A 56,934-nucleotide genomic window follows, 5' to 3' on the forward strand; every position below is an offset into this window, starting at 1 on the left:
CCGAGATCGACGCCACCTGCGCCCGCAACGCGACCGGCAGCGCGGCCGAAACCGTCACCACCGAACGGATCGTGACGTCGCGGCGGGCACCGACCACCAGCGCTTCCGGCAGTCCGTCCGGCCGGGTCGGCACGCTCTTGAAGGACACCCCGGTCGCGTCGACCAGCTCGAACTTCTTCCCGTCCGTCACGACCACCACCGGCACCCGCTCGGTGACCACGATCTCCACCCGGTGGGGCCAAGCCCTGGTCACCTGCGCGTCGGCGACCGCCGGGACGGTACGGACCCGATCCGCGATCGCGGTCAGGTCGACCTTCGCCAGCGGCGTACCGATCGGCGCGCCGGCCGCCTCGACGATCGTTGCCTCCGGCACCGTATCGATCCCGGTCACCCGGACGCCGGTGACGGCCAGCAGCGACGAGAAGTAGAAGATCCAGACCGTCACCCCGGCCAGCAGGACGACCAGGCCGCCGACGGCCCAGGGCAGCCAGCCCTTCCACCGCACCAACCGCTGCCGGCGAGCGAAGCGCTGTTGTGCCCGGGCAAGGTCAGTGCTTTGACTCATCGGACCGACACCACCGCGATCACTCGATCGTCGCGGCGTTCAGCGCCGCCCGCTCGGCCAGCAGCCCGACCACTTCGGGCCCGATCAGCGTCACGTCGCCGGCGCCGAGCGTGACCACCAGGTCACCCGGTACGGCGAGGTCGGCGACCACCCGCGGTACGGCCGACCAGGACGGCTCGAACCGGACCTGGTCGGGCTTCAGCGGCACGTGGTTCGCGATCAGCGCGCCGGTGACGCCGGGCTCGGGATCCTCGCGGGCCGCGAAGATGTCCATCACGACGACCTCGTCGGCCAGCGCCAGCGCCTCGGAGAACTCGGTCGCGAAGATCCTGGTCCGGCTGAACAGGTGCGGCTGGAAGCACGCGATCACGCGACCCTCCCCCGCCACCTGCCGGGCGGCGATCAGGTCCACCGTCAGCTCGGTCGGGTGGTGCGCGTAGGAGTCGAAGACCCGGACGCCGTCCTCCTGGCCCTTGAACTCGAACCGGCGGCCGGTCCCGGTGAAGGACGCGAGCCCTTCGGCCAGGTCCGCGGCCGAGAAGCCGAGTCCCAGGCCGACCGTCAGCGCCGCCGTCGCGTTCAGCGCGTTGTGCTTGCCGGCCTGCTGCAGGTGCACCACGGGCAACTTGCGGCCGCGGAACACCGGCACGAACGACTGGGTCGCGCCGTCCGCGGTGAGCTCGGTGACCCGGGTGTCCGCGTCCTCCGATTCGCCGTACGTCCGTACGTCGATGCCGCGGGCGCGGGCGAACTCGGCCAGCGTCCGGGCGCCCTGGTCGTCCACGCAGATCACCATGAAACCGCCGGGCAGCACCCGGTCGCAGAACTGCTCGAACGCCAGCCGGTAGCTGGCCTCGTCGCCGTAGTTGTCCAGGTGGTCCGGCTCGACCGAGGTGACGATGGACACCTCGGGGCTGTAGGTCAGGAACGACTTGTCGGACTCGTCGGCCTCGGCGACGAACAGCTGACCGTTACCGTCGTGCGCGTTCGAACCGGACTCGTTCAGGTTGCCGCCGATCGCGTACGACGGGTCGACGCCGCAGTGCTGCAGTGCGACCGTGAGCATCGACGTCGTGGTGGTCTTGCCATGGGTTCCGGCCACGGCGATCGTGCGCCGGCCGACCATCACCGCGGCGAGCGCCGCCGCTCGCGGCAGGATCGGGATCCCGGCGGCCTGGGCCGCGACGACCTCGGGGTTGGTCTCGCGGATCGCGGTGGAGACCACGACGGTGTCCGCGTCGGCGACGTGCTCGGCGGCGTGGCCGACCCAGCAGGTCGCTCCGAGCGCGCGCAGTGCGGCCAGCACCCGGCCGTCCTTGGCGTCCGAGCCGGACACCTCGATGCCCCGGGAGGCCATGATGCGGGCGATACCGGACATCCCGGCGCCGCCGATACCCACGAAGTGCACCCGGCCCAGCTTCTCGGCGGGGAAGATCGTGTCAGGAGCGGTAACGATCACGAAGCAGACCCCACCACATCGAGGATGATCTTCGCCAACCGGTCGTCGGCGTCGAGACGGATCAGGCCCTGGGCAGCAGCGGACATGCTCTGTAGACGCGCCTTGTCGTGGACAAGTTGCGGAACGGTCGCGCGAACCCAGTCCGGCGTCACCTCCGCGTTGTCGACCAGCAGCGCGCCACCGGCGTCCACGACCGCCTTGGCGTTCACCCGCTGCTCACCGTTGCCGATCGGCAGCGGAACGTAGATGGCGGGCAGCCCGACACCCGAGACCTCGGTGACCGTGTTCGCACCCGCGCGGCAGACGACCAGGTCGGCCGCGGCGTAGGCGAGCTCCATCCGGTCGATGTAGTTGAGCACGCGGTACGGGTACGGGCCGGTCTGCGAGATCTCCAGGGTGTTCTTCGACCCGATCGCATGCAGCACCTGTACCCCGGCCGCCTGCAGATCTACCGCGGCGCCGCCGAAGCCTTCGTTGAGCCGCTGTGCACCCGTCGAACCACCGGTGACGAACACGGTCGGCGCGTCCGGGTCCAGCCCGAAGAACTCGCGTGCCTCGGCCCGCAGCGCGGCCCGGTCCATCGTCGAGATCGCCCGGCGGATCGGCAGCCCGACGTAGTTGGCGTGCGGCAGGTCCGTGCCGGGGAACGAGGTCGCCACGGTCTCGGTGCAGTAGCGAGCCGCGAACTTGTTCGCGATCCCCGGCATCGCGTTGCCTTCGTGCACCACGATCGGCGTCTTGCGGCGCCAGGCCGCGACGTACGCCGGCGTCGACACGTAGCCGCCGAAGCCGACCAGTACGTCGGCCTTGGCCTCGTCGAGGATCTTGCGGGCGGCGCTGACCGAGCTGAGCATCTTGCCCGGTACGGCGAACAGCGCGGGCGTCGGCTTGCGCGGCAACGGGACCGGCGGGATGAGCTCGAGCCGGTAGCCGGCTTCGGGGATGACCCGGACCTCGATCCCCCGCTCGGTTCCGAGGGCGAGGATCTCGACGGTCGGGTCGATCCGGCGCAGGGCGTCGGCGGTAGCGATCAGGGGGGAAGTATGGCCGGCGGTACCACCACCGGCCAGGACGATGCTCGGCACAGCTTTCAACGCTCCCGCGTGTTCTCACGGCCAGGGTGGCCAGGTGTACGCCACGAAGACACCCACCAGAACAAAGGCCGCCGGGATTCCTTCAGGGCGGCCTGCGCGCCGGGCTCGGCCTTCGCGAAGGACAGCAGCATGCCGATCGCGATCAGCGTCGGCAGCAGTGCGGACCCACCGTACGACAAAAGCGGGAGCGGGATACCCACGATGGGTAGCAGTCCGATCACGGCGCCCAGGTTGACCAGCGTCTGGGCCATGATCCACACCGTGATTCCGGCCGCGGCGTAGCGGATGAACGGCTCGGTGGTCCTGGTCGCAATCCGGACGCCGGCGTAGGCCAGCGTGAGGAACAGCGCGAGCACGGTCAGTGAACCGATCAGCCCGAGCTCCTCGCCGATCACCGCGAAGATGAAGTCGGTGTGCGCCTCGGGCAGGTTGCCCCACTTCTGCCGGCTGTTGCCGATCCCGACCCCCCACCAGCCACCGGTGGAGAGCGCGTAGAACGCGTGGTACGCCTGCCAGCCGACGCCGCTGGGGTCCGCGAACGGATCCATGAACTGCGCGACCCGGGCCATCCGGTAGCTCTCCTGGCTGACGAAGAACCCGCCGATCGTGCCGACCACGGCCAGCATCCCGACGAACAGCCTGGTCGGTGCGCCGACCACCCAGATCATCCCGACCATCACGGCCATCAGGACCAGCGACGTGCCGAGGTCGTGCTGGCCGATGATCAACGCGATCACCAGACCGCAGACCGGCACCATCGGGACCAGCAGGTGCTTCCACTGGGTGAGCAGCTTCTGCTTGCGGGCGTAGAGATCCGCGCACCACATCACCAGTGCCAGCTTGGCGAACTCGCTCGGCTGGATCTGCAACGGACCGCCGAAGGAGATCCAGTTCGTGTTGCCGTTGACGTTCTTGCCCAGGCCCGGCACATAGGTGAGCACGAGGAGGAACACCGAGCCCAGCAACGCGACGTACGCGAGCATCCGGAAGTGCCGCGGTGTCATCCGCGACGCGACGTACGCCATCGGCAGGCCTACCGCGACCCAGATCAACTGGCGGTAGGTGATCGTGTAGGGGTTTCCGTAGGTGTTCAGCGACATCACGCTCGACGCCGACGCGACCATCAGCAGCCCGAGCACCAGCAACAAGCCGGTCGCACCGAGCAGGATGTGGTACGACGTCAGCGGCCGGTCCAGCACGTCCTTCAGGGCCGAAACCCAGCGCCGGTCGGTCGCGGGGCGCGCAGCTTTGTCGTCCGGCCGGTCAGTGATCGTCGTCATGCGATCACCGCGGCTCAGCGGTCGCCCAGCCGCAGTACGGCTTCGGCGAAGGCGTCTCCGCGGGCTCCATAGTTGGCGAACATGTCCCAAGAAGCGCAGCCAGGCGCGAGCAGCACGGTGTCACCCACCTGTGCAAGCTTCGCAGCCTCCCCCACCACGGTCTCCATGGCTCCAGTCTCCGTCGCCTCCACGGTGATCGTCGGGACATCCGGCGCGTGTCGGGCAAGTGCTTCGGCGATCACCGCCTTGTCCTGGCCGAGCAGCACGACCCCGCGCAGTCTCGGCGCGGCGGCGATCACCAATTCGTCGAAGGTCGCGCCCTTCGCCTGACCGCCGGCGATCCAGACCACGTGCTCGTAGGCGAGCAGCGAAGCCTGTGCCGCATGGGGATTCGTCGCCTTGGAATCGTCGACATAGTTGACCCCGGCAACTTCTCCGACGTGGGCGATCCGGTGCGCGTCCGGCCGGAACTTCCGCAACCCGTCCCGTACCGCCGTCGCCGGTACGCCGAACGCGCGCGCCAGCGCGGCCGCGGCCAGCGCGTTCGCCACGTTGTGCGGAGCGGGTGGGACGACGTCGGCGACGGCCGCCAGCTCGAGGGCCGACGACGCGCGCTGCTCGACGAACGCACGGTCGACGATCAGGTCCTCGACCAGGCCGACCATCGAGATCGCCGGCGTACCGAGGGTGAAGCCGATCGCGCGGCAGCCCTCGATCACGTCCGCGTCCATCACGAGTTGCTCGGTCACCGGGTCGGCCACGTTGTAGACGCAGGCGATCTGGCAGTTCTCGTAGATGCGGCCCTTGGCGGCGGTGTAGGCCTCCATCGAGCCGTGCCAGTCGACGTGGTCGGGCGCGAGGTTCAGGACGGCGGCCGAGTGCGGCGACATCGAGGAGGTGAAGTGCAACTGGTAGCTGGACAGCTCGACCGCGATCACGTCGAACGGTTCGGGGTCCATCACGGCTTCCAGCAGCGGGAGACCGACGTTGCCCGCGGCAACGGCCCGGTGGCCGGCCGCGGTCAGGATCGCGGTCAGCATCTGGACCGTCGTCGTCTTGCCGTTCGTGCCGGTGACACAGAGCCAGGGTGCCGCGTTCGCCGGATCGCGCAGCCGCCAGGCCAGCTCGATCTCGCTCCAGATCGGGATGTTCCGTTCAGCGGCGGCCGCCAGCAGTGGCGCGTGCGGAGGGATGCCGGGCGAGGTGACGACGATCTCCACGTCGGCCGGAAGCTCCGCCGTACTGCCCGGGCCAAGGGTGATGGTCGCGCCCAGCGTTTCGAGGATCTGCGCCTTCTCGCGCAGCGCTTCGGTGTCCCGGTCGTCCAGTACGACGACGTGCTCGGCGCCGGCCTGCAGCAGCGAGTCGGCGCAGGCGTAGCCCGCGGTACCGAAGCCCAGAACGACGAAACGGGTCGTCGACCAGCCTTCGTCGGTGCGTGTCGACAGACTCATCCGGCCACCCATTCCGCGTAGAACAAACCGAGCCCGGTGGCGACGCACAGACCGGAGATGATCCAGAACCGGATCACCACGTTGACCTGTTCCCAGCCGAGCATCTCGAAGTGGTGCTGCAGCGGTGCCATCCGGAACAGCCGCTTGCCCACGCCGGTCGTGCGTTTGGTGACCTTGAACCAGGAGACCTGCAGGATCACCGAGGCGGTGATGATGACGAACAGGCCGCCGAGCAGCAGCACCAGGAGCTCGGTCCGGGTCATCACCGCCAGGCCGGCGACCGCGCCACCCAGCGACAGCGAACCCGTGTCGCCCATGAAGATCTTGGCCGGCGACGCGTTCCACCACAGGAACCCGAACAGCGCGCCGGTCAGTGCCGCGGCCACGACGGCGAGGTCGTGCGGATCCCGTACTTCGTAACACCGCGAGCCGGGCGTGGTCGCACAACTCTGGTTGAACTGCCAGATGCAGATCAGCGTGTACGCACCGAACACCATCATCGAGGCGCCGGTCGCCAGGCCGTCCAGACCGTCGGCCAGGTTCACTCCGTTCGACATCCCGGCGATCAGCAGCAGGATCCAGATCACCACCAGCACAGGTGCCAGATGCAGCCAGTTGATGTCGCGGATGAACGAGATGAACGGCGACGCCGGCCGTTGCCCGCGGCCGTCCGGGAACTGCAGGGCGAGTACGGCGAAGGCGACCGCGACCAGGGTCTGGCCGGCCAGTTTCGCCTTGCTGCGCAGGCCGAGGCTGCGCTGCCGGACGATCTTGATGAAGTCGTCCAGGAAGCCGACCGCGCCCATCCCGACGAACATGAACAGCACCAGCAGGGCCGACGCGCTCGGCTCGGTCATCGTGAACAACTTCGCCGCGAAGTACCCGACGACGGTCGCGGTGATGAAGACGGTGCCGCCCATCGTCGGCGTACCGCGCTTGGTGTGGTGCGAGGTGGGCCCGTCGTCGCGGATCTCCTGCCCGTAGCCTCGCTTGGCCAGCAGGTTGATCGCCAGCCGCGTGCCGAGCAGCGTGAGCGCCATCGACACACCGCCCGCGAACAGGATCGAGATCACTGCGAAGCCTCCTCGAGCAGCGCGGTCGCCAGCCGGTCCAGGCCGACGAAACGGGAGGCCTTCACCAACACCACATCTCCCTGCCGCAATTCCTTGCGAAGCAACTCCAGTGCCTCGTCCGAGGTTTCGGCGTACGCCGACTCGTTGCCCCAGGATCCTTCCAGGGACGCCCCGAGGTGGATCGGGCGGGCCGCCTCGCCGACCACGACCAGCCGGTTCACGTCCAGCCGGACCACCAGCCGGCCGATCCCGTCGTGCTCGCGCTGCGAGTCGTCGCCGAGCTCACCCATCGGCCCGAGCACCGCCCAGGTCCGCGCGCCACGGGCGCGGCCGATCGCGACCAGCGCCTTGAGCGCGGCCCGCATCGACTCCGGGTTGGCGTTGTAGGCGTCGTTGATCACGGTCACGCCGTCCGCGCGCTCGGTGACCTCCATCCGCCACTTCGACATCGTGGTCGCCGCGTTCAGCCCGGCAGCGATCTGCTCCGGCGTCAGCCCAGCAGCCTGCACGGCGGCCGCCGCGGCCAGCGCGTTCGGCACCTGGTGCTCACCGACGACCTGCAGCTGTACTGCGTGCGTCTCGCCGCCGAGGTGCAGCGTGAACCCGGGCCGGCCGCCCGCGTCGAGCGCGATGTCCGTCGCCCGGACATCCGCCTCAGGCCCTTCGCCGAAAGTGACGACAGTCTCCTTGGTCCGGCCGGCCATCGCGGCGACCCGCTGGTCGTCGGCGTTGAGCACCGCCGTACCGCCCGGCAGGACGGCCTCGATCAGCTCGCCCTTGCCCTGCGCGATCGCGTCCTGGCTGCCGAACTCGCCGATGTGCGAATGGCCGACGTTCAGCACCAGGCCGATCTTCGGCGGGGTGATCCGGCACAGGTAGGTGATGTCGCCGATGTGCCGGGCACCCATCTCGGCGACCAGGAACCGGGTCCGCTCGTTCGCCTGCAGCGCGGTCAGCGGATGCCCCAGCTCGTTGTTGTGCGAACCGGCCGGCGCCACCGTCTCGCCATACGGCGCCAGCAGCTGGGCGATCAGGTCCTTCGTGCTCGTCTTGCCCTGGGAGCCGGTCAGGCCGACGATCACCAGCTCGGGAAGTTTCGAGATCACCAGCCGGGCGAGCTCACCCAGCGCGGACTGCGCGTCCTCGACGACGATGCAGGGGCTGCCCTCGATCTTGCGGGTCGTGAGTGAGGCGACCGCGCCGGCCTCGGTGACCGCGGCGACGTAGTCGTGCCCGTCCACCTTCTCGCCGGCGAAGGCGACGAACAGGCCGCCCGGCTCGATCTTGCGCGAGTCGATCACGACGGGACCGTCGACGACAGCCTCGGCGTCCACGCCGACGAGCTCACCACCGACGGCTTCGGCGATCTGGCCGCAACTGACTGGGATCACAGTGCCTTCTCCTGGGTCGCCGCGAGCAGTTCGCGCACGGTCTCGCGGTCGTCGAACGGGTGGATCACGCCGCCCACGTCCTGACCTGTCTCATGGCCCTTACCGAGCACCACCACGGTGTCCCCCGGTCCGGCCAGTCCGATGGCGGTGGAGATCGCCTCGCGCCGGTCCCCCACCTCACGCAGTTCCACACCCGGTACGGCGGCCCGCGCGCCCTCGACCGCCGCGGCCCGGATCGTCGCCGGGTCCTCGCTGCGCGGGTTGTCGTCGGTCACGATCACCACGTCCGCGGTCCGCGCCGCGGCAGCGCCCATCGCGGGTCGCTTACCGGCATCGCGGTCGCCACCGCAGCCGACCACGGCGAACAACCGGCCCTTGGTCGCACCCCGGGCCGCCTGGAGTGCCAGCGCGACCGCATCAGGAGTGTGCGCGTAGTCGACGATGACCGCCAGCCCGTCGGCCCGCGTGAACGTCTCCATCCGGCCCGGTACCGCGGCCGTCTGCAACCCGGCTGCGATCGCCTCGGCCGGTACGTCGACCTGCCGCAGCATCGCCACGGCCAGCAGCGCGTTGGCCACATTGAAGTCGCCCGGCAGCCTGATCTCGACCGAGAGCGTCTCGCCCGGTCCCTGGATGTCCAGCACGGTCGTGCCGTGCTCCGACTGGTGCTTGGCGGCGACCGTCCAGTCAGCCTCTCGCGTGGTCGACACAGTCACGAGCGGTACGACGGTCTGGGCGGCGAGCCGGCGGCCGTACTCGTCGTCGATGTTGACGACCGCCAGATCGCAGCGCTCCGGCGTGAACAGCGATGCCTTCGCCGCGAAGTAGTCCTCGAACGTCTTGTGGAAGTCCAGGTGGTCCTGGGTCAGGTTGGTGAACCCGGCCACGGCGTACCGCGCACCGTCGACCCGGCCCATCGCGAGCGCGTGGCTCGACACCTCCATCGCGCACCAGGCGACGTGCTTGTCCCGCATGACCGCGAACAAGGCCTGCAGGTCGGTGGCTTCCGGGGTGGTCCGGACGCTCTTGACGACCTCCGCCTGGGCGCCCGAGCCGATCCGGGTCTCGATCGTGCCGATCAGGGCCGCCTGGCCGATGGTTCGCAGTACGGAATCGAGCAGGTAGCTGGTCGTCGTCTTGCCGTTGGTACCGGTGACCCCGAGCAAGCGGAGGCCCTTCGTCGGTTCGCCGTAGATCTTGGCGGCGACAGCGCCCAGTACGTTGCGCGGCTTCTCGACCACCAGGGTCGGCAGCCCAGCTGCGAGCGCACGGTCCTCCCCGGCCGGATCAGTCAGTACTGCGACCGCGCCGGCGGCCTTTGCTCCCTCGACGAAAGCCGCCCCGTGAGTGACCGCGCCCGGCAGAGCGGCGTACAGGTCACCAGGCAAAATCGAGCGGGAGTCGAGCGACACACCGGTCACCTCGGCAGCGGCCGTGGGGACGCGCGCCCCGGCGGTTGTGGCGAGGTCGGCGAGGCTGATCGGGACTGTGTGCCGCGGCCTGATCGCGGCAACGGCGCCGCCTGCAGCAGTTGGGGTGGACACGGGCCCAGAGGCTACCGCTCCGGACCCTGTCGCACCTACCTGACCCTGCGTCACCAGGTGAGCGGAGTGACGGGCGACTTGGCACCGGTGGGCGGTACGGCGTACTTCTGCAGCGCGTAGCTCATCACGTCGCGGAACACCGGGCCTCCCTGGAAACCGCCGCCTCGCCCGTTGGTCGGGTTCTGCAGTACGACGTACGTAACGAAGCGCGGGTTGTCTGCCGGGGCGAACCCGGCGAAAGAGGTCGCCCACTTGCGGTAGCAACTGCAGGCGGAGTCCACTTCCTGGGCCGTACCGGTCTTGCCGGCGACCCGGTAGCCAGGGATCTGGGCCTGAGTGGCAGTGCCGCCCTTGCTGACCACCGACTCCATCATCAGCGAGACCTCCCTGGCGGCGTTCTCGCTCACCACGCGGCGCGACGGTGCCGACGGGTTCGGGATCACCTCGCCGTTGGGGCCGAGGTAGTTCTTCACCAGCTTCGGCGGGGTGAAGACGCCGCCGTTGGCGACCGCGGCGACCGCGGCGGTCATCTGGACGGCGTTGGCGGACAGGCCTTGGCCGAACGCGACGTTCGACCGGGTCAGCTCGCTCCACTCGTCACCCGGCGGCATCAGGCCGCGGCTCTCGCCGGGGAAGTTCAGCCCGGTCGGCTCGCCGAAACCGAAGTTCTTCAGGTAGTGCACGAACTGCTGGATCGGCATCTGCTGGGCGGCCATGATCGTGCCGACGTTCGACGACTTCGCGATCACGCCGGAGATGGTCAGGTTCAGCAGGCCGTGGTCGAAGTGGTCCTTGATCGTGCGGCGCTGGACCGTGTACGACCCGGGCACCTGGAGCTTGGTGTCCATCGAGATCAGCCCGGCGTCGGCCAGCGCGGCCATCGTGACGACCTTCTGCACACTGCCCGGTTCGTAGACCTGCTCGAGCGCGGGGTTCTTCAGCGCGGCGGCCTTGACCGGCTTGTTCGGGTCGAAGGTCGGGTAGTTGGCCATCGTGAGGATCTCGTTGGTCTTCAGGTCGATCGTCACCACGGTGCCGGACTCGGCCTTGTACTGCTTGACCGCCTGCTCGATCCGCTTCTCCGCGAACCACTCCAGGTCGGCGTCCAGGGTGAGCTGCGCGCCGGTGCCGGACTTCGGCTCCTCGACGGTGTGGTCGGCGTTCGGAATCTTGTTGCCCTTGGCATCGACCTCGTACATCGCCTTGCCGTCGGTGCCGGACAGCTTGTCGTTCAGGCCGTACTCGAGGCCGGACAGGCCCTGCCCTTCGGCGCCGACCACACCGACCACGTTCGCGGCGATGGTGCCGTTCGGGTGGCTGCGGATCGGGTCCGCCTCGGTGTAGAGGCCGGCCAGCAGCGGCTGCTTGACCTTCGCCCGGTCCTTGTTCTGCGCCTTGATGGAGGCCGAGATCTGGCTCCACGTCTGCGGGCTGACCTGGTGGGCCAGGTAGGTGAACCGGCCCTTCTTGGTCATCGCCTGCACCAACTGGTCGTACGACGTACCGGACAGCTTCGGTGACAGGATGGCCGCCAGGTCGCCTGCGACCTTGCTGGTCTGGGACGGGTCGGCAGTGATCGCCACCGCGTCGTCCGAAACCGACAGCGGTACGCCGTTGCGGTCCACGATGTCGCCGCGCGATGCGTGCAGGACGAAGGGCTTGGTGTTCTCCTTCGTCGCGGCGAGCGCGTACGAGTCCGGGTCGACGCCCTGCAGCAGGATCAGCCGGCCGGCGAACAGCGACAGCACGAACGCCATCACGCCGAGCGTTACCCGCAGCCGGAGCGTGGGACGGCCGAGCTTGAGCGTCCGCGGCGGGCGCTTCGGCTTCGGCCTGCGCGGCGCCGATGGCCGCCTGCTTTGCGGCGGCCGCTTGCGCGGCGGCACTGCCTTCTTGCCTGGGGCCCTCTTGCTCGCAGTGCTCCTGCTGCCGGCGTTCTTGCTGACCGCCTTCTTACTTGCGGCCTTCTTGCTGGCAGCGGCCTTCAGCGGTCGCCCGTCAGGCCCCGTACGCCGCGCAGCCGGCCGCGCATCGCCGGCGGCCGTCTTCCTCGGCCGATTGGGCGCAGCCTTCTTGGCAGCCTTCCGCGGCGCATCGCCTGCTGGCCGGCCGGTCGCAGCCGGTGGTTTGCGTGGACTCTGCGCCCCGCCGGCACCAGCGCGTGGCTTGCTACCTGAGACAGGGCGCTTGCCCTGCGTAGCGGACGGACGGCGGGGAGCGTTACGGGGCGGGTTACCCCGCTCCGGTTCACCGCCACGTCTACGTGGCGGCTCATCACCCCGTCGCTCCGTCATCCGATCATCCCCCGGTGGTCGTGGTGGTCCCTGTCGTGCCCGGCGGCTTGGTGGTACCGGCCGGCGGCTTCGTAGTGGTCGCAGGCGGCTTCGTAGTACCGGCCGGTGGCTTGGTGGTGCCGACTGGCGGCTTGGTCGTGCCCGCGGGTGGCTTCGTCGTACCGGCTGGTGGCTTCGTCGCGCCGGCTGGTGGCTTGGTGGTGGTGACGGGTGGCGTCACCGGCTGGGTGACCGCCGGCGGGTTGGGCTTGGGCAGGGCGTCGGGGCTGAACATCGCCGTTCCCGTGCCCGCCTTGGCCTCCTCCGGTACGCCGAGGACGCGGCCGTCCGACAGCCGCAGGAACACCGGGTTCTGGTTGGGCACCATGCCCATCCGCAGCGCCCGGTCGGCCAGGTTCTGCGGCGACTCCAGCGTGCGCACCTCGCGCTCCAGCTGCTCCTGCTGGTCCCGGAGCTGGTCGGCCTGCTGGTTCAGGGCGGTGACCTGAAAGGTGCCTCGCTGCAGCTCGGTGTTGAGCAACAGCAGGCCCACCAGGCCGGCTGCGAGCAACGCCACCACGAAGATGACGAACGGCATCCGCGGCGGCCGGAACGGCGCGCCGTAGACGACCCGCAGCTTCGGCTCCTGCTTGGTCGCCGGGGCCGGTGTGACCCGTGCCTTGGACGGACTGAACACAGTACTCATCAAGCCACCAGCCCCTTCTCCCGGACGCGTTCGGCCGCCCGCACGCGAACAGAGGCCGATCGCGGGTTCTCCGCGAGCTCCTCCTCGGTCGGCCGTTCGGCACCCCGGGTCAGCAACTTCAGGTACGGCTCGTGACCGGCCGGAATCACCGGCAGGTCGTCGGGCACGTCGGTCTTGGTCGCGGCCGCCAGCGTCTGCTTGGCGATCCGGTCCTCCAGCGAGTGGTAGCTCATCACCACGATCCGGCCGTGCAACGCCAACGCCGCGAGGGCCGCCGGCAGCGCGCGCCGCAGTACGTCGAGTTCGCCGTTGACCTCGATCCGCAACGCCTGGAAGGTCCGCTTCGCCGGGTGCCCCCCGGTCCGCCGGGCCGCCTGCGGGATCGCGTCGCGGACCAGCTCGGACAGCCGGGCGCTGTTGGTGAACGGCTTGGTCTCGCGGGCCTTGACGATCCGGTCCGCGATCCGGCGGGCGAACTTCTCCTCGCCGTACTGGAATAGGATCCGGGCCAGGTCGGCCGCGGAGTAGCTGTTCAGGATGTCCGCGGCCGTGGTCGGCGCGGTGCTGTCCATCCGCATGTCCAGCGGTGCGTCCTGGGCGTAGGCGAAACCGCGGTCGGCCTCGTCCAGTTGCATCGAGGAGACGCCGAGGTCGAACAGGATCCCGTCGATCGCGGGGATGTCGAGGTCGGCCAGCACCTGCGGCAGTTCGTCGTACACGGCGTGCACGAGCGTGATCCGTTCGGCGTACGGCGCGAGCCGCTCGCCGGCCAGCCGCAGCGCTTCCGGGTCGCGGTCCAGCCCGACCAAGCGGGCTTGCGGGCAGGTGCGCAGGAAGGCTTCGGAGTGGCCGCCGAGGCCGAGGGTGGCGTCGACGAGGACGGCACCGGGATGCTGCAGCGCGGGCGCCAGCAACGCGACGACACGGTCGAGCATCACGGGAACGTGCCGCTCGGCAGGCGTCGGCGCAGCAGAAGTGTCCTGGTCGGCATGGGCGGGTGTCGGCGCAGCAGAGGTGGCCTGGTCGGTGTCGGCAGGCGTCGGCTCGGGAGTCGGGGCACCGGCAACGTGCCGGTCCTCCGGGTCCCGCGCACCGCGCTCTTCGCCGCTCATCTCGACCCTTCGATAACAGCGGGAGCGACCCTGCCCCCGCAGGTTGTGATTGCCGTGCCGTGCCGTCCTGCTGGGGCGGGTGGAGTGCGGTGGAGTTTCGTCCGGTCAGATCGCGGGTTCGCCTTCCGGGGAAGTACCTCCGGTCTTGGCGCCGGGGAAGTGGCGTCAACACCGAGGTCGGAAGTCGGACCCGTGATCTCACCGGACGGTCTGCGCTCCGGGTGCTGCTGTTGAATTCGGCGTACTCAGAAGATGCCGGGCAGGACCTCCTCGGACAGGTCGGCGAATGCCTGCTCCTGCTCCGCGGAGTACCGGTTCCAGCTCTCCGTGTTCCAGATCTCCACCCTGTTCATCGCCCCGATGACGACACAGTCGCGATCCAGTCCCGCGTAATCGCGCAGCATCGGCGGGATGGTGACCCGGCCTTGTTTGTCCGGCACCTCGTTCGAGGCGCCGGCGAACAACATCCGCAGGTAGTCCCGGGCACCTTTGTTGGTGATCGGAGCCTGCTTCAACTGCTCGGTCAGCTGGACGAACTCCGCTTCGGGCCACACGAACAGCGACCGCTCCTGTCCACGAGTGATCACCAGACCCTCCGCCAGCTCGTCCCGGAACTTCGCCGGTAGGAACAGTCGGCCCTTGTCGTCGAGCTTGGGGAAGTGCGTTCCGAGGAACACGCTCCACCTCCCCGTTGCGGTCTCTCCGTCTCAGGTCGAGCTTTTCCCACCATTTCAGTACCACTGCGCTCCACCTTACTCCACTTTGCACCACCGTCAACCAACATTGCCCCACTCCGCCCGCGTTTCGGCGCGCCGTACGCTGGAGGTCACGGATCGGCAACTGCGGGTGAGGGCCATTTCGATGAACTCCGAAACGACTGGTAACGAAACGCGCGGGGATCTAGGCCCGACCCCTGCCCCGGGTCAGAATGAGTCGGCCATCAACCAAAGGGGAGGACCAAGGGTGAGCACCACCGCGACCAGCTCGGCCATGGATTTCGACGAGCTGACAGAGGTGGCGGGACGGGTCCGCCGAGCCATCGAGACTGTGATCGAGGGCAAACCCGATGTGGTCGAAGTAGCCATCACCGTGCTGCTCGCCGAAGGACATCTACTCATCGAGGACGTACCGGGCGTCGGTAAGACGATGCTCGCCAAGGCGCTGGCCAAGTCGATCGACTGCAGCGTGCGCCGGATCCAGTTCACGCCGGACCTGCTGCCCTCGGACATCACCGGCGTGTCGGTGTTCAACCAGGAGGTCCGCGACTTCGAGTTCAAGCCGGGCGCAGTGTTCGCGAACATCGTCGTCGGCGACGAGATCAACCGCGCGTCACCGAAGACCCAGGCCGCACTGCTGGAGTCGATGGAAGAGCGCCAGGTCACCGTCGACACCACGACGTACCAGCTGGACGCGCCGTTCATGGTGATCGCGACGCAGAACCCGATCGAGATGGAGGGAACCTATCCCCTTCCGGAAGCACAACGCGACCGCTTCATGGCCCGCCTCTCGATGGGCTACCCGGAGCCGGCCGCCGAGCTGCGGATGCTCGACGGGCACGCCGCCGCCGAGCCGCTGCAGACGCTGCAGGCGGTGACCGACGGCCAGCAGATCCTGCGCCTGGTGAAGACAGTGCACTCCGTGCACGTGTCGGAGTCGGTGAAGGAGTACGCCGTGGCGCTGGTCGGGGCCACCCGCAGGTCGCAGGAGCTCCGGCTGGGAGCCAGCCCACGAGCCACCCTGCACCTGATCCGGGCCGCTCGGGCCGCTGCCGCACTGGACGCCCGCGAGTTCGTGCTGCCGGACGACATCCAGGAGCTCGCCGTACCCGTGCTCGCGCACCGCGTGCTCCCGGCCGCAGAGGCTCACCTGGGTGGGCGCGGAGCGGCGGACATCATCTCCGGGCTGGTGGCCTCCGTGCCGCTCCCCCGTAACCGTCGGGACTGAGACATGCGGCAGGCACTGCGCGGGCTGACCACCAGAGGGCGAGCCTTCGTCGCAGCGGGCATCACTGCCTCTCTGTGTGCGTTGCTGCTCGGCCAGAAGGACCTCCTCCGCGTCGGCATCCTCCTGGTGGCGCTGCCGATCGTGGCGGCGCTGGTGGTCGGCCGGACCAGGCTGCGGCTGCAGGTCCGACGCAGCCTGGCGCCTGATCAGGTGCCGGTCGGCACACAGGCGACGGTTGAGCTGACGTTGACCAACCAGGGGCGGATGCCGGCCGGCTTGCTCCTGCTCGAGGACCGTATTCCTTATGTCCTCGGGCACCGGCCGCGGTTCGTCGTCGACCGCGTCAGCCCGAACTGGCGGCGTACTGTCTCCTATCCGGTGAAGTCGGACGTCCGCGGGCTGTTCCAGGTCGGTCCGCTGATGCTGACTGTGGCCGACCCGTTCGGCTTGGTGGAGACCAGCAGGACCTTCACCCGCAGCCAGCACCTGTTGGTGACGCCGCGCGTCTACCGGCTGCCGGAGGTACGACTCGGTGCGGACCGGGCGGGCTCCGGTGAGAACCGGCCGCGCGCGATCGCATCCGCCGGCGAAGAGGACGCGACTGTGCGCGAGTACCGCGACGGTGACGACCTGCGGCGAGTGCACTGGCGCTCCACTGCTCGGCGTGGCTCGCTGATGGTGCGTCGTGAGGAGCAGCCGTGGCAGAGCCGCTGCGCGATCTTCCTCGACGCCCGCAGCATTTCGCACCACGGGCACGGGCCGTCGTCCAGCCTCGAGTGGGCAGTCAGCGCGGCAGCATCGATCGGTATCGACCGAATCCGACGCGGCTACGTGACCACCCTGCTGGGCGGACCGACCACGCTCACCGCAATCAACCACCGCAGCTCGACCGCGGTGCACCAGCCACTGATCAGCCAGCAGTTGCTGACCGAGTGCGCGACCGTCGAGGAACACAAGTACGCCGAGATCGGCCCCTTGCTGACCGTCGACCGGCACATCCAGGAGCCCAGCCTGGTGGTCGCCATCGTCGGCGCCTGCAGTTCCGACGACATCACCTCGCTCAATCGCTGGCGCACCAGCCAGGCGACAGGAGTGGCGCTCTTGCTCGATGCGGCAAGCTGGTCAGTGGGCGCGGAAGGCACCGAGAAGGCCGCCCGGCTGACCGCGGCCACTGACGCCACCGAGAACGAACTGCGCCGCAACGGCTGGCGGGTAGCCAGAGTTCAGCGCGGGGACCATCTCCCGACCGTGTGGTCCACCCTCGGACTGCGGAGCGGAAGGATCGCATGACCGTCTTGATGCCACGCCTCCGTGCAGGCGGGGAGACCCGATGACCGGCCACGCCAGGATCTCCCTGGCTGCCTGGGGAGCGACCGTCCTCGGCTCGCTCGTCCTGACCCCGGTCTTCTCCGGGCCCTTCCTCTTCGTCAGTGCGTTCTTCTGCGCTGCTGTCACCGGCGTCGGGATCCTGCTGCAGAACCTGCGGGTACCAAGGTTCGTCGTACCGGCGGTCCAGTTGGTCGTGCTGGTCGAGCTGATCTCGTTCTTCTTCCTGCGCGACACCTTGCGGTTCGGACTGGTGCCCTGGCGGCAGACCGTCGTCGAGTTCAACCAGCAGATGGTGAACGCGATGGACTCGATCAATCGCTTCAGTGCGCCGCTGCCACCCGACTCGCACCTGACCTTGTTCGCCGTCTCGGTGATCTCCGTGACCGGGCTGCTCATTCACCTGATCGCCGTACAGCTCAAGCAGGCCGCGTGGGCCGGGCTTCTGCTACTCACCATGTACACGGTGCCTGCTGCGACTGTGCACGGTGGACTGCCCGCGCTGCTGTTCATCCCGCCGGCCATCGGCTACATCGTGCTGTTGTCGGCCGAGGGACGGACCAGGCTGAGCAGGTGGGGCCGCCGGATCTCCGGCGTCTCGCATCTGGATGCTGCCGAGCCGATCGAGGCTTCGGCGCTGGGCCAGGCCGGACGGCGGATCGGCCTCAGCGTGGTCGCGCTGGCGGCCCTTCTGCCCGCTCTGCTGCCGGCGCTGCCCGAAGGTGTCATCGGCAACGGACTCTCCGGCACTGCTGCCGGCGGTGGAGCCGGCGCGTCGATCTCGGCGACCGATCCCATGCTCGACATGGGCAAGAACCTCAAGCGCGGCGACAACGTCACCGCCCTGACCTACACCGGCGGCCCGGCCGACGGTACCTATCTGCGGCTCACGGCGCTCGACCTGTTCGACGGCAACACCTGGCGGATCTCACCGCGGCAGACCGGCCGCAAGATCACCGGCGACCTGAGCGGCCCGCCTGGGTACTCCGGTGACCTGAGCAAGGTGCCGACCACGAAGATGCAGATCGACGTGTCCCGCAGCTTCCGCTCGCAGTTCGCTCCGGTGCCGTACCCGCTGCACTCGATCTCGTTGAAGAACCGCTGGCGCTACGACGCGAGCGCGCTCGACGTGGTCTCCGGCAACGGCCAGGTCGTGGGTGGCCAGAAGTACAGCCTCACGGCGTACGATCTCCAGCCGACTCCCCAGGATCTGTTCGACGCGATGCCCGGCGGCGAGCCCGACCAGTACACCAGCGACGTCCCGGCCCGGACCGATCCGAAGATCAAAGCCAAAGCCCGCGAGGTCACGGCCGGTGCCGACGGCAACAAGTTCGAGCAGGCGGTCGCGCTGCAGAAGTGGTTCCGGACCGAGGGCGGCTTCAACTACAGCACGGAGAACTCGCCCGGCAGCGGGATGCGGGCGCTGAGCGCCTTCCTGCTCCAGAACAAGACCGGGTACTGCGAGCAGTTCGCCACCGGGATGGCCCTGATGGCCCGCATCCTCGACATCCCGGCCCGCGTCGGGATCGGCTTCCTGCCCGGTCAGCCCGGCAAGAGCGGCGAGCACATCGTCCGGATGCACGACATGCACGCCTGGCCCGAGCTGTACTTCCAGGGCGTCGGCTGGGTCCGGTTCGAGCCGACCCCGTCGACGCAGGCCTCCACCACGCCGAGCTGGACCGACTCGTCCGGCGCGATCATCATCGCGCCGACGACCGCCCCGACCACGGCACCCACCACGCCGGGCAACGCCGAGTCCCCCGACATCAGCAAGCCGAAAGACCCGCGCGACGGGGCGGACAACGCCGGCCTCGGCCCGGTGGACACAGGCAACTGGTTCACCAACGGCGGCGGCAAAGTGATCGCACTGACGCTCGGCGTACTGCTGGTCCTGTGCATCCCGTGGTTGATCCGCGCACTGACCCGACGGAAGCGGTTCGCCCGTGCACCTGGACGGGCCGGCGTCGAAGGGTTGTGGGCAGAGATCCGCGACGGCTCGCGCGACCTCGGCCTCGACTGGTCGGACACGGCCACGCCGCGCCAACTGGGCGACTGGCTGATCTCACAGCTTCCCGCTGATGCGCACCCGGCAGCCCTGCGGCTCGCCCGCGGCGTCGAAGCCGTCCGGTACGCCGGTCTCACGGATCTGAAGGTCGACCTGCGAGCCGAGGCCCGCACAGTCAGCAAGGGCCTCTGGAGCCAGGCGAAGCTGACCCGCCGCTGGCGCGCGAGACTCCTACCCCCGTCCTGGCGCTGGTACCTCAATAGAGGCAGCAGCGAAGCCTCCGACCTCCTCGACGAGTTCGACCTGGCCCTCGCCCGCCTCCGCTCCCTACTCCTCCCCCACCGCCGCCGCCCCGCCAACTAACCCACCCTCAACCAACCCGCGGCCACAAGTCGCCGGACACGCCAGGCGCAAGACGACTACCCGTTGCCCTGCATACCCGACCGGCCACCTGCTCGGCCCGTCCGCACAACCACCACGTGCGCATCCCTCCGAGCGGGCCACACCTGCTCGCCTGCCCGGGGCGTCACCACCTGCCCGGCTGCCCGAGACGACCGCCACCTGCCCGCCTGTTCAAACAGCACCACGTGCTCGCCTGTCCGAGCGGCCACCGCGTGCTTGCCAGTTCGAAGCGCCCCGCCTGTTCGTCTCTTCGGAGCTTCTTACCCATCGAGAGCTTGGGGCTTGAATTCGGCGCGAGGCGGCGGTTAGGGGTGGCGAGCGGGCGAACGTAGTACGGGGCTGCGCGCGCGCTGGGTGCTGGACGGGCGTCCGGAAACCACAACCACACCCGGCGCCGAAGCGTGGGTGTGGTTTGGGTGTCGGTGTCAGCCGGGCGGGATCGTCAGCGGCGCGAGGGCGTCAGAGGTCCTCGTCGCGGCGGCGACGCCAGCGGTCTTCCATGCGCTCCATGAAACTGCCGGAGGAGTCGTGTTTGGTTCGGTGCCGCCTCGACTGCGGCGGGGGCGGCGGGATGTCGTCCGCGTCGCCGGCGTTGCTGATCCGCTTCATGCTCAGCGCGGCGATGTAGAGGCACGCGACCATCACGATGAAGCCGAAGACTCCGATGATGGTGTTGGGGATGATCGCGCCGGCCATCAGTATCACGATGCCCAGCACGAATCCGACGCCGGCAAGAATTGCCCGGCGCTTGTAGTACAAGCGCACATTGGTCCCTCGCATGGCGGAAACGAACTTCGGGTCTTCCGCAGCGAGGGCGCGTTCGAGCTGCTCGAACTGGCGCTGCTCTTCTTCCGAGAGGGGCACCGTCGATCCCTCCATGGTGAGCGCGATCTCGATAGGCCAGCTCCAGTCTAGGCCGCCGGTGCGGTCCACGAAACCCTGACCGCCCGTCCCGCGCGTCACGGTCCGGCAACTCCACACCGTAATCACCCTAATTTCCCACCCCCACCCCCTCAAACCGCACCTTTCACCGCTTCCATCCGAGCCCCCAACCCAGTCGGTCGCCGCCCTCACCTCCACCACCCACCACACCCAGTGACCACTCGCCACTCCCCTCCCGACCCGCGCAACTACCGCGTCGCCAAGCCGCCGCAACTCGCCACCGCCGCGCCTGCCACACACCCACAGCCCAAACTCAGAGGACACGCAGAGCATCCACGTCGGCCAAGCCTGCCGGGGTGAGCTGCTGGCGCGTGCCGGGCGGTGACGGTTAGCGGGTGGCGAGGATGTGGAGCTGGGCGGCTACGGCACGGCAATCGCAGTGCCGACCCACGGAGTTCCACATCGGCCAGGGCTGCGGTCAGCCGCAGGCGGCGGCCGGGCGGTAGCGGTCAGCGGGTGGCGAGGATGTGGAGTTGGGTGGCTATGGCACGGAAGGCGCAGAGCCGACCCACGGAGTTCCACATCGGCCAGGGCTGCGGTCAGCCGCAGGCGGCGGCCGGGCGGTAGCGGTCAGCGGGTGGCGAGGATGTGGAGTTGGGTGGCTATTGCGCGGAAGGCCGGGTGTTGGCTGGCGGAGCGTTCCAGGTCCGCCAAGGCTTCGGCGGCGCCTGGTTCGGAGTCTACGAAGGCGGAGGGGACGAGGTCGGTGAAGGTGCGTACGCCGTGAATGGTGTGAACCATGAATCCTGCGTCAGCAAGCAGTCCGGTGATTCCGGCTTCGTCGAAGCGGCGGGGCATCGGATCCGTCGGCCCCCAGCGCCCGTCCGCGTCCTGCAGGGCGACCTTCGCCTCGGCGAGATGGCCGGCGAGAGCGCGAGCCAGGACGACAGCGTTGCGTTGGGCAACCAAGAGACTGAGTACGCCGCCCTCGCGCAGTACGGACGCCATTGCCTGCAACGCTTGAGCGGGATCGTCGACGACCTCGAGCACACCGTGACAGAGCACGGCATCGGCACTCGACTCCCCCGCGAGACCTGGCAACTCGGCGGCATCACCCTGAACACCGTGCACAAGCTTGCTGACACCCTCGTCGCTGGCGCGACGCTCGAGCGAAGCCAACGCATCCGGACTCGGGTCGACGACCGTGACCCGGTGCCCTTCCACAGCAAGCGGTACGGCGAACCCGCCGGTGCCGCCGCCAAGATCCACGATGTCCAACCCGGCACCGGGATCGATCCGCGCCCGACCGGCCAGTGCGACCCGCAGAGCTTCGGCGACCAGCGCCGTACGTACCGAGCGGCGACGTCGGTCGACCATCGTGAATGCCCTCCTCGGCTACGAACCCGTTGCGGGCAACACCCTACTTCCCACCCCACCACCAACAGACGACCGACCACGCCCGTGGTCCCCTGCCGCCTTGGAACGCACGTCGGTCAGAGACGGCCGCAAGGCTGGCCGACCGAATGCAATGGAGGCAGGGCGACCGCGCTCGTCGGTGGTGAAGGTGGTGGATTAGCTGGCTTGCACACACGACTCGGCGAGAAGAGCGGCCCTGGTAGCTCTTCGCAGCCAAATCGGTGGACTCGCTACCAACCAAGTCCGCGATCGCCTGCTGCCTTGGAATCGCCCTTCGGTCAGCGGCCGGAAGGCTGGTTGGCCGGGTGCGATGGGGGTAGGGCGACCGGGGTTGTCGGTGGTGGGGTGGGTGGGTTAGCTGGCTTGCATCCAGGGTTGGGCTAGGACTGATTCGGGGGCGAAGGTGGTGGTGAGGGTCGGCTGGGTGGCCAGGTGGAGGCTGGACTCGACCAGCTCGTAGAACGTCTCTACGGCGCGGACCAGGTCGTCGGCCTCGCGGGTGGTGACGGCTCGCTCCAGGCCCGCCTCGGCGGCGGCGCGTTGGGTGGCGCCGGCGGCGAAGAAGCTTGCCCATTCGCCGAACTCCGGGGCGACCTCGGCGAGCAGCACCCAGGCGTTGCGCTGGACGCGGCGCCGGGGGCCGGACCGCACCGGGCGGGCCCGCACGGCGAGGACCGCCGCGGCGACCCGGAGGGCTGCCACGTGAGCGCTCGAGTACTTCAGCAGGTGGTCGGCTGATTCGCGGGCCTCGGCCAGCGCAGCGCGTGCGCGGGACAGGTCGCGGCTGGCCGAACCAGCGGCTGCCGGTGAAACCGGTGAAACTGTCATCGGTCCGTCACCCTCTCCAGTTGCCAGCGGCCGGAGTCCGGGTCGTGCGCGAGATCGAACATCTCCCGACGACCGTGCCGGCCGCACCCCGCCTCTACTCGGAAGACCGCCCGTTGCGGTCCCCAATCAGCGTCCAACACACCGACGGCCGCGGATGATCCCGCGACGGCTGTGGCGGTCGCCGCACCGACGCCGGAGCCGATCACGCCGCGCTCCCACCAGGCTGCGGTCTCCACCCACTGGGCCTCGACGGCGCAGACCCGCCAGAGCCGGCCTCGCCACAGGAACTGCTCCGGAGTCTCGATGCCGTCCACGACGCCTGAACGCACCTCAACGGCTTCGTCGAACTCCCACATGCTCCATCGCCTCCTGTGTGCGAACTTCTTCCCCTGGGCAGCGGCCCGGTGGGTGGGCGCCGGGTGGGGGTCGAGGTCCACCACGGCGCCCGGCCCACCGGGACCACCGGTTACCGATGCGGCCGCAACTCCGCACCGGAGTCGTCCAGTTGCTCCGATCGGCCCCCGCCGGTCTCCCGACGACACCGGGCTGGGGTCAATCGAACATCTGTTCGAACACTTGAAGCGTAGCGCTGCCCGGCGACAATCGTCAACGGGACGTAAGGCCGGCGTGGTTCCCGCCCGCCACTGCGCCGGACAGACTGGGAATCCAGCCTGAGCCGAGCCGAGGAGTCCGATGCCGACACCGAGCCGACGCACTGTCGCCGTCACCGCGCTGGCGGTGGCAGCCGTCGTCGCAGCGGTCGCGCTGCCGCTGTTCCAGCCGTGGCGGCTCTTCACCGACAAAGTCGTCGATGAAGCGCTCCCCGGCACCGGTCCGATCTCCATGACCTCATCCTCACCGGCGCCACCGACAATTTCCGGCGCCTCGGGCCGGACCCCCACCAAGACACCTGGTTCCGGACCACCGGAAACGCCCGCGGCATCCGTAGTACAGGCGTCGGGCCGGTTCATCTCCCACGAGCACCACACGGAAGGGGCTGTGGCCGTCATTCGGCTTCCGAGCGGAGTGCGCGTTCTGAGGCTGACCGGGCTGGACACCTCCGACGGGCCCGACCTGGAGGTCTGGCTGAGTGACGCCGCGGTGGTCGATGGCAAGGCCGGCTGGCACGTGTTCGACGACGGCCGCTATCGGAGCCTCGGGCAACTGAAAGGCAACCACGGCAACCAGAACTACGTCGTCCCCGCCGACGTCGACCTGTCGGTCCTCAAGAGTGTCTCGATCTGGTGCAACCGTTTCAACGTCTCGTTCGGAGCAGCCCGGCTGGACCTCACCTGAGCCTGTGGAAAACGTCAGGTGACCGCGGCCAAATCGAACTAGAGTCGCCGCATGACCAAGACAGGGTTCGTTTCGGCAAGGAGGCTGAGCGCCGACTTCCACGATGACGTGATCCGGCCGCTGCTGGGCGAAACCCCTTATGCAGCAGGCTTGCTGGGCTGGGGCTCCGACGTCCTCGGCTACGACACGGAGCGCTCCACCGACCATGGCTGGGGTCCGCGGCTGCACGTCCTGGTGGATGCGGGCGAGGTCGAGCGAGTCACCAAGCTGATCGAGGCGCACCTACCCACGCAGTACAAGGGGTATGACGTCCGGTTCGGCTTGGATGGTCAGGAGCCCGTGCACCACATCACGGTGAAGACGGTCGGCGAGTGGCTCGACGGTCAGGTCGGTCGTGATGTCAGCAACGGCATGACCGTCGAGGACTGGCTCATCACGCCACAGCAGCAGTTGCTCGGGGTTGTCGCCGGGCCGGTGTACGCCGACGACGGCCGGCTGCAACGCGTTCGTAGGGCGCTCAGCTGGTATCCCGATGACGTCTGGCACTGGATGCTCGCCTGCCAGTGGTCCCGGATCGCGCAGGAGGAGGCCTTCGTCCAACGCACCGCGGAGGTCGGTGACGAGCTCGGATCACGGGTCGTCGCGGCTCGCCTGGCGCGCGACCTGATGCGGCTGGCGCTGCTGATGGCCCGCGCCTACGCGCCGTACACGAAATGGCTCGGTACGGCGTTTGCGCGGCTGGGCCATCCCGACGGGCTCGACCGCGACCTGGTCGAGGCGGTCGGGGCGGCAACTCTCAAGGAGAGGGAGAAGGCGCTGACCACGGCGTACGAGAAGGCCGGACGCCGGCACAACGAACTCGGCATCACGGAGTACGTCGATCCGCTGCCGAGGCAGTACTTCGACCGTCCCGCGATGGTGCTCGACGCCGGACGGTTCGTGCGAGCGTGTCTGGCGGAGGTCGACGATCGACACCTGCACGAGCTCGGACTGGTCGGCGGCATCGACCAGTGCGCGGACAACACCGATGTGCTCAGTAATCCGGCCGTCTACCGTCGGCTGGTCACCATGTACCAGGAATAGGGTTTCAGCTGTGAGTACTCATCCCAATGTCCAACTGGTCGCGGACGCCCTGGAGGCGGCCGGTGCGACCGGTGTGATCCGGATCCTCGACGACGCGGTGCCGACGGCGGCGGCCGCGGCGGCCGAGCTCGGCTGCGAGGTCGGTGCGATCGCGAACAGCCTGATCTTCGACGGCGACGGCTCGCCGGTGCTGATCCTGACCTCGGGTGCGCATCGGGTCGACACGGCGAAGATCGCGGCCGAGCTCGGGATCGCCAAGCTGCGCCGGGCCACGCCGGAGTTCGTCAAGCAGCACACCGGCCAGGCGATCGGCGGGGTCGCGCCGGTCGGTCACCCGGCGCCGGTGCGGACGTTGGTCGACACGGCTCTCGATCAGTACTCCGAGGTGTGGGCGGCCGCCGGGATCCCCCACTCGGTCTTCCCGACGACCTACACCGAACTGCTCAACCTCACCAACGGCACACCGGTCACGGTCAACTAGACCGCCACCGAGGTGAGCGCGTCGGTGACGGTCGATCAGGCGCCGCTGAGGTGGGAGCGTGAGTGGCGGTCAACTAAGCCGGCGTTGATGTGAGGGCGTAGGTGAGGGTGACGGCGCCGGTGGGGTGGGGCCTGGTGGCGACGAGTGACCAGGCCGACGGCGTCTCGCCGAAGAGGCGGGTGCCTTCACCGACGACCACGGGGTCGACGATCAGGCGGAGTTCGTCCACCAAGGCGGCGGCGAGCAGAGACTTCACCAGGGCGACACTGCCGGTGATCAGGATGTCGCCGCCGTCTTGCTCCTTGAGTTCACGGATGGACGTCTCGACGTCGCCGCTGAGCTGAGTGGAGTTCGACCACTCGAGCGGCTCGGCGCGGCTCGTCACGACCAGCTTGGCGATGCCGTTCATCAGTTCTGCCATCCGGCCGTCGGCGGTCGGCCAGTAGCCGGCGTGTTCGTCGTAGGTGTTGCCGCCGAGCAGCATGAGGTCCGAGTTCGCGAGCGAGTCCTCGGTCTGCCGGCCGGCTTCCTCGGTGGAGTACGGGCCGTGCCAGTGCTGCGGACCGGACACGATCCCGTCAAGCGTCGAGAACAGTTCCGCGGTGGTCTTCCTCATCCTGCGTCTCCTTCACTCAGTTGACCTGCTGTCGTCAGTGCGTCGGACGAGCACGAAACAGATCGACAAAATGCCGAAGAAGAAGCCAAAGGAAGGAAGGCGGAGAGCGCGGGGCCGCGGGGAGCAAGGCGGAGAACCCGGCGGCGCGGGGAGCAAGGCGGAGAACCCAGGGGCGTGGGGAGGAAGGCGTGGAGGTCGGGGGCGGGCGGGGTCAGTTGAGGAGGTTGGTTATCTGGGTGCGGACGAAGGTGCGGGCCAGGTGGCCTCGGTGGAGGCGCCAAGGGGACCAAGGTGGGATGCCAACAGCGGCGTAGCGGCGGTTTTGGATGTCCTGTACTACGGCCGGTGGCGCGCCCAGTGACGGGAGTTCGGCGATCGCGGCCTGCTTGGTGATCAGGCGGCCGTCTCGGAGGGTGCGACCGGCGCGGGCGACGGTGACCAGGCCGAGGTCGACCCAGACGTCGGTGTACCAGCGGGTGCGCTTGGCGGTCGCCGGATACCAGAAGTCCTGGAGGTCGCGGCGGACGAAAGCGGCCAACTCCTCGTCGGTAGTTGCTGGAAGCAACAAAGAAGGCGGCGGTCCGAAAAGCGCCACATCCCCCAGAGTCAGTTCCCGACGACTGACCGGACTCACCGGCCGGTCGAAGTACCGCTCCTGCGCGAACGTCGGATGACGCAACGAGGCGTCGCCCAACTCCCCCACCGGCACATACGTGCAGTGCAACTTCTTCGCCAACGCGGACGACTTGATCAGCCCCCGGTGAACCTCGATCAACCCAGGCGGATCCGTCACCGGAGTCTCCAGCACAGCGATCACATCGAAGTCGCTGCGCCCCAGCACGAAGTCGCCGAGCGCCAACGACCCGTGCAGCCACACAGCGCGCACGGGAAGCACCGCGCGGATGGAAGCGACGAAGCCGCCCAGCAGTGACTGGACGGCTTCGTCTGGCATGCAGCAGAGCTTAGAAGGCCGGCTTCAAATCCACATCCGCGGCGCGGACGTACACCATCCGGTGGCCGAACCAGATCTGGTAGTAGCGGTCCTTGCCGAGCACCTGGACGTGATCCGTCGGCGGCTCACCGGCGAACGTCACGGCCCGGTAGTAGTCCGTCTCGATGTTCGCGTCACCCACGGGATAGGCCTGCCCCGCGCCGATCGTGTACTGCAGCGGCGTGACCGTCTGATACGGAATGCCCGCCGGGTACGCCGCCTGCTCGGGGTACGCCCGGCCGTAGACCGGCACACTCGCCTTGCCTGCCTTCGGCTTCACCACGAGCCCCGGCTTGGCAAACGCGTCCGGTGCCGACGCCGGGTTCTTGAACCAGCCCTTGGCACCGAGGTACCAAACCGCCACCCAGTCACCCGACCGCTCAGCCACCACGTACTTCGAACCGGCCGCAGCCCGCGCGCCGATGTCGGACACCTGCGTGGTGCTGTCGGCCCCGTTCGGCCGGTTCCCCAGGTCCTTGACCAGCGGAGCCGCGTCGTCCGGCGCCTGCCGCAGGTAGACGAAGTTGGTGCCCTGCGGCGGGCAGGTGCCGTCGGTGTTGCAAGCGGTGACGACCTGCACGTTGTCGGAGAAGCCGGGCTTCACGGTGACGATCGAGCCGACCCTGACCGGGAAGATGTTGTGCCCGTAGATCGGCGCGCCCAGCAGGTCGAAGTAGTGCTCCCAGTCCCAGTACGGTCCCGGATCCCAGTGCATGCCGGCCACTGTCGACGGGAGCGTGCCGGACACCTGGTCGTGACCGATGATGTGCGCGCGGTCCAGCGGGATGTTGTTCTTCTGCGCCAGGTAGCGGACCAGCCGGGCCGAGTTCCGGTAGAGCGCCTCGGTGTACCAGGTCGCACCCTGGGCCGCGAAGCCCTCGTGCTCGATACCGATCGAGTGCATGTTGACGTACCAGTTCCCGGCGTGCCAGGCGACGTTCTTGGTGTCGACGTGCTGCCAGATGTGCCCGTCGGACGAGCGCATCGTGTAGTGCCAGCTCACGTACGTCGGGTCCTGGATCAGGTTCAGCGTCCCCTGCCAGCCGCCTTCGGTGTCGTGGATGACGATGTAGTCGATCTTGCCGGTCTTCGGCCGGTTCGCCAGGTCGTGGTTGCCGTAGTCACCGGCACCGGGCCCGTACTGCGAGTAGGGCGCCGGCAGCGACTCGCAATCCAGCTGGGCGGGGCACTCGGTGGCGCCGGTGGCCGTCGTAGCCGCGCGCAACCCGGTCCGGGCGAGCTGGGACTTGGCAGGCGTGACCTTCACAGCAGGCATGACGATCTGCTGACCCGTGTTCGTCGTACGAGCCGCGCCGCGGGCGAGGATCGCGTAGACGTCATCGGCGAAGGCAGAGGCGCCGGCCTGGTCCGACGCACCGGAGTACGAGCCGACAGCGCCGTACCAGTCGGCAGCGGACGTGTCCGCGCCTACCGGGAGCTTCAGTGAGCGCTGGTAGTCGGCCAGCAGAGCTGCACCACCAGCGATGTTCGCCGCAGGGTCGTTGCGCAGGGCAACCGGGTCCAGCCCGGTCAACGTCGACGCCTTGTCCAGTGTGCGCAAGGAGTCCGCCTTGGCCAGCTCAGCGCCGCCGGACCGCTCCTCGAACTCGCCGGGGTCGACAGACGTCAGGTGCATCAGCCCGTAGCCGCCCGACGTACTGGGCTTGCCCGCGTGATCGTCCCAGCGCGTCTCGGCGTACGACACAGCCAGCAGCACCGACTCCGGTACGCCGTACTTCTGCGACGCGGCCTGGAACGCTGACGCGGCAGCCTGCGTGGACGGCCCGGGCGAAGCGGCAGCAGCCGGTGGACCGCCGGACGACACGCCGATCACGGATATGGGCAGCGCTACCACTGCCAGTGCGGCGAGAATCTTCGGACGACGAAGCATGATTGATCTCCCTGACCCGTATGGGGGTGGCCGGGCTGATAGTCACACAGACCAGCAGCCTGTTCACTTTGGGTCGCAAACAAGCCGATGTCAACGGTTAACCAAAACTCGGATCGAAAGGTTCGATACTGACCACGCGTATCGTCCGACCGGGTTGCAACTGAGGGTTACGGAGTACCGATCATGGAAGCGTTGCCGCTGGCGTTCACGACGGGCTGGGCGAGTGGGATCAACGCCTATGCGTGCGTCCTCATCCTCGGCCTGCTCGGCCGGTTCGCGGATGTCGACAGCGTCCCCAAGGGGCTGACCGGCAATGCCGTGCTGATCGCGGCCGGGGCCTTGTTCGCCTTCGAATTCGTCGCCGACAAGATCCCGTACATCGACTCGGCCTGGGACGCGGTCTCGACCGTGATCCGGCCCACCGTCGGTGCGATCGTCGCGGCGCTGGTGGCCGGGCAGGCCAGCGACCTGCACCAGGCGATCATCGCGACCACCGGCGGGGTGACCGCGCTGCTGTCACACTTCGTGAAGTCGAGTCTGCGGCTGGCCATCAACACCTCCCCCGAGCCGGTCACGAACATCGCCGCCTCCTCGGGCGAGGACGTCGCGGTCGCCGGCGTGGTCTCGCTGGCCGCGTTCCACCCGACCGCGGCCCTGATCATCGCGGGCATCCTGTTGCTGATCGGGCTCGTCTCGGTGTACTTCGCCTTCCGCGCGATCCGCCGCGGCCTGGCCAGATTCCGGACCTGGCGGGAAAGACGGAGCAGTCCGGCGGCCGGGAGCAGTGCTGCCTGATGGCCCGGGTGATCGTCATCGGGGCCGGCCTCGCCGGTCTCGCCAGTGCGGTGCGGCTTGCCAAGCTCGGCCATCAGGTCACCGTCTGCGAGCAGGACGGACGTCTCGGCGGCGCCCTCGGCCGAGTCGACGCGGACGGCTTCAGTTGGGATGCGGGAGCAGCGAGTACGACGCTGCCTGCTGCCCTGCGCGACCTGTTCCGCAAGTCCGGCCGGCCCATCGAGAGCCTGGTCCAGCTGGACCCGATCACGCAGCCGCGCCGCCATCTGTTCGGCGACGGGTCCGTCCTGGACCTTCCGGTCGGCGACCGGGCCGGCCAGCTCGACGCCTGGACCGATCTGGCCGGTGCGAAGACCGCCCAGCGCTGGACCGACCTGGTCGACAGCTACGGCGAGACCTGGCAGGTACTGCGTAAGACCTCGCTCGAGCCGCCCCTGATGGACCGGCTGCCGTGGAGCGCGATCCGGGTACTGAAGCCCTGGCAGTCGCTCGCCCGGGTGGCCGACAGCCGGCTCGACGACGCCCGCGCCCGCGCAGTACTGCGGTACTACGCGACTCAGCACGGCTCGGACCCCAAGCTCACGCCCGGCTATGTCGGTGTCTGGTCGTACCTCGAACGCACCTTCGGCCGCTGGACCGTCGACGGCGGCTTCGGCGCGGTCGCTGACGCGCTCGCGCAGCGGACCAGTGAGCGCAAGGTCGACGTACGCACCCAGTCCGAAGTCGTTGCCGTCCGCAGCAAGAACGGCACGGTCACCGGAGTCCGGCTGGCCGACGGGACGCAGCTGCCAGCCGAGATCGTTGTCAGCGACATCGATCCGCGTGAGCTCTACGAGCGACTGGTCGATGACCCGAGAGCCAAGAAGGTGCGGCGCAAGGTGCTCTCGACGCACCAGGCGCAGGCGGCGTACGTCGTACATCTGGGACTGCAGGAACCAGTGCCGGAGCTGCCCTTCGAGACGGTGCTGCACGGCGACCCGACCGTAGTAGTGCGCACTGGTGGAGTAGCACCCGCTGGGCACCGCGCCTGGTCCGTACTGGTGCACGGCTACCCGACGGACGACGTACTGGACCTCCTGGTCGCGCGCGGCCTCCACATCCGGGACAAGGTGGTCTCCCGGCAGACGTCCTCGTCCTGGCTGGCCGGAGTGGCCTGGGAAGGCTTCCGCACCGCCCGCAAGCGCGCCGCGAACGTCTCCCCCGTCAAGGGCCTGTACTGCGTCGGCGCAGGCGCCCACCCCGGCACAGGAGTCCCGGCGACGACCCTGGGCGCGGCAATCGTCGCCGACGCCATCGGGAAAGCCTGAGACCGCCCTAGGGCCGTTGGGAAGCTCGCACTAAGATTGATCGTTCATGTGTTCCATGTCGGGTAAATCGCCCGGCAGTAGAGAGGACCCCGGTGGATCAATCCCCCACATCGACCGATCTGGAAAACGTCGAACGGGCTGAGCTGGACGCAGAGCAGGCACACGTCGACCGGGTCTACACCCGGGTCGACGAGGCCGCCCGGTCCGCCTCCCGGATTGCGGTCGAAGGGCACCAACGCGGTCAGGCGCAGAACGTCGGCCGGGTCCGCGATGAGGAGCAGACCGGCCTCTACGAGCGTGACGTCCTGGTGTACGCCGCCGCCCGCCGGATCGCCGAGCTGGACGCGGAGCACGAGGGACTGGTGTTCGGCCGGCTCGACTCCGACGCCGGTGACGACACCGAGCCCGTCGCGGCCGCCGAGGACCTGGAGAAGCTGTACGTCGGGCGCATCGGCGTCCGCGACGCGGAGTACGAACCGCTGGTGATCGACTGGCGGGCGCCTGCCGCCGAGCCCTTCTACCGAGCCACCTCGACCGACCGGCTGCGTGTGGTCCGGCGTCGCGTACTGCGGAACAAGGGCCCGCGGATCGTCGGGCTCGAGGACGACCTGCTGGCCCCTGACCGATCGCCCGAGGACCTGCCGGTGCTTGGCGAGGGCGCGCTGATGGCGTCGCTGTCGCGGGCCCGCGGTCACACGATGCGCGACATCGTCGCGACCATCCAGGCCGAGCAGGACGAGGCGATCCGGGCACCGGCCCGTGGTGTCACCGTCATCGGCGGCGGTCCAGGTACCGGCAAGACTGTCGTCGCGCTGCACCGCGCGGCCTACCTGCTGTACTCCGACCGGCGCCGCTTCGAGCGGGGTGGCGTGCTGGTGGTCGGTCCGTCCGCTGCGTTCATGGCGTACATCGAGCGCGTGCTTCCCAGCCTCGGGGAGAACACGGTGTCGCTGCGCGCGGTCGGTGAGCTGGTGGACGGCGTACGGGCGACTGCTGTCGACGACGCGGCGGCTGCCGCCATCAAGGGCTCACTGCGGATGCGTGGCCTGCTCTCGCGAGCCGCGCGCGACCGGGTGCCGGATGCTCCGACGACGCTGCGCGTCTTCATTGGTGGCGCCACTGTCGAGCTGGACGCGAACCAGCTCGACAACGTCCGCCGCAACGCACTACGCCGTACGCCGCGCAACCGCGCCGCCTCCGAAGCTCGCAAGGGGCTGGTGGCCGCGCTGTGGAACAAGTTCCCCGAGGACCTGCGTACTGGGGTGTACGCAGACCGGGAGGCCTTCGGCGACCGGGTCACCGACACCCCGGCGTACAAGACGTTCTTTGCCGCGTGGTGGCCGATGCTGACGCCTGGTGCCGTACTGCGGTGGCTCGGCGACCCGCGTCGGGTGTCCCGGTGGGCACGCGGCGAGTTCAGCCCGGCCGAGGTCGAGGATCTGGCGGCCGCGATCCGTAGTACGGACGAGTTCACCGTCGCGGACGTCGCGTTGCTCGATGAACTCGGTCAGCTGCTCGGCCGGCCGCCGATCCAGGAAGCCGGGCGCGACGAGGAGTTCGACTGGCTGGAAGGTCTGTCGGACGGCGTGAACGAGGTGCTCACCACGTCCGAGCGCCGGGCGCGCAGCATCGCGGCCGCCGAGGCGGACGAGCCCGAGGAGTACGCGCACGTCCTCGTCGACGAGGCGCAGGACCTCTCCCCCATGCAGTGGCGGATGGTGACGCGGCGCGGTCCGCAGGCGAGCTGGACCGTCGTCGGCGACACGGCGCAGAGCTCCTGGCCGGACCCGGCCGAAGCGCGGGCCGCGATGGACTCGATGCTGTCGCACCTGCAGCGGCACACGTTCCGGCTCTCGACCAACTACCGGAACTCGGCCGAGATCTACTCCTTCGCGGGTGAGGTCATCCGGCGGCAGATCCCCGACGCGGACCTGCCCGACGCGGTACGCCGTACCGGGGTCGAGCCCGAGCACCGCCTCTTCGACGCCGCCAAGATCGCCGAAGCTGCCGGTGACGCGGCGGTCGAGCTGCTCCAGCTCGTCGAGGGAACAGTCGGCGTCATCGTCCCGCCGGCGCTCCGGCCCGCCATCGACGCGGTGGTCGCCGAGGTCGGCGATCCGCGCGTCGTCGCCCTCAGCCCCCTGGATTCCAAGGGGCTGGAGTACGACGCGGTCATCGTCGTGGAACCCGACCGCATCGTGAGCGACACCCTCGGCGGGATCCGTGCCCTCTACGTCGTCCTCACCCGGGCCACCCAGCGCATGATCACCATCAACAGCACCACCAACTGGCTGCCCTAGCTCACTTGGTCTTCAGGACGATCTCGCGCCAGAGATCGTCCTGAACGGTGATCCCGGCCTGCTTGTCCGCCGGCGTATCGGCCTGGATCACCAGGTGTTTGTGGTCGTGCAGCGACTGGAGCAACTCCTTCTTGGGGATGGTCTCCTTCCACCGCTCCACCATCCCCCACGGCAGCATCGCGCTGGCGCCCTCGGTCCACACCTCTTCCACGAACGCCTTCGGCGTGGCGTTGTGCGATCCGTGGTGACCGATCTTGTAGAAGGCCGCATCGCTCACCAACGCCCTCTTCCGCGGATCCTTGAGTACGTGCTGCCAGGCGCCGTACTGGGCATCACCGGGGAACAACAGCCGCGTACCGGCGACGTCGAGCACCATGAACAGGCTGGTGTTGTTGACCGCACGCTCCAGCACCGAGGCCGCGCCGAGCAGCCCGACATCGTTGCCGAGCTGATCCAGCTGCAAGGAGTCGGCGGCCTCCTCCAGGGCGGCCGGAAGTCGCTGCTCGTCCCGCAGCTCATAGGTTCCGTTGAACAGCGGGTACGGCGAATCGTCCGCGTCGCCGGCGTCGTCCGCGTCCAGTTGCAGCCAACCGGCGCTCGCCGGCGGGTTCATCAGTTTGAGCTCGTCCGGGTCGCGCGACGGGCCGAGGACGTGGACGGTCACCTGGTCGAGGCCGACCGCGATCTCGTTCTCCGCGTCGTTCAAAGTCGGCAGGTACCGCACGTGGTGGTCGGTCGCGAAATGCTTCTCGTTGCGGCCGACCAGCCGGTCGGTGGCCACGGCGTTCCCGGCCGAGTTGAGCGCGAACGACCGGGCCGCGGCGACGGCGGCCGGCCATGCCCCAGGATCGAGTCCGAGCGTCCGCTGCTCGATCAGGCCGAGCAGGCGCTGCGCGGCTTGCGTCTGTGCTTGGCGTAAAGCGGTAGCGTCCGCGTCCGACTGGTTCTCCACGAACGGCAGCCAGACCTCCTTGACGGCCACCTTCTCCCAGTCGGGCAGGGCGAAACCGGAGATGTGGTCGGCGTGATGATGGGTCGCCACCACCACGTCGAGCTGCGGCTTGCCGGCCGGGCTGCCGGCGGCGAGGTCCGCGATGATCGCCTTGACCGACTCCTCGATCGGCCGGGCCCGGCCCTGGCTGTGCACGCCGCAGTCGACGAGCATCCGCCAGACCTTGCCCTTGCGCCGGACAGTGACCACGAACGCGTCGCCGAAGCCGACGTTGTACATCCGCACGGTGACAGTCGATCCGGCCATCAGCGGTTCTCCGTCATGATCTCGCCGTGGATCGCGGCAAACGTCAGCCGGTTCATGGCCGGCTCCGCGGTCCACCCGCTGAGTGCGTCCATGACCTCGACGTCCACCGCCCACTGGTTCAGCGCCTTCAGCCGCTTGATGCCGGCCTGGTGGTGCTCGTGCGCCGGGTGGTCCGCAGGCAGCTTGGCGATCGCCGCTTCGTCGCGGAACGGGAGTGGTTTCGCGATGACGTGCTCGACCCGGCCGTCCACTCCGGCGATCAGGACGGTACCGGCCCGGACCTTCGGCCTGGTTCCCGCTGGGAGCTCCTGGTCCTCCAGTTCGGGCCGCCGCTGGGTCAGCTGGATCGCCACCTCGGGCCGGGGCTGGCCGTCCGCCGCTTGCCGATAGGCGACGTGGATTCCTCGTAGTGCGATCCGGAGGTCCGGGTCCGGGTCCAACCCGATCTGCTCGGCGTGCAGGCGCGCCCACCTGCTGACCGTCTGGTAGAGCACCTCGCCGGGGTCGCGTTCGTCCGGGTCGCCCTCATCGGCGGCGGGCGTGTCGCCGACGGCCGCCGGTGGGGGCGCCGGCGCGGCGGCCGGCTGCTGCGGCACGAGCAACGCGCCCGCCTTGCCGCCGGGGTCGAGGTCCATGGTCGCGAGCAGGATCAGGCTCCGCAGGTCCACCGGAGCCGCCGGGTCGTTGAGATCGAGGTCGTCCGCCGTCGGCCAGGCAAGTGCCTCGTCGGTCAGCGAGGCGACCTCTTCCGGATAGATGCCGCGCCGGCGCAGCGCCTCGACCAGGTTGCGCCGCAGGTTGATGGCGTCGTCGGGGTACAGCGCGCGGTCGGCGGTGACGATCGCGCGGACGACGTCGCCGAACCGGATGTCGACGACCGGCAGGTAGTCCATCGCCCGGACGACCATACCGAGCAGCCGGTCCGCGTTCCGCACGGCCTCGTCGGCGATCCGCTTGACCAGATCGGGCGACAGCTGTCCGGCAGGCAGCACACCGGACCCGCCCGTCGCGATCCGGAGCAGGTCGACGATGGAGGCCTGGTAGCTGTCGAGGTAGGCATCGAAGACGGCGCTGACGAAACAGGCACCACGCTCGTGCGGCTCGGTGGCCGCCCGGAATCTGTCCGGTGTCCGGTTCCGGTCCTTGATGGCCGAGCGCAGGGCCGCTCCCCGTCCTGTCGACTCACCGAACTCGCTGGCGAGCTGGAGCAGACCGCTGGTCTTGCTCAGGTCGCCGGAGGTGGTCGCGACGGCATCGATGACGAAGTCGCGATGCACGAAATGCTGGAACAACGCGACGAGGTCCGCGAACGCTTCGTGCCAGGCGAACACGTCGCGGTTCGTCGGCTCGGAGTAGTACTGACGCATCCTGTGCAGGATCGCGTGGGTGACCTCGTGAGCGATGATGTCGGTCGACAGGCAGGTGAAGACGACCTGGCCGGGCAGGTTCCGGCCGGGGTCGAGCCGATCGGCCCGGTAGTAGCCGAACAGGACGGCCCGGCGGCCCGGGTCGAAGAAGGCGTTGCGTCCCTCGAAGGCATGCGGCACGAGGCGCAGTTTCTGGTTGGCCCGCCATCGGAACCGCCGGCCGACGAAGCGTTCGAACCGCTCGATGACACTGGTCGCCACGGCGTACACGATCTGCTGGTGGGTTCGCGGATCGCCCTCGGCCGGTCGCAGGCCGTCCTGCGCCAGGACGGCCGGATCGTTGAGATCCAGCGGTTCGTACCACCGGTTCCGGCCGGCATCGAAGTCGACCACTTGGACCAGGCTGCCGTCCGGCCCCGGCCGCAGCTCGGCCTCGTACGGCACGTCCAGCGCAAGGAAGCGACCGGACAACCGGGTCGACATCGGGTCGAAGGCGAACGTCCGCAATCGGCGGCGGTCGGGCAGCCGGATCGCTGGACGATTCAGCTCCGCACTCATGACTTCGTGAGTGCGCTGTCCGGGTACGGCAGCTTGCCGGCGCCCGGACCCTTCCCCAGATGGGCCCTCAGCCCGGTGTCGCAGATGACGTAACCCCAGTTGATCAACTGCCGCTGAAGCTCCTCGTCCATCGAGTCCAGCCTGGTCGGGATCGCGGCAAGCCTCGACGCGACGGCCTCGTCCACCGGCAGCGGATCGGCCAGCCCGTAGTCGGCCACGTGGCTGCGGATCCCGATGTACGCGCCGGTTCGCACCTTCCGCTGAAAGGAGTCGATGACCTGGCGTTTGCGGAGCGCCCGGACCTGGTTGTCCATCACCTTCAGCACCCGCAGCAGGTGCCGGCCCCAGTCCGACGGTGGGTCGGGATCCGGGCCCAGATGACCACCGGCGTCGCTGACCAGGACGGTCAGGTAGTTCTTCCAGGCCGTTTCCAGACCGAGGTTGTCGTACACACCGCCGTCGCTCAGCCGGATCTCGTTGCGGAACTCCGGACCGGTCAGATCGTTGCCGTCCTCGGTAACCCACTGCTCGTGCGCCAGGTCGACCGTGCACGGCGAGAGGAACGGCGGGAACGACGAGGAGGCGGCGACCGCGACGGCCAGCGGCAGATCCGGATGGTTGACCCTGCCCACCCGGTAGTCCGCCAGATAGGCCTTCCTGAACCGCATCAGGTCGCCCGATTCCAGGTTGGTCGCGTTGATCACGAAAGTCGGCTTGTCCGGCAGGTCCTGCAGCGTCTTCTTCCCGAACAGCTGCTTGCGGAACGCCCGGACGACCCGGTCGGCCACCGAGGTGAACGGCAGGCCGATCCCGGTCAGCAGCGCCGGTACGTCCACGTGGGTGCCGGCCATCGCCCGGATCGGGTCGACGACCTGGGACACGAACTCCTGCGCCACCCCCTCCTCGTCGAAGTCCAGGTGCTTCCAGTTCATCGCCAGGACGCCGGCCGTGATGGAGCCGCCGGACACGCTGGAGACACGGTCGAGTTCCGGCAGCATGCGGGCCTCGTTGAGTCGCCACAGCACGCCGACGTGGAACACCATCGCCCGGTATCCGCCGCCGGACAGGCACAAGGCCGTCCCTGGCTGCGGGCTCTTCGCCGCGTCACCCGGAATCCGTCGTACCGGTTCTTCGGCGACCTGAATCTCGCTCATAGCGCCATCCCCCTGAAGTACTCCCCTTGTTACGGAGCGTCCTCCGGGTCAGTGCCAAATGCAAGCACTCAGCCGCGCGGGATGACGTAGTCGACCAGGTCGGCGGTGTCGGCGGTGACGTCGGACCAGCGGGTGGTGAGATGCAGGACCGTGAGGCCGCTGGTGGGGTACTTCTGAGTGAGTTCGACCCGGGACGGGCTGGTGCCGTCGAGGGCCAATTCGTCTGCCAGCCAAGGGATTCCGGGCGCGTGGCCGACCAGGACGACGGTGCGGGTGTCGGCCGGGACGTCCTGCAGTACTTCGAGGAGTTCCTCGGTGCCGGCGCTGTAGACGCGGCGGTCGTACCAGATGTCCGTCGCCGTGGCGCCCGCTTCGGCGGCGTACTGCCAGGTCTCGCGGGTACGGGTCGACGGCGAGCAGATGACCAGGTCCGCATCGATGCCTTGGGCAACGAGATAGCGCCCGGCCGCGGCGGCGTCGGCACGGCCCCGGTCGGCCAGCGGACGGTCCAGGTCGGGCATCGACTCGGGCGGCACCGCCTTGGCGTGCCGGAGCAACACCAGCGTGCGGTCCATCAGCAGATCGGACGGGTCAGCCATCGGCTCAGGATAGAGCGTCCGCACCGATCCGGCGCACGCCGCTCAGCGCGGCCGCCGCGTCTCGCTCAGACCGGTGCGACAGCGGCTCGGTCAGACCGGCCGCCGCCGCGGCTCGCTGAGACCGGTGCGACAGCGGCTCAGTCAGGCCGGCCGCCGCCGCGGCTCGCTCAGACCGGTGCTGACTGGAGATTGCGGTAGACCTGGCGGGTCGCCGTCGAGCGGTTGAGCGTGATGAAGTGAATCCCGGGCGCACCGCCGGCGAGCAGTTCGTCGCAGAGCTCGCTGGCGATCTCGATGCCGACCTCGCGGACCGCAGCAGGGTCGTCCTCGACGGCATGCAGGCGATCGGTGACCGCGGTCGGCAGCGCCATACCGGTCAGCTCGGCCATCCGGTGGATCTGCTTGATGTTCGTCACCGGCATGATGCCGGGCAGGATCGGGATGTCGCAGCCGAGCGCCGCGGCCCGGTCGACCAGCCGGAAGTAGTCGCCGGCGCCGAAGAACATCTGCGTGATCGCGTAGTCCGCGCCCGCCTTCGCCTTCGCCGCGAGCACCTGGGCGTCGGCCTCGAGCGAGGACGCCTCGGGGTGCTTGTCCGGGAACGCGGCGACCCCGACACAGAAGTCGCCCAGCTCGCGGACCAGCTCGACCAGCTCGATCGCGTGGTTCATCCCCTCGGGGTGTGCCACCCACGGCTGGTTCGGGCCGCCCGGCGGGTCACCGCGCAGAGCGAGCACGTTGCGCACGCCGGAACCGGCGTACGCGCCGATCACCGAGCGCAGCTCGTCCTTGGAGTGCGCGACACAGGTCAGGTGCCCCAACGGCGTCAGCGAGGTGTCCTGCGCGACCCGCTCGGTGACCCGGATCGTTCCGTCGCGGGTCGTCCCGCCGGCGCCGTACGTGATCGACACGAACGTCGGCCGGAGCTGCTCGATCTCACGGATCGACCGCCAGAGCACTTCCTCGGCCTCCGGGGTCTTCGGCGGGAAGAACTCGAACGAGAAGGATCGCTGTCCGGTCGCCAGCAGCTCACGGATCGTCGGCGTCGCGCCGGGAAGCTTCGAGGGGAGACCGTTTGCCATTGTCCAAGGCTACCGGGGCGTGGGCGCACGGGCCCCGACCGGCTACCCTCCGAGACGTGTATGCCGACGCAGACATCCCGACCGAGGTCCAGCGAGCCCTGACCAACTTCCTGGACATCCAGGCCGAGCGGCTCGCCGAGATCGGGCCCGAGCTGGCCGAGCCCGTGCAGGCCGCCCGCGACGCGACCGCCGGTGGCAAGAGGTTGCGTCCTTCCTTCTGTTATTGGGGTTTCCGGGCCGCGGGCGGTGACACCGGCCAGCCGATCCTGACCGCCGCGGCGAGCCTGGAGATGCTGCACGTCAGCGCGCTGGTGCACGACGACGTGATGGATTCCTCCGACGTACGCCGGGGCGCGCCGGCCGCGCATCGCAGGTTCGAGGCACTGCAGCGGGCTCGCTCGGCGAACAGCGGACGCGGCGGTGACCCGGTCGGCTTCGGCGTCGGCGCGGCGATCCTGCTCGGCGACCTCTGCCTGATCTGGGCCGACGAGATGCTGCACACGAGCGGCTTCGACGCTGCCGCGCTCGCCCGGGCCTCCAAGTTCTTCGACGCCGTGCGAGTCGAGGTGACCGCGGGTCAGTACCTGGACCTCGTGGCCCAGGCGAGCGGCGAAGCGGACATGGACCGAGCCCTGCGCGTACTGCGGTACAAGTCGGCCACCTACACGGTCGAGCGCCCCTTGCACATCGGGGCCGCGCTCGCCGGCGCCGACCAGCTCCTGATCGACGCGCTGTCGACGTACGGACTGCCGCTCGGTGAGGCGTTCCAGTTGCGCGACGACCTGCTCGGCGTGTTCGGCGACCCGACGGTCACCGGGAAGCCTGCCGGTGACGACCTGCGGGAGGGCAAGCGGACCGTCCTGACCGCGTACGCCGTGGAGCACGCTTCGGAGGTCCAGCTCGCCGAGTTCGACCGGCTGTTCGGACGGCGGGATCTCGACGACGACGAGATCCAGTTGCTGCGCGAGATCCTGCAGGACAGCCGCGCCGTACAGGCCTGTGAGGATCTGATCACCGACAAGACCGAGGACGCCCTGGCAGCGCTGGACCGGGCCCCGATCGAGGACGAGAACGTCCGCAAGGCACTCGCCGACCTGGTCGTCGCCGCGACCTCCCGGCACCTGTAGTCAAACCCGCTTGATCAGGGCCGTCTGATCAAGACTCGGCCATCAGGCTGATCAGCCGCAGCAGGTCCGCGGCGATCTCGGGGTCGCCCAGCACGATCACCTTCAGCGTGCCGCGATCGGGGTCGTACGCCGTCTCGACGCGGAGCCGGCCGACGTCGCGGTTCAGCGAGCCCATCACGTGCGTGCTGATCCGGTCGGCGAGCGTCCGGTCCACCGACTCGATGTGCACGATCGCCGACACTTCCACGTGCCGGGTCTTCGCGGCCGGATCGAACACAGCCGCGCTGGTCCCGGTGAAGGCCTCGAGATCCTCGCGAGCGATCCGGTACTGCTTGCCGATCCGGGCCGCCTTCAGCCGGCCGTCGCGGATGTAGTTCCGGACCGTCCGCACGTGCAACCCGAGTTGCTCCGCGACCTCCTCGACCGAGTACAGCTCCCGGGCCATCCTGACGCCTCGATTCCTTAGAATTCCCTATAAATCGCTCGATAGAGACTTTTAGAGTACTTTAGGTCCATGGTTGAGCACCTGCACGGCACGACCGTGTATATCGCCGACAGGGAAGTCAGCACCGACCGGGATGCCGTGGACGTCATCGCGGCGGCCCACTACGAGCACGGCGCGGAGTTCCTGGTGCTGCCGGTCGACAAACTGCCGGCGGAGTTCTTCCGGCTGAAGTCCGGTATCGCCGGAGCCATCGTGCAGAAGTTCGTCGACTACCGCATGCGCCTGGCGGTCATGGGCGACATCGAGGCGCACGCCGCGGCCAGTACGCCGTTCCGCGACTGGGTCCGCGAGGCCAATCGCGGCAGGCACCTGTGGTTCGTCGCCGACCTGGCCGACCTCTCCGAGCGGCTGGCAGCGCAGCAGTAGATTGCCCCCATGGCAGAGCCCGTCGAATTCGAGGCCCCACTGCTCCGCAGGCCGCGAATCCTGAGGCAGAACTGGCGAGATCTGACCTTCCTGCATTGGGCCGTCGAACCGGCGAGCCTGGAGCGCTTCTACCCGCCCGGCACCGAGCCTGACACGCTCGAAGGCAAGAGCTACGTCGGTCTGGTTCCCTTCCGGATGACTGACACCGGGTTCCCCCACGGACCAGCGGTGCCCTGGCTGGGCACGTTCCTGGAGACGAACATCAGGCTGTACTCCGTCGACACGACCGGCCGCCGTGGTGTCGTCTTCCTCAGCCTGGACGCCGACCGCGCCGCAGTGGTCGGCTCTGCGCGGGCCGTCTTCGGCCTCCCCTACCGCTGGGCCCGCATGCGCCATGAGGTCCACGGCGACACCCACACGTACACATCACGGCTGCGGTGGCCAAGCACTCACGCCAGCAGCAGCATCCGGGTCCAGGTCGGCGACGCACTCACCCCTGGACCACTGGAGCACTTCCTGACCGCACGCTGGGGACTGCACGTCGCACGAGCCGGTCGCACGTTGCACCTGCCCAACGAGCACCCCGCCTGGGTACTACGAACCGCCGAGCTCACCGCCTTCGAGGAACACGGTCTGCTGGCGTCCGTGGGGCTTCAGGAGCTCTCCGGCCGTCCACCCGACCACGTGGCCTTCAGCCACGGCGTACCGGCGCAGTTCGGGCTACCGACGCTGGCGAGTACGGCTAGACGACCGGCAGGTCGCTGACGAGATCCGGTACGTCGTCGGCTTCGCGTAGGAGGACCCTCAGCTGCCCGGACTCCTTCGCGTCCTCACCGAAGATCTGCAAGGCCACGTCGACCGTGTCGTGGTCGCGGTCGAGCAGGTCGCGCCAGCCCTCCCAGAGGACCACCTCCGGCTCACCGGTGGACCTGTCGCTCAGCGAGTCGGCCAAGGCGTCCCAGTTGCGCCCGAACCAGCGCGGCAGGTCGAACGCGGTGGCACAGACATCCAGAAAGCCCGCCTTGTCGGAAATCCGGGTCGTGTCCAGCAGCACGAAGTTCCAGCCCGCGGCGGCGACGGTACGGCGTACTTCGTCGGCAGAGTCCTGCTGAGCGCGCCAGCGGTACACGCCCGGCCGGAGCCCGTTGTCGAGCAAGGTCCGCAGGTCGGTCATCCGTCGGTCCCCCCGTCCGCCCTGATCCGGCGGAACGACTTGTAGTGATCGTCGGTGTAATAACGCTCGCTGTTCTTCCCCGTCACGATCCGGCGCGCGCCGCGGTCCTTCTCCCCCGGCGTCTTCACCGTGTACTCGTGGTAGTACCCGCTGACTTCCTTCGGCAGGATCTTCTCGAAGTTGCCGAACACCACGCCGTCGCGGCTGTACGGGAACGGGCCGCCCTTGTCGATCAGCTGCAGCGTCTGCTGCGCCTCTTTCGGCAGGTCCGCGACGGCGACGAAGGCCAGACCGCTCTGGGGATCGTTCTGTGGCTGACCGCTCGCCTTGTCCGCGCTGCACCCGAACAGTGAGGCCGCGAGCGTGATCACCAGCATGGCGACCACGACCGCGGCGACGATGCGCGCTGCCTTCGGGTTGTTGATCACCCGGCACCACGCAGCCGCCTGCTGAACTCCGCAGCCGCAGCACCCGGGTCGTCGGCCTCGGTGATCGCCCGTACGACGACCACGCGCTCGGCGCCGGCCTCGACGACCTGGTCCAGCCGCTCGAGGTCGATCCCGCCGATGGCGAACCATGGCTTCGCGGGTTGCCTACTGGCGGCGTACGAGACGAGCTCCAGGCCGGCGGCGCTTCTGCCGGGCTTGGTGGGCGTGGCCCAGACCGGGCCGACGCAGAAGTAGTCCGACCCTTGTTCGACCACCGCTGCGTTCACCTGGCTGAAGGTGTGAGTTGAGCGGCCTATCACCGGCTCGTGTCCAGTGATGGCCCGTGCTGCGTGCACAGGCAAGTCGCGCTGCCCCAGGTGCAGCACGTCGGCGCCCGCTGCGAACGCGATGTCCGCTCTGTCGTTGACCGCCAGCAGCTTGCCGTGTCGCTTGCAGGCGTCGGCGAACACCTCCAGGGCCGCCAGTTCGTCGGCCGCCTCGAGGTTCTTCTGGCGGAGCTGCACGATGTCGACGCCACCGCCGAGCGCGGCGTCCAGGAACTGCTCCAGATCGCCTTGCTCCTCCCGCGCGTCCATGCAGAGGTAGAGGCGGGCGTCGGCGAGGCGTTCGCGCAATCCATTGTCAGCGGTGGGCTCAGTCACACGCCCAAGCCTGCCATGTGGCCACAGACGTAGGGTTGTCGCCATGGCTGAGCGAACTTCGGAAGTCGTCGTCATCGGCGGCGGACTGATCGGCCTGGCGATCGCCTGGCGACTCGCGGCCGACGGTATCCAGGTGACCGTCTGTGACCCGACACCGGGCAGCCGGACCTCAGCGGTCGCGGCCGGCATGCTCGCCCCGGTCACCGAGGTCGAGTACGGCGAGGACGAGTTGCTGGCCCTGAATCTCGCCAGCGTCGCCGCCTGGCCTGGCTTCGCGGCGGAGCTGGAAGAACTCACCGGCCGCCCGGCCGGTCTCAACCGCACGGGAACTCTCTCGGTCGCCTACGACGCGGACGACGTCGCCGCACTCCGCCGGCTCGCCGACTACCAGCGTCGCCTCGGCCTGGAGGTCGAGGAGCTCACCGGCCGCGAGGTTCGCATGCGTGAACCACTCCTGGCGGCCGGCGTCTCCGGCGGGGTCTGGGTGGCCGGCGATCACTCGGTCGACAACCGCCAGACCGTCGCAGCCCTGTTGCGCGCGACCGAGCTGACCGGCGTACAGCTCGAACGTCAGCAAGTCTCCAGAGTCCTCACAGCCGGTACTGCGGCCGTCGGCGTGGAACTGGAGGACGGCAGCACCATCCGTTCCGCCCAGCTCATCGCGGCCACCGGCCCCTGGTCTGCCCAGCTGCAGGGGATTCCCGAAGAGCTGCGGCCGCCGGTGCGGCCGGTCAAGGGCGAGATCCTCCGGCTGCGCGTCCCCGAGGCCTACCGCCCGGCTTTGCACCACACGATCCGAGCCACCGCGCGAGGCTTCTCCGTCTATCTGGTCCCCAGGCCCGGCGGAGAGCTGGTGGTGGGCGCGACGACTACGGAGCTCGGGTACGACACCCGCGTCCTCGCAGGTGGGGTGTTCTCGCTGCTGCGCGATGCACGGATGGTCCTGCCGATCACCGACGAGCTGGAGCTAGTCGAGACAGTCGCCGGACTGCGGCCCGCGACACCGGACAACGCACCGATCCTCGGAGCATCCGGACTCGACGGACTGCTCTGGGCGACCGGGCACTACCGCAACGGCGTACTGCTCACTCCGATCACCGCGCAGGTCATTGCCGAGACTGTCCGGACCGGCCGCATCCCGGACCTTGCGGCACCGTTCGCGGCCGACAGGTTCAGCGCGCCTAAGGTAGCCGGGTGAGTGAGGTTATGAAGGTGCTCGTGAACGGCAGCACCGAAGAGATCGCAGCGGGAACCACCGTGGCCGACGTGGTCGACCGTTGGGCGCGCAGTCCCATCGGCGTGGCCGTCGCGGTGAACGAGGCCGTGGTGACCCGGGCCGAGTGGGCCGGCACGACACTGGCCGACGGCGACCGGGTGGAGATCCTCACCGCGGTCCAGGGCGGTTGAGGAGGAACCATGAGTGACGACAGCCTGACGATCGCGGGACTCGAGCTGACATCGCGGCTGGTGATGGGCACCGGGGGCGCGCCGAGCCTCGAGGTACTGGAGGAAGCGCTGGTCGCGTCCGGCACCGAGCTCACCACTGTGGCCCTGCGGCGACTCGACCCGAACCAGCAGGGTTCGGTGCTCGACGTACTGCGTAAGCACGGCATCGCCGTGCTTCCCAACACCGCCGGCTGCTTCACCGCGGGCGAAGCCGTCCTCACCGCAAGGCTGGCTCGTGAAGCGCTGGAGACCAACCTGATCAAGCTGGAGGTCGTTGCCGACGACCACACCTTGCTGCCCGATCCGGTCGAACTGCTGGACGCAGCCGAGACGCTGGCCGCGGACGGCTTCTCGGTGTTCGCCTACACCAACGACGACCCGATCCTGGCCCGCCGGCTCGAGCAGGCCGGGTGTGTCGCCGTGATGCCGCTGGGTTCGCCGATCGGTTCGGGGCTGGGCATCCGGAACCCGCACAACATCAGCATGATCGTCGAGGCGGCCACGGTTCCCGTCGTACTGGACGCGGGCATCGGGACCGCGAGTGACGCTGCGCTGGCGATGGAGCTCGGCTGCGACGCGGTACTGCTGGCCACGGCTGTCACCCGCGCGGAGCGTCCGGCACTGATGGCGGCTGCCATGCGGGACGCGGTCAACGCGGGCCGCGGCGCGCGACTGGCCGGCCGGATCCCCCGCCGCTGGCACTCGGCGCAGGCGTCGTCACCGACCGACGGACGTCTGTCGTACTGACCGGCTGTCACCGCGCGCCGGGGCAGCGTACCGGAAATAGGTGCCCTGAGCATCTGTTGCCGGTAGCAATCGCCTGGATCAGGGCGCTTTGCGGTACACGCTTTGCGTGATCGCTCGACGACGACGCGTCGATCGATTGTGAACCACATCCATGTAGTTCAGTCATAAACTGTAAACATTGCGTAACAGCCGTAACAAGTGACCCATGCGCACCTGTTGTCACAGGAGTACCTGCACTTACCGTCAAGGAACGTTGACACGGGGAGACGGAAATGCGTCACAGGGTTGTTCGGATACTGACCGGGATCGCCGTTCCGCTGCTGGCCGCGGGGGTGATCACCGCCGGGTCGCCAGGTTTCGGGCACTACAAGGTCAAGCACGGCGACACGCTCACCCTGATCGCCGGCCGGTACGGGACGACGGTCAGGACTCTGGTTGCCCTGAACAACCTTCCCGGCAACGGCAACGCCATCTACGCCGGCGAGGTGCTCGCGCTGCCCGCCAAACCGGCCCCGGCACGCCGGCCGTCGCAGCCGAAGGCCGGCCAGATCGTCTACGTCGTCAAGCCCGGCGACACGATCAGCAAGATCGCCAGACGGTACGGCGTATCGCAGAAATACCTGCTGTCGGTGAACGGCCTGAAGCGGACCTCGCCGATCTATGCCGGCCGGCCACTGCGGGTCCCGGTGCCGATCCCGAAGGCCAAGCCGAAGCCGGTTGCCAAGAAGAACAACACCTTCGCCGGCCGCACGTACGCCGACCACGTCGTCGCGCAGGCGGACCGGAACCGCGCGATCCTTGCCCACCGCAAGCTCCCGACCCGCACCCAGATGCGGTCGCTGATCACCTCGGTCGCCCGCAGGTACGGCGTCGATCCGGAACTCGCGCTCGCCGTCTCCTGGCAGGAGTCCGGCTGGAAGCAGCGGGTCGTCTCCCCGGCGAACGCGATCGGCGCGATGCAGGTGATCCCCTCGACCGGGCGCTTCGCCTCCAGCGTCGTCGGCCGCAACCTCGATCTGCTCAAACCGCTCGACAACGTGACCGCCGGGGTCGTGCTGCTGGACCGGCTGACCGCCGCGGCGAAACTCGACATCGCCGTCGCCGGTTACTACCAGGGTCTGGGCGGGGTCCGGCGCAACGGGATGTACCCGGACACCAAGCTCTACGTGAAGAACGTGCTGCGGATCAAGGCGCAACTGGAGAAGGGCTGGAGCCCGCGGTAAGCGCGGTCCGGCGCGGCGGGGAAGCCGCTGCCGGACCGCCTCTTTACACTCTCTAAGCAGACAGGCTTCGAGAGGCGGCTCACCGCACGTGACGGACGACGTACACACCCAGCTCAGTGATCCCCTCGTCGGGCGTGTGCTCGACGGGCGGTACCGGGTGGGTGCGCGGGTCGCCAAGGGCGGCATGGCGACCGTCTACGAGGCGCTGGACATGCGGCTGGACCGGATCGTCGCGCTCAAGATCATGCACCTCGGGCTCGGGGACGACGCCGAGTTCGGCCGCCGGTTCGTGGCCGAGGCGCGGGCCGCGGCGAAGCTGTCGCATCCCAACGTGGTCGCCGTCTTCGACCAGGGCGACGACAACGGCACGTTGTTCCTGGCCATGGAGTACGTGCCGGGCCGCACGCTGCGCGACGTAGTACGGCAGCAGGCTCCACTGCCGCCTGCCCGGGCGCTGGATCTGCTGTCGCCGGTGTTGTCGGCGCTGTCCGCCGCGCACGACGCAGGCATCGTGCACCGCGACATCAAGCCGGAGAACGTGCTGATCGCGGACGACGGCACGGTCAAGGTCGCCGACTTCGGGCTGGCGCGCGCCGTCACCACGACCGGGCAGACCGCGACCCAAGGCCTCCTGATGGGCACGGTGTCCTACCTGGCCCCCGAGCTTGTCACCGACGGCAGGGCGGACGCCCGGTCCGACGTGTACTCGGCCGGCATCATGCTGTACGAACTGCTCACCGGCATCAAGCCGCACAGCGGCGACAGCCCCATCCAGGTCGCCTACGCCCACGTGCACGCGGACGTGCCGCCGCCGTCCGAGATCCAGCCCGGCATACCGCCGTACGTCGATGCGCTGGTGCAGCGGGCGACCGCTCGTGACCGCGACATCCGGCCGGCCGACGCCCGCGTGCTGAGTCGGCAAGTGCGCCGCGTGCGCAGCGCGCTGGACGAAGGGTTGCCGGACGATCCCGAGCTGACCGGCGATCTCACCATCCCGATCCAGCAGATGCGCCAGGACAACGAGTACGACGACGGCTACAGCCGCGACTACGGCAGCGAGCCGCCGCGCAACGACACCATCGTCGTACCGTTCGAAGGCCGTCCGTTCGCCGACATGCCACCCGAGCAACGGCCACGAACCACCAACAGCGCGGCCCACCAGATGCCGCGGCCCGCGCCACCGCGCTCGCGCAGCCACGGCCTGATCGCGGTCATCACGGTGCTCGCTCTCGCCCTGGGCGTCGGTTCCGCCGCTTGGTATTACGGCATCCACCGCTATACCTCGACGCCGATGCTGCTCAACAAGACCGCGGCGGCCGCGACGACCGAGGCCGGGAAGTCCGGGCTGGGAACGAAGCTGCTCGCTCCTGACTTCTCCGAGGACGTGCCGGCCGGTCAGGTGATGCGGACCGACCCGGGTCCGGGCGACCGGATCCGCAAGAAGGGCCAGGTCGGACTCGTCGTCTCCAAGGGCCCGGAGCGCTACAACGTGCCGCAGCTCGCCGGGCTGGATGTGGATGCGGCGACCCGGGCGCTGGAGTCGGTCCAACTGGTCGTCGGCAAGCAGACCGGCGTCTACAGCGATGCGTTCCCGACCGGGCGGGTGATTCTGTTCAGTCCGAAGTTCGACACGTCCCAGAAGCCCGGCACCGCGGTCGACCTGTGGGTCAGCCTGGGCCGCAAACCGATCCCGGTGCCGAACCTGACCGGCAAACCGGTGCGGGACGCCACCAAGGCGTTGCGGAAGGCCGGCTTCACCGTCGAGCGGACCGACCAGTTCGACCCGACGGTCCCCCTCGGCGTCGTGATCAGCCAGACGCCGAACAGCGGCACGCTGTTCGGCAAGGACAAGGTCAAGCTGGTCGTGTCCAAGGGCCCACCGATGGTCGAGGTGCCGAACGTGCGGAGCAAGAAGCTCGCCGACGCGCAGAAGATCCTCACCGACGCGGGCTTCAAGGTGAAGGTCGAACTCGCACCGTTCCACCTCGGCCTCAACCTCGTCGCCGGCCAGAACCCGGGCGCCGGCAAACTCGCCCAGCCCGGCAGCACCGTCATAGTCACCATCGTCTGACCCCGTACTCCGGTCCTCAGGCGCCTGGCCCGACGGCTCCCGGCGACGTTTTGGTTGGGGTGTCAGGTGTCTGACAAGCTTTGGTCGTGAATCGCTCCCGCATCGCCGTCCTGGCCCTGCTCGCAGTGGCCGCGGCGTGGGGATCGACGTTCTTCCTGACCAAGGACCTGCTGACCAGGATGGACGTCGCCGACTACCTGGCGTTGCGGTTCGCGATCGCCGCGATCGCCCTGATCGCCGTCCATCCGCCGGCGATCGGACGGCTCAGCCGGCTGGACCGCGGCCGGGGTGTTGCCCTCGGCATCACCTATGGGATCGCCCAACTGGTGCAGACCGAAGGCCTGCGGCACACCTCGGCGAGCGTGTCCGGCTTCGTCACCGGCATGTACGTCGTGTTCACACCGCTGCTCGCCGCGGTGATCCTGCGGCACAAGATCGGTCGCTGGGCCTGGGTCGCCGTGGTCTTGGCGACAGTCGGTCTCGGCGTACTGTCCCTGCGCGGGTTCACGCTCGGCACCGGCGAACTGCTGACGCTGGCGTCGGCCGGTCTGTACGCGCTGCACATCATCGGACTCGGCGCCTGGTCGACACCGACCAACGCCTTCGGTCTGTCCGCCTTGCAGATGGTGGTGATCACGGCGGTCTGCGCCATCGGCGCGATCCCCGGCGGCTTCACGCTGCCGAGCGGGATCGGCGACTGGACTGCTGTGATCTACATGGCACTGGTGGCAGGTGCGTTCGCCTTGATCGTGCAGACCTGGGCGCAGGCGCACCTGACACCGACGCGGGCCGCGATCGCGATGACGATGGAACCGGTGTTCGCCTCGGCATTCGCCGTACTCTTCGGAACAGACAGCGTGACCGGACGGATGCTCGTCGGTGGCGCGTTGGTGATGTCGGCGATGTACCTGGTCGAACTGGCACCGCGCCGCAAGATCGAGGCAGAGGTTCAGCATCTAGCTCAGTGAGGAGGTTGGCAGTGCGGGACAACAGCGCGCGACGGATCCGCTTGTTTCCGGTCGTGGTGATCGCGGTACTGCTGGCATTCCTCGCTGCCGGGACGGCCGCCAACCTGGAGCGGAATCCGCAACCAGGGCTGGTCTCCGAAGGCATCCCCGGGCAAAAGGTGCCGACGGCAACTACGGCGCGCCTGCCGACGCAGTACGGCGGGATGGTTCGCCAGGCGCTGGCCGACCTCGATGCCTTGACGATGCCGAACGGCGGCACCCTCGCCGGCTGGGACGGTCCATGGCGATTCGTCTGGCCGCGAGACGCCTCGTTCGTCGCCGCCGCGCGTTGCTCGGTCGGCCAGTACGCCGAAGCCGCGTCCGTACTGTCGTTTCTCAACCGGGTGCGCCCGACGTCGGGCCGCTGGGCCGCCCGGTACGCCGCTGCCGACGGCTCCGTGCCTCAGGACGGGCGAGAGCCGCAACTGGACGGCTCGGGATGGGTGCTGTGGGCGAGCTGGTTCTGCTCGTCCGGTCTCGATCTGTCTACCTACTGGCCGATGCTGCGGGAGTCCGGCGACCAGATCGTCGCCGAACTCGGTGCTGACGGCTTGCCCGCGGTGTCCCCCGACTACTGGGAACGGCCCGAGTCTTCCGTCACGCTCGGCACAGTGGCGCCTCTGCAAGCGGGGCTGCGCGCCGGACTCGCGATCGCGTCGTTGCTCGGCCACGAAGTCCCATCCTGGCAAAGCGCTCTGGATCGGTTGTCAACGGCAACCGATCGCGCCTTCGGTCCTTCCTACCCGCGGACTCCCGACGGTGGCGCGGATGCGATCGTGACGGTCCTCGGTCCCCCGTTCGCCCCACCGCGCGCCGACGTGGCAGACGCGATCGACCACGCCCACGACGTCCTCACCCAACCGAACGGCGGCGTCACCCCAGGCGAGTCCTGGCGCGCCGACGGCGTCGCCTGGACCCCGCAGACCGCCCTTTTCGCCCTGAGCGCAGCCGCCCGCGGCGACCGCCAAACGGCCCTGTCCATCCTCGACTGGCTCAACACCCACCGCACCCGCACCGGCGCCATCCCGGAAAAACTCAACCGCGACCTACAACCCGCCGGCGAGGCTCCCCTGGGTTGGACGTCCGCCTTGGTCGTTCTCACGGCCGCCGCCCTCGACAAACCCCTACCGGTCCCCGCCGCTTAGCCCACGCCGCCGCCTACGGGCGCTCCTACGTCGCGTCCTCCGGCGCCTGGCTCCCACCCGCCCCAAGCCGCGGGCTCCTCCGTCGCCCGCTCAACGGGTGCCTGGCTGAGGTGGCGCGCTTGGTTTCCGCCCGGGTTACGGCTTTTCCATCGCCCGCTCCTGGAATCACACTGGCGTTCAAGCGGATCCGACCAGTTGGCGGCAGGATCGACAAGACGATGACGCATACGGCAAAGGCCTACTTCAAGCGCTGGCACAGCGGGGAACCTGTATCGCTGACCACCGCTGACGAGGTCGACCAAATGCTCGATGCACTCGCGGCTGAATCGTGGGAGAACTCAGTCGCCGCGTTGTACATCGACGGGCGACTCGACAGGGCGGGCAGGCCTGATCACGAACTGCAGGTGGCGGTCGACTACGCCGACAAGACGATGGGCGTCTTGCGGTATTCCGGCAACGATGGCACGTACTTCAGTAAGGGAAGCACCAGCAGCGACGGCGATTCGGTTCTGTACTACTACCTGGGCAACGAGCGGGAATTCCCACGAAACTCCGTCGTGCCGATGGAGGTAGCACGGGCAGCTGTTAAGGAGTTCCTCCAGAGCGGCGGCGAACGGCCGACGGCAGTCGACTGGCAGGAGTAGTCGACTGGTGCGTCGTCCCGCGGGCGACGAGCCGGCGCGTGCGGCACCACGCCAGCCAGGCAGCCGAGCAGCCGACGGAGGAGGCTGCGGCTTGGGCGGGTGGGAGCCGGCCGCCGTAGGACGCGACGAAGGAGCGCCCGTAGGCGGCGGCGTGGGGGTTTAACAGCTAGCAGATCTCCATCGTGTCGTGAGTGGGTGTTGCTGGGCGCGTGGTGCTGGTGGCGGTCGAGTAGAAGAAGGCCGTGGAGGCGATGTCGTCCTGGAGCGGTAGGTAGCGGCCGCCGGAGCGCCAGCCGAGGGCCTGGACGTCTACTCGGAGGTTGGAGCGGAAGCGGATCGGGTCGGGGAGGTGGAAGCGGTACATGCCGAAGCGTTGCTGGCTTTGGTATTGGCCGTCCGGGCGGATGATCTGCGGCAGCCCGAGGTACGGCGTACTGAACTCCGTGTAGCCGCCACGGTCTTCACCGAGGTCGAAGTTCCAGGCGCCGCCGAAGTAGTCCTCGGTGCCGGTGCCGCAGATCGTCGGGAACTCCTCGTCGTCGTCCAGGTAGAACTTCACTTCGCCCTCGCCCCACCAGCCGGTGCTGTTCACACCCCACGCCAGGTAAGTGCCGACGTAATGCCCTGGACCGGACACACCGTCCAGCAAGGTGTGCACGGTTTCGGCCGGCAGCGGGTTGCTCCGACGCCACTGGGCATGCAGGTACGCCGATCCGTCGGCGACCGCGCCGAGCCAGTAGTCGACCTGGAAGTAGACGACCACGGACTCGTCGTGAGTGTTCTCGATCGTCAGCTCCGCGTGGGACCGGAACGGCATCTCCCAGTAGCTGTTGAAGCCGCCGTTCGGGTTCACCGAGATCGGTAGCGAGTTCACCTGAGCGAAGCGGCCCCAGCCGGAGCAGAAGAAGTCGCCGACCGGTGTCTCGATCGCGGGCGCCTCGTCGCCGTCCCAGTGCGCGCGCAGGATCAGCCGGCGCCAGTTGTCGCTGTGGGTGGTCAGCCAGATGTGGGTGATCGCGCCCGAGCCGGTGATGTCGGCGAGCGTGACGGTCTCCCCGGCGGCGATCTCGATCGACGGCGAGACCTTCCAGCCGATGCCGAGGTCGCGGGCCGCGTGCGCCCCGGTTCCTTCGGTACGCCGGCCGCCCTGGCCGCGTTCGCCGGTCGGGTTCTCCGCGCTGATGGAGCGGGTCTCGACGTCGACGACCGCGCTGATTCCGGACAGGTTCGGAAGAGTCATGACCGCGAGCCTAGGCTCCGGCACGGCCGCCGCGGCGGATTGGAAATCGATTTCTCACACTCTGAACACTTGCCGCGCAGCAAATCGGAGCTTGCCGGGGTCTTTAGTGGGACAGACCGGCACCGCGCCGGTCCGCACGAGGAGGCAGCGTGACGTTCGAAGAGTGGACCCGGCAGGGTGTGCCGAAGCTGCTCCGGTTCGCCACCGTTCTGTGCGGCGACGGTCATCTCGCCGAGGACATGGTCCAGGACGCGGTGATCAAGGCCCAGCGGAACTGGGACCGGATCCAGCAGGCCGACCGGCCGGACGCCTACCTGCGCAAGATCGTGGTCAACGAGTACCTCTCCTGGCGCCGCAAGTGGTCGCGGTTCATCCCCCGCCCACAGATCGATCCGGACTCCTCGGCACCCGATCACGCCGTCCGGTACGCCGATCGCGACCAGCTCATCGCCGAACTGGCCAAGCTGCCGAGGCGGCAACGCGCAGTACTGGTCTTGCGTTTCTACGGCGGACTGTCGGATCCGGAGATCGCCGAGACGCTCGGTTGCTCGGCCAGCACGGTCCGCGCCTATGCATCCCGCGCGCTGGCGACCCTGCGGGTCGGAATGGCGCCTTCCCCCACAGTTCCAAGACCTCGCACCGGAGCGAACCATGCGCACTGAAGAAGACCTCCGCAACGCCTTCGACCACCTGGCCGACTCGGCCCCCGACCCGGCCCGCATCCTGACCGCCCCCGAGCACACCCCGGTACGCCGACGCCGTACGCCGCTGGCACTGGGCGTTGTCGCGGCCACTGCGGCCGTAGCCATCGCCGTACCGACCTTGATCAGCCACGACAAGCAACCCCCGGTACAGGCTGCACCCCGGCCTGCCGACGAGGCCTGGCAAGACCGGCTGTCTCTCCCGTTGTCGGCCAATTTGATCTATGACTCGAGAGCTTTCGGGCACCGCAGCCAGGGCCTCATCCTGGACGGCGGGAACACCCGGACGACCTGCGTGGTGAACACCTACGCCAAGGGCGTGTTCGACGCCCGCACCATCCCGGCGGGCAGCCCGAGGGTGAAGATCAACAGCACGCTGGGCTACGTTGCCGCCCTGGCCGACCCGCTCAGCCCGGCCGTCAAGGCGAAGGTGGTCGCCTGGGAGCCGGCGCCCGGGACCTGGACCACCAGCTACTGCAAGGTGAAGGGCGAGGTCGACCCGGCCAAGGCCACCGAGATCGCGAGGCTGGTGAACACCTCGCCGCAACGGCTACCTGCGCCGTACCGGGTGGGCTACCTGCCTGCTGGGCTGACAGTCACCTCGCTGTCGGTGAACCCGCAAGGCGATTCGACCAGCGAACCCCCGAACAACTTCATCGCAGCCATCGGCTCGGCGGAGGACCAGACGTCCGTGCCGCAGAACCCGGACGGACCGGTGATGGTGTCCGCAGGCGGACCGGTGCAGATCGCGTACTTCACGGGGTCCGCTGCGGCGACACGGCTGCCGAAGGACGCCGAACGCATCAGCATCAACGGACGCACCGGCTACCTCGGCAGCGACGGCCGAGCCACCGTGCTGGTCATCAACGGCGACGGCTTCCAGGTCCGCATCGAGCTGGGAGGCACGGTACCGAACGAGCGTGCCGAGTTGATCAAGATCGCCAACGGGCTGGAACTCGCCCCGAGCGCGACGGACACCAGCAGCTGGTTCGACGCGACCACGGCGATCCCCTAGCTAGAACGGCCCGCCTCTGGCTTCCTCAGCAGGGGCGGACCTTCGCGTCGAGGCCGGTGTAGGACAGGCAGGCTCGGGGGCGGCCCTGGTCGGGCTTGGCGCGGAGGATGAGCGGGAAGCTGCCGGCACCGCGGATCTCGGGAGATTTCTCCGTCTTGAGGGTGCCGACGGCGCCGCCGCGCGCGACGGCCGCAGTACGGACGTCTTCGACCGTGACCGTACTGCGGGCCGCCTTGGACGCCGCGGCGTTCGCGTCGTCCGCGACCTTGAGAGCGAAGTCGATCTCGGGCGGCTTCGACCAGATCGTCGCGGTGACCGGGAAGACGAGGCCGAACATCAGTACGCCGATCAGTCCGATGATCCGTCGCGTCCGCCGGCCCTGGTCGGCGGCCACCACAGCGGCACAGCCGAACGCCAGCAACATCGTGATCCCCCGCATCACCCATTGCCGGTCCAGCCGGCCGTCCACCGCGAACGCGGCGACCAGCCCGACCACCAGACATGCAAGGGCGGCCGCGGCACCCAGGACACGGGACGAGACGGAATTCATGGCGCTGACGATAGAGGTGGCACAGTTTCCGTCGACACCTGGAGGTGGGAATGGCGGAACTCGAGATCGGCGTCGCGAGCGCGACCGAACTGGCGGAATTCGGCGAGTGGGCAGCCGCGGAGGGCTGGAACCCGGGTCGATCAGATCTGCTGGCGTTCGCCGCGACCGACCCGGCCGGCTTCCTGGTGGGCCGGCTGGATGGGCGTGCGATCGCGTCGATCTCGGCGATCCGGTACGGCTCGGAGTACGGCTTCATCGGGTTCTACATCGTCCGATCGGAGTTCCGCGGCCAGGGTTTCGGGATCCGGCTGTGGCGAGCGGGGATGGATCGACTGGCCGGGCGCAACGTCGCTCTCGACGGGGTGGTCGATCAGCAGGAGAACTACCGCAAGTCGGGGTTCCGGCACGCGTACAACCACGTTCGCTACGAGGGCGTTCCGGCTGTCGACTCGGTGGCTGACTGCACCTTGGTCGACGGTCGTTCGATTCCCTTCGACCAACTGGCGCTCTACGACCGCCGCTTCTTCCCGGCGGACCGCAGCGCCTTCCTCGCGTCGTGGGTGAACCTCCCCGGCCACCACTCCCTCGCCGCCGTGCGCGACGGGCAGCTGGAAGGTTTCGCCGTACTGCGAGAAGCTCGCTCAGGCTCCCGAATCGGTCCCCTCTTCGCCACCTCCGACGACGTCGCCCACGCGCTGGTGGCGGGCCTGAGCACTCCTGGCACCAGCATCGCCATCGACGTACCGGATGCCAACGTCGCCGCCGTGAAGCTCGCCGAGCGCCTCAGCCTCGAGCCAACCTTCGAGTGCGCCCGGATGTACACCGGTCGCCTTCCCGACATCGAACTGCCGGGCATCTTCGCCAACACCAGTCTCGAACTCGGCTGAGGGTTCGGAGGAGCCGCGAACAGCGGTGGGCGGGAGAAACCGACGAAGGAGGTACGTGGGAAGGCGCACATGACTGCGACCGCACGTCCCATACCGCACATCCCGCACAAGCCGACTGGCTCAGCCACGCCCCGCCCTCACGAGCGGCGACGAAGGAGCCGCGAACCGGGGTGGGTGGGTGAGTGACGACGGAGGAGGAACGAAAGGGCGTCGTACGAGGAGCTAGAACGGGAGTTTGGGTTGGGGTGGGGCGTGGGTGGGGTCTACGCCGTCGAAGAGGCTGCTGACGGATTCGCCGTCGTGGATGCGCTGGATGGCGGCGGCGAAGAGGCCGGAGACGGAGCTGACCTGGAGTTCGGGGAAGCCGTCGGGGCGGGGCACGGTGTCGGTGCTGATCACTTCCGTGATCGACGGGTGTGAGCGGAGCCGCTCGACCGCCTTGCCCGCGAACAAGCCGTGCGTGG

54 protein-coding genes and 1 pseudogene (2 of these 55 cut by a window edge) are annotated in these 56,934 nt (G+C 68.8%); 24 read left to right on the forward strand and 31 right to left on the reverse strand.

The genetic code is table 11. From position 1 onward, the window contains the following. The 12 genes from EV138_RS02320 to mraZ all read right to left on the reverse strand — a co-directional run. Positions 1–565: the 5' portion of a cell division protein FtsQ/DivIB gene (locus EV138_RS02320; RefSeq protein WP_133976810.1), read on the reverse strand. The gene continues 176 nt to the left of window position 1, outside the view; the window shows 565 of its 741 coding nt (coding positions 1–565); the start codon lies at positions 563–565; the stop codon falls past the left edge of the window. Positions 566–584: 19 nt separating this feature from the next. Next, complete coding sequence (gene murC / locus EV138_RS02325; RefSeq protein ID WP_133976811.1) at positions 585–2,024, reverse strand: UDP-N-acetylmuramate--L-alanine ligase; 1,440 nt, start codon at positions 2,022–2,024, stop codon at positions 585–587. Beyond that, the gene (murG, locus tag EV138_RS02330) at positions 2,021–3,109 is read right to left on the reverse strand and encodes an undecaprenyldiphospho-muramoylpentapeptide beta-N-acetylglucosaminyltransferase (protein WP_133976812.1); all 1,089 of its coding nucleotides are present in this window, start codon (positions 3,107–3,109) and stop codon (positions 2,021–2,023) included. Before murG ends, murC begins: the two co-directional genes overlap by 4 nt. A gap of 5 nt (positions 3,110–3,114) precedes the next feature. Further along, entirely contained in the window at positions 3,115–4,398 is a 1,284-nt protein-coding gene (ftsW, locus tag EV138_RS02335) for a putative lipid II flippase FtsW (RefSeq protein ID WP_133976813.1), read from the reverse strand. Between the two features lie 14 nt (positions 4,399–4,412). Next, complete coding sequence (gene murD, locus EV138_RS02340; RefSeq protein WP_133976814.1) at positions 4,413–5,852, reverse strand: UDP-N-acetylmuramoyl-L-alanine--D-glutamate ligase; 1,440 nt, start codon at positions 5,850–5,852, stop codon at positions 4,413–4,415. Further along, positions 5,849–6,925 (reverse strand): phospho-N-acetylmuramoyl-pentapeptide-transferase, encoded by a 1,077-nt coding sequence (gene mraY, locus EV138_RS02345; RefSeq protein WP_112240465.1) that lies wholly within the window; start codon positions 6,923–6,925, stop codon positions 5,849–5,851. The genes murD and mraY overlap by 4 nt, the downstream gene beginning before the upstream one ends. Further along, positions 6,922–8,316, reverse strand: a complete 1,395-nt coding sequence (locus EV138_RS02350; protein ID WP_133976815.1) for a UDP-N-acetylmuramoyl-tripeptide--D-alanyl-D-alanine ligase — start codon at positions 8,314–8,316, stop codon at positions 6,922–6,924. The genes mraY and EV138_RS02350 overlap by 4 nt, the downstream gene beginning before the upstream one ends. Next, positions 8,313–9,860: a UDP-N-acetylmuramoyl-L-alanyl-D-glutamate--2,6-diaminopimelate ligase gene (locus EV138_RS02355; protein ID WP_133976816.1), complete on the reverse strand. Its 1,548-nt coding sequence runs from the start codon at positions 9,858–9,860 to the stop codon at positions 8,313–8,315. The genes EV138_RS02350 and EV138_RS02355 overlap by 4 nt, the downstream gene beginning before the upstream one ends. 50 nt (positions 9,861–9,910) lie before the next feature. After that, a complete protein-coding gene (locus tag EV138_RS02360; RefSeq protein ID WP_238157912.1) occupies positions 9,911–11,617 on the reverse strand; it encodes a peptidoglycan D,D-transpeptidase FtsI family protein in 1,707 nt (568 codons plus the stop codon). A 541-nt stretch (positions 11,618–12,158) separates the two neighbouring features. Next, positions 12,159–12,839: a cell division protein FtsL gene (gene ftsL, locus EV138_RS37150; RefSeq protein ID WP_166678451.1), complete on the reverse strand. Its 681-nt coding sequence runs from the start codon at positions 12,837–12,839 to the stop codon at positions 12,159–12,161. Further along, positions 12,839–13,951, reverse strand: coding sequence for a 16S rRNA (cytosine(1402)-N(4))-methyltransferase RsmH (gene rsmH, locus EV138_RS02370; protein ID WP_133976819.1), 1,113 nt, complete (start codon positions 13,949–13,951; stop codon positions 12,839–12,841). Before rsmH ends, ftsL begins: the two co-directional genes overlap by 1 nt. A gap of 245 nt (positions 13,952–14,196) precedes the next feature. Next, entirely contained in the window at positions 14,197–14,628 is a 432-nt protein-coding gene (gene mraZ, locus EV138_RS02375) for a division/cell wall cluster transcriptional repressor MraZ (protein ID WP_112240456.1), read from the reverse strand. A gap of 313 nt (positions 14,629–14,941) precedes the next feature. Here mraZ and EV138_RS02380 point away from each other — a divergent pair, with 313 nt between their 5' ends. The 3 genes from EV138_RS02380 to EV138_RS02390 are packed head-to-tail and all read left to right on the forward strand — an operon-like array spanning position 14,942 to position 19,589. Continuing rightward, complete coding sequence (locus EV138_RS02380) at positions 14,942–15,895, forward strand: AAA family ATPase (RefSeq protein WP_133981670.1); 954 nt, start codon at positions 14,942–14,944, stop codon at positions 15,893–15,895. Positions 15,896–15,898: 3 nt separating this feature from the next. After that, entirely contained in the window at positions 15,899–17,185 is a 1,287-nt protein-coding gene (locus EV138_RS02385) for a DUF58 domain-containing protein (RefSeq protein ID WP_133976820.1), read from the forward strand. 40 nt (positions 17,186–17,225) lie between these two features. Further along, complete coding sequence (locus EV138_RS02390; protein ID WP_133976821.1) at positions 17,226–19,589, forward strand: transglutaminase TgpA family protein; 2,364 nt, start codon at positions 17,226–17,228, stop codon at positions 19,587–19,589. Between the two features lie 498 nt (positions 19,590–20,087). On the opposite strand, the gene EV138_RS02395 is transcribed toward EV138_RS02390, so the two are convergent. The 4 genes from EV138_RS02395 to EV138_RS02410 all read right to left on the reverse strand — a co-directional run bounded on the left by EV138_RS02395 (position 20,088) and on the right by EV138_RS02410 (position 23,110). Further along, positions 20,088–20,591, reverse strand: coding sequence for an SCO2097 family morphological protein (locus EV138_RS02395; RefSeq protein ID WP_133976822.1), 504 nt, complete (start codon positions 20,589–20,591; stop codon positions 20,088–20,090). A gap of 549 nt (positions 20,592–21,140) precedes the next feature. Continuing rightward, entirely contained in the window at positions 21,141–21,887 is a 747-nt protein-coding gene (locus EV138_RS02400) for a class I SAM-dependent methyltransferase (protein ID WP_133976823.1), read from the reverse strand. Between the two features lie 393 nt (positions 21,888–22,280). Continuing rightward, a complete protein-coding gene (locus EV138_RS02405; protein ID WP_133976824.1) occupies positions 22,281–22,754 on the reverse strand; it encodes an SAV_6107 family HEPN domain-containing protein in 474 nt (157 codons plus the stop codon). Next, positions 22,751–23,110 (reverse strand): DUF6504 family protein, encoded by a 360-nt coding sequence (locus EV138_RS02410; RefSeq protein WP_112240446.1) that lies wholly within the window; start codon positions 23,108–23,110, stop codon positions 22,751–22,753. The genes EV138_RS02405 and EV138_RS02410 overlap by 4 nt, the downstream gene beginning before the upstream one ends. A 337-nt stretch (positions 23,111–23,447) precedes the next feature. Here EV138_RS02410 and EV138_RS02415 point away from each other — a divergent pair, with 337 nt between their 5' ends. From EV138_RS02415 to EV138_RS02425, 3 genes are read left to right on the forward strand one after another with little or no spacing between them, the layout of a single operon-like run. Then, a complete protein-coding gene (locus EV138_RS02415) occupies positions 23,448–24,050 on the forward strand; it encodes a DM13 domain-containing protein (RefSeq protein WP_133976825.1) in 603 nt (200 codons plus the stop codon). A gap of 51 nt (positions 24,051–24,101) precedes the next feature. Next, positions 24,102–25,133, forward strand: a complete 1,032-nt coding sequence (locus tag EV138_RS02420) for a DUF4037 domain-containing protein (RefSeq protein ID WP_133976826.1) — start codon at positions 24,102–24,104, stop codon at positions 25,131–25,133. Positions 25,134–25,143: 10 nt separating this feature from the next. Beyond that, positions 25,144–25,614, forward strand: coding sequence for a YbaK/EbsC family protein (locus EV138_RS02425; protein WP_133976827.1), 471 nt, complete (start codon positions 25,144–25,146; stop codon positions 25,612–25,614). A gap of 73 nt (positions 25,615–25,687) precedes the next feature. Here the strand turns inward: EV138_RS02425 and EV138_RS02430 are convergent, their stop codons facing one another. The 3 genes from EV138_RS02430 to EV138_RS02440 all read right to left on the reverse strand — a co-directional run bounded on the left by EV138_RS02430 (position 25,688) and on the right by EV138_RS02440 (position 29,112). Then, on the reverse strand, positions 25,688–26,230 hold the full coding sequence (locus EV138_RS02430) for a dihydrofolate reductase family protein (protein ID WP_133976828.1): 543 nt from the start codon (positions 26,228–26,230) through the stop codon (positions 25,688–25,690). 211 nt (positions 26,231–26,441) lie between these two features. Beyond that, the gene (locus EV138_RS02435) at positions 26,442–27,182 is read right to left on the reverse strand and encodes a nucleotidyltransferase (RefSeq protein ID WP_133976829.1); all 741 of its coding nucleotides are present in this window, start codon (positions 27,180–27,182) and stop codon (positions 26,442–26,444) included. A 10-nt stretch (positions 27,183–27,192) separates the two neighbouring features. Continuing rightward, positions 27,193–29,112, reverse strand: a complete 1,920-nt coding sequence (locus tag EV138_RS02440; protein WP_133976830.1) for an N-acetylmuramoyl-L-alanine amidase — start codon at positions 29,110–29,112, stop codon at positions 27,193–27,195. Between the two features lie 183 nt (positions 29,113–29,295). Between EV138_RS02440 and EV138_RS02445 the strand changes: the two genes are divergently transcribed. The 3 genes from EV138_RS02445 (at position 29,296) to EV138_RS02455 (ending at position 33,514) form a co-directional block, all read left to right on the forward strand. Then, a complete protein-coding gene (locus tag EV138_RS02445; protein WP_133976831.1) occupies positions 29,296–29,907 on the forward strand; it encodes a DUF4126 domain-containing protein in 612 nt (203 codons plus the stop codon). Continuing rightward, positions 29,907–31,214, forward strand: a complete 1,308-nt coding sequence (locus EV138_RS02450; RefSeq protein WP_133976832.1) for a phytoene desaturase family protein — start codon at positions 29,907–29,909, stop codon at positions 31,212–31,214. The genes EV138_RS02445 and EV138_RS02450 overlap by 1 nt, the downstream gene beginning before the upstream one ends. A 92-nt stretch (positions 31,215–31,306) precedes the next feature. After that, entirely contained in the window at positions 31,307–33,514 is a 2,208-nt protein-coding gene (locus EV138_RS02455; RefSeq protein ID WP_133976833.1) for a HelD family protein, read from the forward strand. Between the two features lies 1 nt (position 33,515). Here the strand turns inward: EV138_RS02455 and EV138_RS02460 are convergent, their stop codons facing one another. From EV138_RS02460 to metF, 5 genes are all read right to left on the reverse strand, one after another. Continuing rightward, the gene (locus EV138_RS02460) at positions 33,516–34,772 is read right to left on the reverse strand and encodes an MBL fold metallo-hydrolase (protein WP_133976834.1); all 1,257 of its coding nucleotides are present in this window, start codon (positions 34,770–34,772) and stop codon (positions 33,516–33,518) included. Next, positions 34,772–36,697, reverse strand: coding sequence for a gluzincin family metallopeptidase (locus EV138_RS02465; RefSeq protein ID WP_133976835.1), 1,926 nt, complete (start codon positions 36,695–36,697; stop codon positions 34,772–34,774). The genes EV138_RS02460 and EV138_RS02465 overlap by 1 nt, the downstream gene beginning before the upstream one ends. Next, complete coding sequence (locus EV138_RS02470; protein WP_133976836.1) at positions 36,694–37,851, reverse strand: patatin-like phospholipase family protein; 1,158 nt, start codon at positions 37,849–37,851, stop codon at positions 36,694–36,696. Before EV138_RS02470 ends, EV138_RS02465 begins: the two co-directional genes overlap by 4 nt. 68 nt (positions 37,852–37,919) lie before the next feature. After that, positions 37,920–38,450 (reverse strand): SixA phosphatase family protein, encoded by a 531-nt coding sequence (locus EV138_RS02475; RefSeq protein ID WP_133976837.1) that lies wholly within the window; start codon positions 38,448–38,450, stop codon positions 37,920–37,922. A 167-nt stretch (positions 38,451–38,617) separates the two neighbouring features. Continuing rightward, complete coding sequence (gene metF / locus EV138_RS02480; RefSeq protein ID WP_112240421.1) at positions 38,618–39,532, reverse strand: methylenetetrahydrofolate reductase [NAD(P)H]; 915 nt, start codon at positions 39,530–39,532, stop codon at positions 38,618–38,620. 56 nt (positions 39,533–39,588) lie between these two features. On the opposite strand from metF, the gene EV138_RS02485 reads away from it, so the two are divergent. After that, the gene (locus EV138_RS02485; protein WP_133976838.1) at positions 39,589–40,659 is read left to right on the forward strand and encodes a polyprenyl synthetase family protein; all 1,071 of its coding nucleotides are present in this window, start codon (positions 39,589–39,591) and stop codon (positions 40,657–40,659) included. A gap of 28 nt (positions 40,660–40,687) precedes the next feature. Here the strand turns inward: EV138_RS02485 and EV138_RS02490 are convergent, their stop codons facing one another. Next, the gene (locus EV138_RS02490; RefSeq protein ID WP_133976839.1) at positions 40,688–41,104 is read right to left on the reverse strand and encodes a helix-turn-helix domain-containing protein; all 417 of its coding nucleotides are present in this window, start codon (positions 41,102–41,104) and stop codon (positions 40,688–40,690) included. 69 nt (positions 41,105–41,173) lie between these two features. Here EV138_RS02490 and EV138_RS02495 point away from each other — a divergent pair, with 69 nt between their 5' ends. Further along, positions 41,174–41,530 carry a DUF4180 domain-containing protein gene (locus EV138_RS02495; RefSeq protein ID WP_133976840.1) on the forward strand — a complete coding sequence of 119 codons (357 nt, stop codon included), beginning with the start codon at positions 41,174–41,176 and terminating at the stop codon, positions 41,528–41,530. Positions 41,531–41,539: 9 nt separating this feature from the next. Further along, positions 41,540–42,295, forward strand: a complete 756-nt coding sequence (locus EV138_RS02500; protein ID WP_133976841.1) for a YqjF family protein — start codon at positions 41,540–41,542, stop codon at positions 42,293–42,295. Here the strand turns inward: EV138_RS02500 and EV138_RS02505 are convergent. Genes EV138_RS02505 through thiE form a run of 3 tightly spaced genes read right to left on the reverse strand, consistent with a single transcriptional unit; the run spans position 42,273 to position 43,794 of the window. After that, a complete protein-coding gene (locus tag EV138_RS02505; protein WP_133976842.1) occupies positions 42,273–42,704 on the reverse strand; it encodes a barstar family protein in 432 nt (143 codons plus the stop codon). The genes EV138_RS02500 and EV138_RS02505 overlap by 23 nt on opposite strands. Continuing rightward, entirely contained in the window at positions 42,701–43,132 is a 432-nt protein-coding gene (locus EV138_RS02510; RefSeq protein WP_238157913.1) for a guanyl-specific ribonuclease, read from the reverse strand. The genes EV138_RS02505 and EV138_RS02510 overlap by 4 nt, the downstream gene beginning before the upstream one ends. After that, positions 43,129–43,794 carry a thiamine phosphate synthase gene (gene thiE, locus EV138_RS02515; RefSeq protein WP_133976843.1) on the reverse strand — a complete coding sequence of 222 codons (666 nt, stop codon included), beginning with the start codon at positions 43,792–43,794 and terminating at the stop codon, positions 43,129–43,131. The genes EV138_RS02510 and thiE overlap by 4 nt, the downstream gene beginning before the upstream one ends. Positions 43,795–43,837: 43 nt before the next feature. On the opposite strand from thiE, the gene thiO reads away from it, so the two are divergent. The 9 genes and pseudogenes from thiO to EV138_RS02555 all read left to right on the forward strand — a co-directional run bounded on the left by thiO (position 43,838) and on the right by EV138_RS02555 (position 52,077). Continuing rightward, positions 43,838–44,992 carry a glycine oxidase ThiO gene (gene thiO, locus EV138_RS02520; RefSeq protein WP_133976844.1) on the forward strand — a complete coding sequence of 385 codons (1,155 nt, stop codon included), beginning with the start codon at positions 43,838–43,840 and terminating at the stop codon, positions 44,990–44,992. Beyond that, on the forward strand, positions 44,989–45,201 hold the full coding sequence (thiS, locus tag EV138_RS02525; protein ID WP_238157914.1) for a sulfur carrier protein ThiS: 213 nt from the start codon (positions 44,989–44,991) through the stop codon (positions 45,199–45,201). The genes thiO and thiS overlap by 4 nt, the downstream gene beginning before the upstream one ends. Before the next feature lie 9 nt (positions 45,202–45,210). Next, complete coding sequence (locus EV138_RS02530) at positions 45,211–45,987, forward strand: thiazole synthase (protein WP_133976845.1); 777 nt, start codon at positions 45,211–45,213, stop codon at positions 45,985–45,987. A gap of 272 nt (positions 45,988–46,259) precedes the next feature. Continuing rightward, complete coding sequence (locus tag EV138_RS02535; protein ID WP_133976846.1) at positions 46,260–47,210, forward strand: lytic transglycosylase; 951 nt, start codon at positions 46,260–46,262, stop codon at positions 47,208–47,210. 88 nt (positions 47,211–47,298) lie between these two features. Beyond that, a pseudogene (gene pknB, locus EV138_RS02540) lies at positions 47,299–49,071 on the forward strand (Stk1 family PASTA domain-containing Ser/Thr kinase); the annotation flags it as partial. Positions 49,072–49,092: 21 nt separating this feature from the next. Beyond that, complete coding sequence (locus EV138_RS38540; RefSeq protein WP_369410822.1) at positions 49,093–49,281, forward strand: PASTA domain-containing protein; 189 nt, start codon at positions 49,093–49,095, stop codon at positions 49,279–49,281. 86 nt (positions 49,282–49,367) lie between these two features. Beyond that, the gene (locus EV138_RS02545; protein ID WP_133976848.1) at positions 49,368–50,249 is read left to right on the forward strand and encodes a DMT family transporter; all 882 of its coding nucleotides are present in this window, start codon (positions 49,368–49,370) and stop codon (positions 50,247–50,249) included. An 11-nt stretch (positions 50,250–50,260) separates the two neighbouring features. Continuing rightward, positions 50,261–51,433: a glycoside hydrolase family 15 protein gene (locus tag EV138_RS02550; protein WP_133976849.1), complete on the forward strand. Its 1,173-nt coding sequence runs from the start codon at positions 50,261–50,263 to the stop codon at positions 51,431–51,433. A gap of 218 nt (positions 51,434–51,651) precedes the next feature. Continuing rightward, positions 51,652–52,077 (forward strand): Imm1 family immunity protein, encoded by a 426-nt coding sequence (locus tag EV138_RS02555; RefSeq protein WP_133976850.1) that lies wholly within the window; start codon positions 51,652–51,654, stop codon positions 52,075–52,077. A gap of 166 nt (positions 52,078–52,243) precedes the next feature. On the opposite strand, the gene EV138_RS02560 is transcribed toward EV138_RS02555, so the two are convergent. Continuing rightward, positions 52,244–53,317 (reverse strand): glycoside hydrolase family 172 protein, encoded by a 1,074-nt coding sequence (locus EV138_RS02560; protein WP_133976851.1) that lies wholly within the window; start codon positions 53,315–53,317, stop codon positions 52,244–52,246. 149 nt (positions 53,318–53,466) lie between these two features. Here EV138_RS02560 and EV138_RS02565 point away from each other — a divergent pair, with 149 nt between their 5' ends. Both EV138_RS02565 and EV138_RS02570 read left to right on the forward strand, forming a co-directional pair. After that, the gene (locus EV138_RS02565; RefSeq protein ID WP_133976852.1) at positions 53,467–53,979 is read left to right on the forward strand and encodes a SigE family RNA polymerase sigma factor; all 513 of its coding nucleotides are present in this window, start codon (positions 53,467–53,469) and stop codon (positions 53,977–53,979) included. After that, complete coding sequence (locus EV138_RS02570; protein ID WP_133976853.1) at positions 53,969–55,033, forward strand: hypothetical protein; 1,065 nt, start codon at positions 53,969–53,971, stop codon at positions 55,031–55,033. Before EV138_RS02565 ends, EV138_RS02570 begins: the two co-directional genes overlap by 11 nt. A 25-nt stretch (positions 55,034–55,058) precedes the next feature. Here EV138_RS02570 and EV138_RS02575 read toward each other — a convergent pair whose 3' ends face one another. Next, on the reverse strand, positions 55,059–55,583 hold the full coding sequence (locus EV138_RS02575) for a hypothetical protein (RefSeq protein ID WP_133976854.1): 525 nt from the start codon (positions 55,581–55,583) through the stop codon (positions 55,059–55,061). Positions 55,584–55,633: 50 nt separating this feature from the next. On the opposite strand from EV138_RS02575, the gene EV138_RS02580 reads away from it, so the two are divergent. Then, positions 55,634–56,470: a GNAT family N-acetyltransferase gene (locus EV138_RS02580; protein ID WP_133976855.1), complete on the forward strand. Its 837-nt coding sequence runs from the start codon at positions 55,634–55,636 to the stop codon at positions 56,468–56,470. Positions 56,471–56,692: 222 nt separating this feature from the next. Here EV138_RS02580 and EV138_RS02585 read toward each other — a convergent pair whose 3' ends face one another. Further along, on the reverse strand, positions 56,693–56,934 hold the 3' end of the coding sequence (locus EV138_RS02585; RefSeq protein WP_133976856.1) for a ribose-phosphate diphosphokinase. It continues 736 nt past the right edge of the window; only the last 242 of its 978 coding nucleotides appear in the window; the start codon falls outside the window, past its right edge — the gene reads right to left on this strand; the stop codon is at positions 56,693–56,695.

The organism is Kribbella voronezhensis (genome assembly GCF_004365175.1).
GTDB lineage: Bacteria > Actinomycetota > Actinomycetes > Propionibacteriales > Kribbellaceae > Kribbella > Kribbella voronezhensis.

Coding starts and splice junctions, on each gene's coding strand:
- murD (WP_133976814.1), bottom strand. CDS start 5,852: ATGAGTCTGTCGACACGCACCGACGAAGGCTGGTCGACGACCCGTTTC.
- EV138_RS02400 (WP_133976823.1), bottom strand. CDS start 21,887: ATGGTCGACCGACGTCGCCGCTCGGTACGTACGGCGCTGGTCGCCGAA.
- EV138_RS02380 (WP_133981670.1), top strand. CDS start 14,942: ATGGATTTCGACGAGCTGACAGAGGTGGCGGGACGGGTCCGCCGAGCC.
- ftsL (WP_166678451.1), bottom strand. CDS start 12,839: ATGAGTACTGTGTTCAGTCCGTCCAAGGCACGGGTCACACCGGCCCCG.
- EV138_RS02495 (WP_133976840.1), top strand. CDS start 41,174: ATGGTTGAGCACCTGCACGGCACGACCGTGTATATCGCCGACAGGGAA.
- EV138_RS02570 (WP_133976853.1), top strand. CDS start 53,969: ATGCGCACTGAAGAAGACCTCCGCAACGCCTTCGACCACCTGGCCGAC.
- EV138_RS02555 (WP_133976850.1), top strand. CDS start 51,652: ATGACGCATACGGCAAAGGCCTACTTCAAGCGCTGGCACAGCGGGGAA.
- EV138_RS02505 (WP_133976842.1), bottom strand. CDS start 42,704: ATGACCGACCTGCGGACCTTGCTCGACAACGGGCTCCGGCCGGGCGTG.
- EV138_RS02450 (WP_133976832.1), top strand. CDS start 29,907: ATGGCCCGGGTGATCGTCATCGGGGCCGGCCTCGCCGGTCTCGCCAGT.
- EV138_RS02420 (WP_133976826.1), top strand. CDS start 24,102: ATGACCAAGACAGGGTTCGTTTCGGCAAGGAGGCTGAGCGCCGACTTC.
- EV138_RS02535 (WP_133976846.1), top strand. CDS start 46,260: ATGCGTCACAGGGTTGTTCGGATACTGACCGGGATCGCCGTTCCGCTG.
- EV138_RS02580 (WP_133976855.1), top strand. CDS start 55,634: ATGGCGGAACTCGAGATCGGCGTCGCGAGCGCGACCGAACTGGCGGAA.
- EV138_RS02500 (WP_133976841.1), top strand. CDS start 41,540: ATGGCAGAGCCCGTCGAATTCGAGGCCCCACTGCTCCGCAGGCCGCGA.
- EV138_RS02445 (WP_133976831.1), top strand. CDS start 29,296: ATGGAAGCGTTGCCGCTGGCGTTCACGACGGGCTGGGCGAGTGGGATC.
- EV138_RS02470 (WP_133976836.1), bottom strand. CDS start 37,851: ATGAGCGAGATTCAGGTCGCCGAAGAACCGGTACGACGGATTCCGGGT.
- thiO (WP_133976844.1), top strand. CDS start 43,838: ATGGCTGAGCGAACTTCGGAAGTCGTCGTCATCGGCGGCGGACTGATC.
- EV138_RS02530 (WP_133976845.1), top strand. CDS start 45,211: ATGAGTGACGACAGCCTGACGATCGCGGGACTCGAGCTGACATCGCGG.
- ftsW (WP_133976813.1), bottom strand. CDS start 4,398: ATGACGACGATCACTGACCGGCCGGACGACAAAGCTGCGCGCCCCGCG.
- EV138_RS02440 (WP_133976830.1), bottom strand. CDS start 29,112: ATGCTTCGTCGTCCGAAGATTCTCGCCGCACTGGCAGTGGTAGCGCTG.
- EV138_RS02415 (WP_133976825.1), top strand. CDS start 23,448: ATGCCGACACCGAGCCGACGCACTGTCGCCGTCACCGCGCTGGCGGTG.
- EV138_RS02360 (WP_238157912.1), bottom strand. CDS start 11,617: ATGGCGTTCGTGCTGTCGCTGTTCGCCGGCCGGCTGATCCTGCTGCAG.
- EV138_RS02390 (WP_133976821.1), top strand. CDS start 17,226: ATGACCGGCCACGCCAGGATCTCCCTGGCTGCCTGGGGAGCGACCGTC.
- EV138_RS38540 (WP_369410822.1), top strand. CDS start 49,093: ATGGTCGAGGTGCCGAACGTGCGGAGCAAGAAGCTCGCCGACGCGCAG.
- EV138_RS02460 (WP_133976834.1), bottom strand. CDS start 34,772: ATGGCCGGATCGACTGTCACCGTGCGGATGTACAACGTCGGCTTCGGC.
- rsmH (WP_133976819.1), bottom strand. CDS start 13,951: ATGAGCGGCGAAGAGCGCGGTGCGCGGGACCCGGAGGACCGGCACGTT.
- EV138_RS02410 (WP_112240446.1), bottom strand. CDS start 23,110: ATGTGGGAGTTCGACGAAGCCGTTGAGGTGCGTTCAGGCGTCGTGGAC.
- metF (WP_112240421.1), bottom strand. CDS start 39,532: ATGGCAAACGGTCTCCCCTCGAAGCTTCCCGGCGCGACGCCGACGATC.
- EV138_RS02575 (WP_133976854.1), bottom strand. CDS start 55,583: ATGAATTCCGTCTCGTCCCGTGTCCTGGGTGCCGCGGCCGCCCTTGCA.
- EV138_RS02405 (WP_133976824.1), bottom strand. CDS start 22,754: ATGACAGTTTCACCGGTTTCACCGGCAGCCGCTGGTTCGGCCAGCCGC.
- EV138_RS02385 (WP_133976820.1), top strand. CDS start 15,899: ATGCGGCAGGCACTGCGCGGGCTGACCACCAGAGGGCGAGCCTTCGTC.
- EV138_RS02490 (WP_133976839.1), bottom strand. CDS start 41,104: ATGGCCCGGGAGCTGTACTCGGTCGAGGAGGTCGCGGAGCAACTCGGG.
- EV138_RS02435 (WP_133976829.1), bottom strand. CDS start 27,182: ATGCCAGACGAAGCCGTCCAGTCACTGCTGGGCGGCTTCGTCGCTTCC.
- EV138_RS02465 (WP_133976835.1), bottom strand. CDS start 36,697: ATGAGTGCGGAGCTGAATCGTCCAGCGATCCGGCTGCCCGACCGCCGC.
- EV138_RS02560 (WP_133976851.1), bottom strand. CDS start 53,317: ATGACTCTTCCGAACCTGTCCGGAATCAGCGCGGTCGTCGACGTCGAG.
- EV138_RS02475 (WP_133976837.1), bottom strand. CDS start 38,450: ATGGCTGACCCGTCCGATCTGCTGATGGACCGCACGCTGGTGTTGCTC.
- EV138_RS02430 (WP_133976828.1), bottom strand. CDS start 26,230: ATGAGGAAGACCACCGCGGAACTGTTCTCGACGCTTGACGGGATCGTG.